This window comes from Bacillus sp. FSL M8-0071, from assembly GCF_037975455.1.
Classification (GTDB): domain Bacteria; phylum Bacillota; class Bacilli; order Bacillales; family Bacillaceae; genus Bacillus; species Bacillus subtilis.
This window is the reverse complement of record NZ_CP150256.1, coordinates 574,019-631,689: the sequence shown is the minus strand read 5'-3', so window position 1 is coordinate 631,689 and position 57,671 is coordinate 574,019. Positions and strand designations below refer to the sequence as shown.

Here is a 57,671-nt window from a genome sequence, read left to right as displayed (position 1 = left end):
GTTAACACAGCCTGATTTGCTCATTCTCGATGAGCCGACAAACCATCTGGATATTGATACGCTTACCTGGCTTGAGCATTATTTGCAAGGCTATTCAGGCGCCATCCTCATCGTTTCGCATGACCGCTACTTTTTGGACAAAGTAGTAAACCAGGTGTACGAGGTATCAAGAGCAGAAAGCAAAAAGTATCACGGCAACTACAGCGCTTATCTCGACCAAAAAGCCGCGCAGTATGAAAAAGATCTGAAAATGTATGAAAAGCAGCAGGACGAGATTGCAAAGCTGCAGGACTTCGTAGACCGAAATCTGGTGAGAGCCTCTACCACCAAAAGGGCACAAAGCCGCAGAAAGCAGCTTGAGCGAATGGAAGTCATGTCAAAACCGCTTGGCGATGAAAAATCGGCAAACTTTCATTTTGATATTACAAAACAGAGCGGAAATGAAGTCCTTCGTGTTCAGGATCTCACAATCAGCTATGAAAACCAGCCGCCGCTTTTAACAGAAGTGTCATTCATGCTCACAAGAGGAGAAAGCGCTGCGCTTGTCGGCCCTAACGGAATCGGTAAATCGACATTGCTGAAAACATTGATAGACACCCTAAAACCAGATCAAGGAACGATCTCATACGGCTCAAATGTCAGTGTCGGCTATTATGACCAGGAACAGGCTGAGTTGACTTCCTCTAAACGTGTCCTTGATGAGCTGTGGGACGAGTACCCCGGGCTCCCAGAAAAAGAAATCAGGACGTGTCTCGGAAATTTCTTATTCTCCGGAGATGATGTGCTGAAACCAGTTCATTCACTGAGCGGAGGCGAAAAAGCAAGATTGGCTCTAGCTAAGCTGATGCTTCAAAAAGCCAACTTTCTCATCCTTGATGAACCGACTAACCATCTGGATTTAGACAGCAAAGAAGTTCTCGAAAACGCGCTGATTGATTATCCAGGCACACTGTTATTTGTCTCACATGACAGATATTTTATTAACAGAATCGCCACAAGAGTATTGGAGCTTTCTTCAAGCCATATAGAGGAGTATCTGGGAGATTACGATTATTATACAGAGAAAAAAACAGAGCAGCTTGAATTGGAGAAAATAAATCAACAAGAGGAAACTGAAAAAACGCCAGCTACAGTGAAGTCTGACTCCAAACGTTCCTACGAGGAAGAAAAAGAATGGAAAAAGAAAGAGCGCCAACGACTCCGTCGGATTGAAGAAATTGAAACCACTGTTCAAACCATTGAAGAAAACATCAGCCGCAATGATGAATTGCTATGTGACCCTGAAGTCTATCAGGATCATGAAAAAGTACAAGCTATCCATGCAGACAATGAGAAGCTCAATCAGGAGCTGGAATCTCTTTTGTCCGAATGGGAAGAACTATCCACAGAAGAAGATTAAAAAAGTCAAGCACCTCTTTTTAGAGGTGCTTTTTATCCACAGAACATACCCTAATAAGCAAAACAAAGTAAGCGCTTTATACACAATATCCACAAAATATTCTGAATTTATCCACTTTATTAACAGCGACTTCAGCCCTTTATCCATCTATATCTCTATAATTACTCACAGACATGTGGATAAATTGTGAATTATCTGTTAATAACAAACAGATAAAAAGTCTCACGCTATTATCTCGTGAGACTTTGATAAGAAGTCAATTCAAGGCCGGGCTGGCCATTCATATCATATGCACCGCGAATTCCTTTTTCAAAAGCAATTGTACCAGCAGCAGCAATCATCGCAGCATTATCCGTGCATAAAGCTAATGGAGGAATGACAAGCGTAATCCCTTCATGCTGGGCAAATTCCTTTTCTAATGCAGCTCTGAGGCCTCTGTTTGCAGCTACTCCTCCGGCTAAAAGGACCTGTTTGACATCATATTCCTTTGCCGCGCGCGCCGTTTTGGTTACCAAGACATCGATCACACTATTTTGGAAACTGGCAGACAAATCTTCCGGAGCAATCTCTTGCCCTTTTTGGGATGCATTATGAAGCGTATTGATCACCGCAGACTTCAATCCGCTAAAACTGAAGTTGTAAGAGCCTTCTTCAAGCCATGCGCGAGGAAGCGGAATATTGTCATTCCCTTTTTCAGCTAGCTTGTCAATTTGCGGTCCACCCGGATATGGCAATCCCATCGTCCGCGCCACTTTGTCGTAGGCTTCTCCTGCCGCATCATCAAGGGTTTCCCCAATGACTTCAAATGATCCATGTTCCTTCATATAAACCAGTTCTGTATGGCCTCCTGAAACGACCAATGCCAGTGCCGGGAACACGATGTCTTCTACAAGACGGTTCGCGTATATATGACCGGCTATATGATGAACGCCTACTAACGGAATGTTATGTGCAAAGCTCAATGCTTTAGCGGCATTCACTCCGATAAGAAGCGCTCCCACCAGTCCCGGACCTTCTGTTACTGCAATCGCATCAATATCACTATACGTCATGCCAGCTTTGCGAAACGCCTCTTCTATAACCAAAGTGATTTGTTCAACATGATGTCTTGAAGCAATTTCCGGAACAACGCCTCCGAAGCGCTTATGGCTTTCAATTTGAGAGGCTACTACGTTTGAAATGATCTCTTTCCCGTTTTTCACAATAGCTGCAGCAGTCTCATCACAGCTTGTTTCAATTCCTAATACGTACATGTCTTTTTGCTCACTCATTTATCGTCACCCACATAATTAACGCATCTTCCCCGTTATCAGTATAATAGTTCTTTCTTATTCCGCCGGGCTGCATCCCGAATTTCTTATATAAGCCTTGAGCAGGATGATTCGAAACCCTCACTTCAAGCGAAAGCCGCCTTGCGTCTTTTTCTTTGCACAGTTCAACAGCTGAGCGAAAAAGCGTTTCTCCTAAAGACTGGCCGCGATACTCTGGTTTTATCGCTATATTTGTAATTTGGGCATCGTCCATCACAATCCAAATCCCGCAATACCCAGCAAGATGGCCGTCCTTTTCAATCACGAGATAATGAGCATACGGATTTTCCAGCAGCTCATGATAAAACGAATCCTTCGTCCAAGGAGACGTAAAGGAGGATGCTTCGATTTCGTATACGTGATCTATATCTTCAAGCCGCATATTTCTGACCGCTGCTTTTGTTTTCATCCTATCACCCTACTTTTGACTTTCAATCCATTTCGCTTCAGCTTCTGCCAGCCGCAAGTAATCCGGGACAAGCCCATGAACATCAGCTGCTTCCTTTTCCTTCCCGAGAAAAGCCAATTCTGAAGGACGCGGGTTATGCTGGGCGGCAGTTCCAATGAACCCTTTTGTTCCAAGCACATCCTCGATCATCTGCTTGTGAAGAGAAGTATCATGGCCTAAAAACAAAACAGGGCGGTCCTTTTCTTTTAGCATCTCCAGCCAATCTGCCAGCATCACATTTTGATCTGGAACAACTTGCTCTAAAAGCCCATTTTTATATTGATACAGACCTGTGTACACCTGTCCCCGTCTAGCATCAAAGATTGGGCTGATCAGACCGTCAAAATGCCGGCCATTTGCCGCAAGCGTCTCAAGACTTGATACAGCACTTATTGGAATATCTAAAGACCAGGCAAGTGTTTTGGCCAACGTCACACCTATTCTTACTCCTGTGTATGAACCGGGGCCTTTTGCAACGACAATTTTAGAAAGGTCCTGCGGTGCCATATCACAATCATTCAGCAATGAATGAACAGCAGGCATCGCTCTTACAGAGTGGTTCTTTTTCAAGTATGTAATGTATTCTGCTATAACGGTGTCTTCTCGAAGCAGCGCAATGCCTAATGTATAATTTGATGTATCAATTGCTAATATTGTCATGTCTACTTAACTCCTCACAAAGCATTTCATACCGATTCCCGACAGCAGTAAAGGTAATTTCCCGCTCATCATCACCAGCTCTTTTGATGACAATTTGCAGTCGCTCCTGCGGCAGCTGTTCTTCAATTAAATGAGCCCATTCAACGAGACAGACACCTTGTCCGTGAAAATATTCATCAAGTCCCAAATCTTCACTTTCATCTTCCATTCTATACACATCCATATGATAAAGAGGAAGTACGCCATCGTTATATTCTTTTATAATTGTAAAAGTCGGACTGTTTACAACACGTGTAATTCCCAGCCCTTCTGCAAAACCTTTCGTAAAAGTCGTTTTTCCTGCACCTAAATCGCCCTCTAATGTCAGGACGTCTCCCGGTTTAGCAAACGATGCCGTCAGCTTGGCAATTGCTTTTGTTTCTTCTGGATTTACAGTTCTCCATTTTAATTGCTTCACACGAGTCACCCGTCTTATTTAAAATGATTATATCCCTTTTTCTCTAAGATCATTGATGTTTGATCTGTTTTTAGGATCACTTTAGATTTTGTTTTTTCCCTGACATGGCCAATCTTTGTAATGGGAAGTTGACGTGCTGCGCACTGCTGCTTCAACACTTCCCACTCCTCTTTTGAAACCGTCCCTGTCAGCTCAAAATCCTCACCGCCAAACAAAGCCCATTCTTTCCAGTTAGGATGAAGCTTAGGCAAATCAGAATGAATTGGAAGCATGCTTTCATCAATTTCAATTGAAACACAGCTGGCTTCTGCAATCTCGTTCAGTTCACTAGCCAATCCGTCACTAACATCATTTAAAGCTGCCCGTTTAAAAATCGAGCATAATCTGCCGACGCTTACTCTTGGCTCAGGCCGTTTATGCCTGTGGATAAAGTAATCCGTTTCCACAGATGAGTTTTGAGGATTAGTCTCTTCCAGCAATAAAGAAAGCCCTGCTGCAGAAGAACCGATTTCACCGGTTACAAACACAACATCATTCGGTCTTGCCAGACTGCGCAAACAGGCACGTCCCTTTTCAACTTCACCGATCACAGTGACTGTAACGACTAATTTGTCAGCGGTAGAAACTGTATCGCCACCAATCAGATCCATCTGATATAGTTTCGCCAGTTCATTCATTCCTTCATACATCGCCTTGATTTCGGATGCCGTCCATTTTGAAGGTACCGCAAGTGATACCAAATAAAATTTCGGAATGCCTCCCATCGCGGCAATATCACTTATATTAACGGCTAACGCCTTATACCCGATATCTTCAGGTGAGGAATAGTGTAATTTGAAGTGCACGTCTTCTACCATAGTATCAACACAAACAATTTCCTGAACGCCGTGTTTCGCAGTGTAGAGCGCTGCATCATCCCCTATTCCTACATCAACGGAAGAATGGTGAATGGTCCGCGGAGTAATGCTATGTATCAAATCAAATTCATCCATGAACCAAAATCTCCTTTCAACCCTGCTTATGCCTATATGTGCTCTTCCTAGTTTATCGAATTTTGCTGGAATATCCAAGATGTTCCCGATATAAAGAAAGCTTGGCTATGACACCAAGCAGAAGATACAGTAAAAGAAAACACAAAAAAAACGAAAACATGATCGTTTCGTTTACATTAATGGCGGTCCGGACGGGACTCGAACCCGCGACCTCCTGCGTGACAGGCAGGCATTCTAACCAACTGAACTACCGGACCATATTTGTATAGGATTATTTTGGTTGCACCCTTAGGGCACTCCTTATTTAACCATATATTTGGTTGCGGGGGCAGGATTTGAACCTGCGACCTTCGGGTTATGAGCCCGACGAGCTACCGAACTGCTCCACCCCGCGATGATAAAAGTAATGCTTGGCGGCGTCCTACTCTCACAGGGGGAAACCCCCGACTACCATCGGCGCTGAAGAGCTTAACTTCCGTGTTCGGTATGGGAACGGGTGTGACCTCTTCGCTATCGCCACCAAACAAATTGAGAGTGTTCTCTCAAAACTAGATAACAGGTGTGACATCATTCAAAAATATGGTTAAGTCCTCGATCGATTAGTATCTGTCAGCTCCATGTGTCGCCACACTTCCACCTCAGACCTATCAACCTGATCATCTTTCAGGGATCTTACTTCCTTGCGGAATGGGAAATCTCATCTTGAGGGGGGCTTCATGCTTAGATGCTTTCAGCACTTATCCCGTCCGCACATAGCTACCCAGCGATGCCCTTGGCAGAACAACTGGTACACCAGCGGTGCGTCCATCCCGGTCCTCTCGTACTAAGGACAGCTCCTCTCAAATTTCCTGCGCCCGCGACGGATAGGGACCGAACTGTCTCACGACGTTCTGAACCCAGCTCGCGTACCGCTTTAATGGGCGAACAGCCCAACCCTTGGGACCGACTACAGCCCCAGGATGCGATGAGCCGACATCGAGGTGCCAAACCTCCCCGTCGATGTGGACTCTTGGGGGAGATAAGCCTGTTATCCCCGGGGTAGCTTTTATCCGTTGAGCGATGGCCCTTCCATGCGGAACCACCGGATCACTAAGCCCGACTTTCGTCCCTGCTCGACTTGTAGGTCTCGCAGTCAAGCTCCCTTGTGCCTTTACACTCTGCGAATGATTTCCAACCATTCTGAGGGAACCTTTGGGCGCCTCCGTTACCTTTTAGGAGGCGACCGCCCCAGTCAAACTGCCCACCTGACACTGTCTCCCCGCCCGATAAGGGCGGCGGGTTAGAAGGTCAATACAGCCAGGGTAGTATCCCACCGATGCCTCCACCGAAGCTGGCGCTCCGGTTTCCAAGGCTCCTACCTATCCTGTACAAGCTGTACCAACATTCAATATCAGGCTGCAGTAAAGCTCCACGGGGTCTTTCCGTCCTGTCGCGGGTAACCTGCATCTTCACAGGTACTATAATTTCACCGAGTCTCTCGTTGAGACAGTGCCCAGATCGTTGCGCCTTTCGTGCGGGTCGGAACTTACCCGACAAGGAATTTCGCTACCTTAGGACCGTTATAGTTACGGCCGCCGTTTACTGGGGCTTCAATTCGCACCTTCGCTTACGCTAAGCGCTCCTCTTAACCTTCCAGCACCGGGCAGGCGTCAGCCCCTATACTTCGCCTTACGGCTTCGCAGAGACCTGTGTTTTTGCTAAACAGTCGCCTGGGCCTATTCACTGCGGCTCTCTCGGGCTTGCACCCTAACAGAGCACCCCTTCTCCCGAAGTTACGGGGTCATTTTGCCGAGTTCCTTAACGAGAGTTCTCTCGATCACCTTAGGATTCTCTCCTCGCCTACCTGTGTCGGTTTGCGGTACGGGCACCTCTCACCTCGCTAGAGGCTTTTCTTGGCAGTGTGGAATCAGGAACTTCGCTACTATATTTCGCTCGCCATCACAGCTCAGCCTTATGGGAAACGGATTTGCCTATTTCCCAGCCTAACTGCTTGGACGCGGATATCCAATACCGCGCTTACCCTATCCTCCTGCGTCCCCCCATTGCTCAAATGGTGAGGAGGTGGTACAGGAATATCAACCTGTTGTCCATCGCCTACGCCTTTCGGCCTCGGCTTAGGTCCCGACTAACCCTGAGCGGACGAGCCTTCCTCAGGAAACCTTAGGCATTCGGTGGAGGGGATTCTCACCCCTCTTTCGCTACTCATACCGGCATTCTCACTTCTAAGCGCTCCACCAGTCCTTCCGGTCTGGCTTCACAGCCCTTAGAACGCTCTCCTACCACTGTTCGAAGAACAGTCCGCAGCTTCGGTGATACGTTTAGCCCCGGTACATTTTCGGCGCAGAGTCACTCGACCAGTGAGCTATTACGCACTCTTTAAATGGTGGCTGCTTCTAAGCCAACATCCTGGTTGTCTAAGCAACTCCACATCCTTTTCCACTTAACGTATACTTTGGGACCTTAGCTGGCGGTCTGGGCTGTTTCCCTTTCGACTACGGATCTTATCACTCGCAGTCTGACTCCCAAGGATAAGTCATTGGCATTCGGAGTTTGACTGAATTCGGTAACCCGGTAGGGGCCCCTAGTCCAATCAGTGCTCTACCTCCAAGACTCTTACCTTGAGGCTAGCCCTAAAGCTATTTCGGAGAGAACCAGCTATCTCCAGGTTCGATTGGCATTTCACCCCTACCCACACCTCATCCCCGCACTTTTCAACGTGCGTGGGTTCGGGCCTCCATTCAGTGTTACCTGAACTTCACCCTGGACATGGGTAGATCACCTGGTTTCGGGTCTACGACCACGTACTCATGCGCCCTATTCAGACTCGCTTTCGCTGCGGCTCCGCATCTTCTGCTTAACCTTGCACGAGATCGTAACTCGCCGGTTCATTCTACAAAAGGCACGCCATCACCCGTTAACGGGCTCTGACTACTTGTAGGCACACGGTTTCAGGATCTCTTTCACTCCCCTTCCGGGGTGCTTTTCACCTTTCCCTCACGGTACTGGTTCACTATCGGTCACTAGGGAGTATTTAGCCTTGGGAGATGGTCCTCCCGGATTCCGACGGAATTTCACGTGTTCCGCCGTACTCAGGATCCACTCAGGAGAGAACGAAGTTTTGACTACAGGGCTGTTACCTCCTATGGCGGGCCTTTCCAGACCTCTTCATCTACCTCGTTCCTTTGTAACTCCGTACAGAGTGTCCTACAACCCCAAGAGGCAAGCCTCTTGGTTTGGGCTAATCCCGTTTCGCTCGCCGCTACTCAGGGAATCGCATTTGCTTTCTCTTCCTCCGGGTACTTAGATGTTTCAGTTCCCCGGGTCTGCCTTCTCATATCCTATGAATTCAGATATGGATACCACTCCATTACGAGTGGTGGGTTTCCCCATTCGGAAATCTCCGGATCAAAGCTTGCTTACAGCTCCCCGAAGCATATCGGTGTTCGTCCCGTCCTTCATCGGCTCCTAGTGCCAAGGCATCCACCGTGCGCCCTTTCTAACTTAACCGTTAAAAAGAATCACTATGTGATATCTTGTGTTACTAATTTAATTGAATGTGATGTCTACTGTTATCTAGTTTTCAAAGAACACGTTTCGAAGGAATGATCCTTCAAAACTAAACAAGACAGGGAACGTTCTGTTTATAAGACCCAAGGTCTTATATTCCGTATAATATCCTTAGAAAGGAGGTGATCCAGCCGCACCTTCCGATACGGCTACCTTGTTACGACTTCACCCCAATCATCTGTCCCACCTTCGGCGGCTGGCTCCTAAAAGGTTACCTCACCGACTTCGGGTGTTACAAACTCTCGTGGTGTGACGGGCGGTGTGTACAAGGCCCGGGAACGTATTCACCGCGGCATGCTGATCCGCGATTACTAGCGATTCCAGCTTCACGCAGTCGAGTTGCAGACTGCGATCCGAACTGAGAACAGATTTGTGGGATTGGCTTAACCTCGCGGTTTCGCTGCCCTTTGTTCTGTCCATTGTAGCACGTGTGTAGCCCAGGTCATAAGGGGCATGATGATTTGACGTCATCCCCACCTTCCTCCGGTTTGTCACCGGCAGTCACCTTAGAGTGCCCAACTGAATGCTGGCAACTAAGATCAAGGGTTGCGCTCGTTGCGGGACTTAACCCAACATCTCACGACACGAGCTGACGACAACCATGCACCACCTGTCACTCTGCCCCCGAAGGGGACGTCCTATCTCTAGGATTGTCAGAGGATGTCAAGACCTGGTAAGGTTCTTCGCGTTGCTTCGAATTAAACCACATGCTCCACCGCTTGTGCGGGCCCCCGTCAATTCCTTTGAGTTTCAGTCTTGCGACCGTACTCCCCAGGCGGAGTGCTTAATGCGTTAGCTGCAGCACTAAGGGGCGGAAACCCCCTAACACTTAGCACTCATCGTTTACGGCGTGGACTACCAGGGTATCTAATCCTGTTCGCTCCCCACGCTTTCGCTCCTCAGCGTCAGTTACAGACCAGAGAGTCGCCTTCGCCACTGGTGTTCCTCCACATCTCTACGCATTTCACCGCTACACGTGGAATTCCACTCTCCTCTTCTGCACTCAAGTTCCCCAGTTTCCAATGACCCTCCCCGGTTGAGCCGGGGGCTTTCACATCAGACTTAAGAAACCGCCTGCGAGCCCTTTACGCCCAATAATTCCGGACAACGCTTGCCACCTACGTATTACCGCGGCTGCTGGCACGTAGTTAGCCGTGGCTTTCTGGTTAGGTACCGTCAAGGTACCGCCCTATTCGAACGGTACTTGTTCTTCCCTAACAACAGAGCTTTACGATCCGAAAACCTTCATCACTCACGCGGCGTTGCTCCGTCAGACTTTCGTCCATTGCGGAAGATTCCCTACTGCTGCCTCCCGTAGGAGTCTGGGCCGTGTCTCAGTCCCAGTGTGGCCGATCACCCTCTCAGGTCGGCTACGCATCGTTGCCTTGGTGAGCCGTTACCTCACCAACTAGCTAATGCGCCGCGGGTCCATCTGTAAGTGGTAGCCGAAGCCACCTTTTATGTTTGAACCATGCGGTTCAAACAACCATCCGGTATTAGCCCCGGTTTCCCGGAGTTATCCCAGTCTTACAGGCAGGTTACCCACGTGTTACTCACCCGTCCGCCGCTAACATCAGGGAGCAAGCTCCCATCTGTCCGCTCGACTTGCATGTATTAGGCACGCCGCCAGCGTTCGTCCTGAGCCAGGATCAAACTCTCCGATAAATGGATCACAGGTTAAGTTCACCGCATCCTGCGGCGACACCTGTGTGACCTGCGTCGTGCAGGCCCTAGTTTGACTGACTACGCACATCGCTGTGCGATTTTTAAAAACTGAATTAACAGGTACGTTTTGTCTTGTTTAGTTTTCAAAGATCATTCAATAATGGAGCGGGTGATGAGAATCGAACTCACGACATCAGCTTGGAAGGCTGAGGTTTTACCACTAAACTACACCCGCGTGGTATCTTATATGGCGCGCCCGAGAGGAGTCGAACCCCTAACCTTTTGATCCGTAGTCAAACGCTCTATCCAATTGAGCTACGGGCGCTTATCAAGCGACTTAACTATCATACTATCATTTGATGTTGAAGTCAAGAAGTTTTTTAATGTTTTTTCGAATCTTTTTCAATTCGACTTTTCTTATTATACACATTTTTAAAATCTTGTAAACACCTTAGGAAAACTTTTTTGTTTTTCTGTTTTGTTTCACGCTGTTCATCAGCGACGTTTAATAATATACCATGCCTGTTTTATTTGGTCAACACTTTTCCTGTATTTTTTTATTTTCTTCTTTCACGCCTTCCCATGCTTATCATGTATATATTTTATCTCATCTTACAAATAATATAAGAAAATCTCTTAAGAAGAAATGAGGCGTGTTATGTATTACTACAAAGAGGAACTGATTAATATCATTAAACCGGACAAGCCAGACCCGGCAGCTGCTAAGGTCCTGCAGGAGATATTAGGCGGTCATTATGGAGAAATGCGTACAATGATGCAGTTTTTTTTCCAAAGCTCTAATTTCAGAGGAAAGCAGAAACAGTACCGCGATCTGATTCGCGGCATTTTTTTAGAGGAGATTGCCCACGTTGAACTGGTTCAAAACACAATCAATGCTTTATTAGATGAATCAGGCGGTGAAGGTGTCGGCAGTCAAGGTGCAGATCAAGCACCACTTAATGAAGCCGTTAAACATGCTAATCCTCATCATTATATTATTGGTGCGCAAAGTTCCCTTCCCGTTGATGCAGGGGGCAATCCGTGGAACGGGTCGTGGGTGTATAACCACGGAAACTTAATTACTGACCTGCTGGATAACCTGCTTCTTGAGTCGACAGGTGTGCTGCAAAAAACAAGAATTTATGAAATGAGCTCTAATCAGACGTTCCGCGAAACACTTGCTTTTCTGATTGTACGCGACAATGCTCACCAGAATGCATTCGCGAAAGCGCTCGAGACATTGGGCGTTGAGTGGGCGAAGCTCCTCCCTGTACCGAATTATGACATTAATAAATATCCTGAGTGCAGAAAGTATGTCGAATTAGGCTACCATAATGCACAGTTTAACTTTAGGTTGGATGAAACGAGAATCGGTGAAATCTATCAAGGGAAATCTCCAAGCCGAAATGGCGGAGAGTTACAAGTAATAGATCCTCCGGCAGGCTTTCCCGTACCAGTGCTTCCTGAAATACCGAATGAACACAGTCCTGGGTTAGGCGATATGAATGCTTAATCCAGTGGGAAGGTGCTCAAGAAGCTTCTTGAGCACCTTCTTATTGTACATTACTGATTCATTCAACGATTGGCGTTAAAGAATCGCCATTCCATATTTCTCCCTTATTGAGTGTCCAGCTGTCATGATATAAAGCTGAAGCACCCTTGTTTACTGCTGGGCTCCATTCATCATTCCATGCGAGGAAGTAAATGGTTTTAGGATATTTTTGTTTTATTGCATTGATGAACAGGCTGTAATCGAAGCTGCCGTTTGCTGTTTGCGGGCCAACTTCTGTAAAAGCAAATGGTTTATTAAGCGCTGTTAGCTGATCGTATCCATTGATCGAGTAGGCATCTTGAAAATACGCATCTAATCCGACAATATCCACGTAAGACGCGCCCGGGTAAAAATCAGTTTTAAAATCTCGGTTGGCGTCGGGAGAGTAAACCCAAATCAAATGATCAAGTCCTCTTGTGTCGGTCATATAATGATAGATTTTCTTGTAGAGCTGTTTATATAGAGAGATTCTTTCATTATCCTTTTGATTATATGATGTAAGTCCCCACCAAAACCATTCACCGTTCATTTCATGCAGCGGCCTGAACAGAACAGGCACACCTTGGTTCTCCAGCTCTTGAAGTCCGTCAGCAATTTTGCTGAGCATGGCATTTAGCCGCTTTCCTTCTGCTGTTGAAGAATCTAGTATTTTTTTATACTGATCATTTGTAATCGGTGTTTTAAAATGCCCTGACTGAAAAGCAGGGTTCGCCAGGTGCAAACTGATTTGCGGAATTCCGCCATTTTTCCAATACGACATTAAATCGCCGTTGCAGCTTACATCTATTGAATCTTCAATTTTAGCTGTTTCAAGCCACCCTCTGGCATAATCGCAGCCGTAAATAGCAGGCGATTGCCCGGTGGCGCTTCGGATTCTATCAGCCTCAGCCATAGAAAATGTGTCATGACTGTAACCTCCGAACGCTCCGGAAAGGACTCTGTTTTCCGTTCGGTTCGGCAGGTGTGCAAGCCAGTTCATCACTGTTTTTGTTGTCTGCTGGGCATTAGGATTCACAGGCGACACAGTATGCGCTTCAATTGGTTTTGCTAAAACAGCAGACGCAAGTAAAAATATAATGAGCAAAGAGATCGTATGTTTCTTAAACAAATGCAACTCCCCCATTCATTAAGGATGAGATATCATGAATTCACATGTTCCTTCTATTGAAAACTCGCCAAAATGCGCAGGCAAGACAAAGTGTGAGCCTGCATTGCATTCATACTGAATACCATTATTTATGATTCGTCCTGATCCGCTCAGAACACTCCCCAGCAAATAGGTTTGATGTGAAGGAAAAGCAGCTCGGCCGCTAATCTTCCATTTGTACACCGAGAAATAATCTGATTGCACATAAACAATGATCTCAGCGTTACCAACTTCTTTTACTTCCGGTGTATGCACTTTATCGATATGCGGTATCGTTATGACTTCCATGGCTTTTTCTATATGAAGAGTTCTTTTTTGGCCCTGGTTATTACAGCGGTCATAATCGTATACGCGATACGTTGTATCAGAGTTTTGCTGGATTTCAAGGACAAGGGTTCCCTCACATAATGCATGGAGTGTACCGCTTGGCACATAAAAGAAATCTCCGGGCTTGATTTTGATTCGCCTCAGCAGCCCGTTCCAATCACCGCTTTCTATTCGTTGCTTGAACTCTTCCTTTGTGCTTGCATGATGTCCCAAAATTAGTTCGGCGTTATCTTTGCAATCAATGATATACCAGCACTCCGTTTTACCAAGGTCGCCATTTTCGTGCAGTTTTGCATAATCATCATCAGGATGAACTTGCACGGAGAGATCCATATTGGCGTCCAGCAGCTTTACCAGCAGCGGAAACACCTTACCATCCGGAAATCCGAATATCTCTGGATGATCTTGCCATACTTGATCAAGTGTCTTTCCTGCCAGCGGGCCGCTTTTTACAACCGACGGGCCATGGGCATGTGCAGAAACGGCCCAGCACTCACCTGTTTTTTGTGAGGGTATTGCGTAGCTAAAAGCGTCACGAAGCTTCGTCCCTCCCCATAGTCTTTCTTTAAAGACAGGCTCCAAAAATAAAGGATGCTTCATGATCGTACCTCCCCGGATGCTGCCTCTGCTTGTAAGGCCTGATGCGCCAAAACTAGCGTGCCGATGATTCCGGCGTTACTGCCTAAACGTGGGGGTACAATATAATCACTTATACCATCTGACAATTCAGAAAAATCTAAGTAGCTGTTCATGATTTTCGGTACGTATTGATAGATATAAGGAAACACTTGTTTCTGTTGCATGACGCCGCCGCCAAGAATGATTTTTTTAGGTGCAAGGATCAAAATATACTGAGCCAGCGCTTGGGCAATATAGTACCCTTCCAGTTCCCAGACTTGGGCTATATCTGATAAATCCGCGGCTTTTTTTCCCCAGCGCGCTTCAATGGCGGGACCGGAAGCCAAGCCTTCAAAGCAATCTCCATGATAAGGACACTTCCCTTGGTATACGTCATCCGGGTGCCTCCGGATATAAATATGGCCCATCTCTGGGTGTGACAGCCCCTGAAGGAGCCTCCCCTCTACAATAGCCCCCGCTCCGATGCCAGTGCCAATCGTTATATACAGGCAGTTGTCGAGACCCTTCGCTTCACCGAAAAGGAATTCACCCAGCGCCGCAGCGTTGACATCTGTACTAAATCCGACTGGGATTTTCATTTCGTTCTTAACGGTTTGCAAAAAGGGATAGTGTCTCCAGCCCGCTTTCGGCGTGGCCGTAATGGTACCGTATGTTTGTCTCGTTTTATCGTTATCAACGGGACCAAAGGAGCCGATGCCGATTGCCTGTAATGAAAATTGGCGAAAATATTGAATTACTTTCTCTATCGTTTCATCCGGCATCTTTGTAGGGAATTCTATTCGGTCAATGATTGTTCCATCTTCTTTACCGACAGCACAAACAATCTTTGTGCCGCCTGCTTCAATACCGCCAAGCATGCAGATGGCCTCCTTGTTGTCTCCGCAATCAGCGCCGTATGTTTACAGAAGTCACAACAAACTTGTCATGCCGATGACGTGAAAAGGAATATTCAAATGGAATCCCGGTATCTAAGAAGCCCACATGTTCCACTTCAAGAATTGGATCATCCTGTTTACAGCCCAGATGCTGCTGGTCAATATGATCAGATTTGCAGGCTCTGATTTTCCGATGCGTTCCGGCGATTTTGAGCTGCAGCACATTTGTAATATGATTGTAGATCGAATCATGAAGGACATCGTCATTAATGCCCGGTATTAAATGAGTCGGCATATATGTTTTTTCTAATACATAGGGTTCACCTTCTACAATTCGCAGCCGAACGACATAATAAACCGGTGTTTTCTGATCAATAGACAAATGGGCGGCCACTTCCTCAGTGGGAAATTGCACTTCAAACTGAATGACCTTGCTTTGGATTTTTTTATCTTTCAGCAAGTTGGTCAATCCGAGAATCTCATTGCTGACTACATGTACATGGTCATCCTGTATTGCAGATTGAATAATAAACGTGCCATGGCCTCGTTTTCTGAACAGCAGACCCTCAGCAACTAAATTATCCAAGGCTCTCTTCATCGTCATGCGGCTTGAGTTAAATTCTTTTGCAAGAGATACTTCATCAGGAATGGGCTGATCGATCGGATATACGTTATTTTTAATTCTATTTCTCATTTCATTTGCAATAATTTCGTATTTATTCATTGGCATCCTCCGGCAGCTGTTAGAGTCTGATATCACATAAGCTTTTACGGATATCATAAGTTCTTTTCCCTATTTCATCAATGTTGCGGATTTTCGTCATCTCTATTCGTTATGATGATTGCCGGAAGATCTTGACCTTTAGGAAAATCTAGAAACCGCTATGCTCAGCAACCTTTTTGAACCATTTTCCGCTCTTTTTGACGGTTCTTTCTCCGTCTTTCTCAAGATTGACTGATACAAATCCGTATCGGTTTTTATAGGCATTTGTCCAAGACCAGTTGTCCATGAACGTCCATAAGTGATAGCCTTTTACGTTTGATCCTTCCTGTATGGCGCGGTGAATCCATTTGAGGTGCTCTTTTATAAATTCAATCCGGTAATCATCTTGAATGATGCCTTGTTCATCCCTGAAGCGCTCTTCACCTTCAACCCCCATACCGTTTTCAGAGATAAAACACTCGATGTTGCCGTAGTTTTCTTTTAAATTAATTAAAATATCATAAACGCCTTTTTCATAGATCTCCCAGCCGCGATGCGGATTCATTTTGCGGCCCGGCATGACGTAGGGATCAAAATATCTGTCCGGCAAAAAAGGAGCGTCGGGATTCGGAAGATGTTCTTTCGCTTTCACACGTCTCGGCTGGTAATAATTCACTCCCAACAGGTCAACCGTGTTCTTTTTGATAATGTCAAGATCTTCAGCGTTGTAATCAGGCATAAAGCCTTCATGCTTCAAAATGTCAACCAGCTCTTTGGGAAATTCGCCTTTGACAGATGGGTCTAAAAAAGATCTGTTAAAAAACGCGTCTGCGATTTCCCCGGCTTTCACATCCGCCGGATGGCTGCTTCTCGGGTATGAAGGGGTCAAATTTAAGATGATGCCGATTTTTCCGTCCTGCTTCATCTCCCTGTAAGCCTGAATGGCGCGGGCACTTGATAGCATCGTATGAAATCCAACCTGGACGGCCTCTTTAAAGTCGACCTTGTTTGGATAATGAAAATCATATAGGTATCCGCCTTCTACGGGAACGATTGGTTCATTATGCGTAAACCATTTTTTCACCCGGCCGCCAAACAAACGGAAGCAAGTTCTTGCATAGTTTTCATACGCGTCAACCGTCTCTCTGTTGACCCAGCCACCGATTTTTTGAAGCGCCATCGGCATATCGAAATGAAACAAATTGACAAAAGGTTCAATTCCGTTAGCGATCAACTCATCAATGACATTGTTATAGAAATTTGCGGCTTTATCGTTGATCTCGCCCGTTCCGTTTGGTATTAAACGTGACCAGGAAAGCGACATCCGGAACGAGTTGTGGCCAAGCTCCTTCATCAGCCTGATATCTTCTTTATAGTTGTCGTAAAATTGGGATGTGTCTGCGGGGCCGACATGATCAAAAAAACGATGCGGTTCTTTTTCAAACCAATAATCCCATATATTCTGGCCTTTTCCGTCTCTGTCGGCGGCACCCTCCGTTTGTGTTGCTGAAGCCGATGATCCCCACCAAAAATCCTTTGGAAAACGATATTGTTCTGTTTGTGCCAAGTCTCTCTCCCCTTATGTCACATTTTTATGCTGTTATCATTTTGCTGAGCAGCTGAATTCTGCACAGCCTGTTCTTTTTCTTTTGCCAGATTTAATTTATCCATTGCTTTTAGGAATGGAAACCAGATCACGAAGACAATCAGCAGATTGATAAGCTGCATCACGCCCCCCATGATTGAGTTCGTCGCCATGATGCCATTAATGAATAATGGAACCGTCCACGGCACTGTCACACCAGTCGGAGGCGGAACGAGCCCGGCTGACATAGCCAGATAGGTGACGAGCGTAACAACCATCGGTGCCAGCACCCAAGGCACAATAATGATCGGATTCATGACAATCGGAAGCCCGAAGATAATCGGTTCGTTGACGTTAAAAATACCGGGAGCAAGGCCAAGTTTTGATACTTGCTTCATCTGCCTGCTTTTCATGAATATGAGAATGGTAAACACAATCGCAAGCGTCATCCCTGTTCCGCCCATCCCTACTGTATAAATCTCCATAAACGGTTTTGAAATAATATGAGGGATTTCTTTTCCCGCCGTGTAAGCAGAAAGGTTTTCTACCTGCAGTGTATTCCAAATCGGGTCCATCACGGAGTTGATAATGATCTGTCCATGCAGTCCGAAAAACCAAAGAATTTGAATGAAAAACACGGCAATCAGCGTTGGGATGATACCGCTTCCAAGTCCGACAAGCGGAGCCTGAATCGCGTGATAAATGACGTCGTGCATATTTGTTTTAAAAAATAGAGTCACCATTACGTTAATCAGCAAAAATACGGTCAATGTGATAAAAGCCGGAATAAGTGCGGCAAATGATTTTGCTACAGCAGGCGGAACGCCGGCTGGCATTTTGATTGTCAGGTTTTTTTGAACGATTCTTCTGTAAATTTCGCCAGAAAGAAATGCCGTAATCATCCCAAGAAACATCCCTTTTGCACCGAGACGGTCGACCGGAATAACCCCTGTAACGGCATCTCCTGTTTCTGGCTGAACGATAAATGGCGTTAAGAGCAAAAAGGAGACCAAAGCGATCGCTCCGCCAAATACAGCTTCGACCTGATAGCTTTTTGACAGGTAATAGCCTATCCCGAACACAACAAAGACAGACATAATGCCCATAGTCGCCGTGGAGGCAATGCCGAAATGAGACTGAAACGATGTAAGCATTGAGGCGTTCATGATTTTGTTTAGAAACGGCAAATTCGTTAACACGACAAAAATGGACCCGAATATCGTAAGCGGGAAAGCCAGCATAAACGCATCACGCAGCACTTGCAAATAACGGTTATTGTTTAACCTCCCTGCAATTGGAACAAGGAATTGGCTGATTTTCTCGAACACCCTATCCACCCCGATTATTTATAGATTCTTGGTTTTAAAAATATCAAGCATCTCTTTCACTAATTCTTTCATGGATAATGTTGACATCAGGTGATCCTCCGCATGCATAAGCAACAATGAGAAAGCTTGTGCTTCTCCACCGGATTCCTTTTGTATCATTTGAAAGTGAATGTCATGGGCCGCGGATAAATCCTGCTCAGCCTTGGCAATGAGGGCATCCGCCTCATCCTTGTTCCCTTCTTTGTAGGCGCGCAGTGATTGTATGATGCAGCTGCGGGCATTGCCGCTGTGCAGGATAAGCTGAAAACTGATTTGTTCGTCTGTTAAGTTCGTGATTTTCACCTGTTCCATTATTGATTCTCCATTAAGGACAATGCCTGCTCATACGCTTTTTTCCCATCTGCCATTCCGTAGGCCATCATGTCAATGACTTCAACCCGAATGTTGTATTGATCCGCTTCTTTTTGGAGTTCGCTTTTCAGAAAGCTCATTTGCGGACCAATCAAAACGGCATCCGCTTTTCTCATGTCTTCTTTTGCTTTATCCTGGCCAACAGCCCAAATCTCTGCTTCCTCACCGATAGACTGTGCGTATTCCTTCATTTTTGTCACCAATAAACTGGTAGACATTCCTGAGCTGCACGCGAGTAATATTTTTTTCAACTGCTATCCCCCCTTGTGATTAAAACGCTTACATTGATTATTATAGTCATTTATTTTTAAATGTCTATACTTTTATAAAATAAATATAATCATACACTTGTCCGGTTCATCACTTTGTAAATTTTTCTATGGAAGATTCATTCATAATGTGGTACACTCATCAACGGAAACGAATCAATTAAATAGCTATTATCACTTGTATAACCTCAATAATATGGTTTGAGGGTGTCTACCAGGAACCGTAAAATCCTGATTACAAAATTTGTTTATGACATTTTTTGTAATCAGGATTTTTTTTATTTATCAAAACATTTAAGTAAAGGAGTTTGTTATGAATTTCAAAGTTTTCCTGCTTGCAGCTTCTACGATTGCAGTCGGATTGGTTGAGTTAATTGTGGGGGGGATTCTTCCTCAGATCGCAAATGATTTAGACATTTCCATTGTTTCAGCCGGACAGCTGATCAGTGTGTTTGCGCTGGGATATGCAGTATCTGGGCCGCTGCTTTTGGCATTGACTGCAAGGATTGAGCGGAAGCGCTTATATCTAATTGCTTTATTTGTTTTCTTCCTTAGCAATCTTGTCGCCTATTTCAGCCCTAATTTCGCCACATTGATGGTATCTAGGGTATTGGCAGCAATGAGTACAGGGCTGATTGTTGTGCTTTCTTTAACAATTGCCCCGAAAATTGTAGCGCCTGAATACAGAGCCCGCGCAATCGGAATTATTTTTATGGGTTTCAGCTCTGCTATCGCATTAGGCGTGCCGCTCGGAATCTTAATCAGCGATTCCTTCGGGTGGCGGATTTTGTTCCTTGGCATCGGCCTGTTGGCGCTGATCTCCATGCTGATTATTTCAATTTTCTTTGAAAGAATACCGGCGGAGAAAATGATTCCTTTCCGGGAACAGCTCAAGACGATCGGTAATCTGAAAATCGCGAGTTCACACCTCGTCACGATGTTTACATTAGCTGGCCACTACACGCTTTACGCTTACTTTGCACCGTTTTTAGAAGAGACTCTTCACCTGAGCTCTTTCTGGGTCAGCATTTGTTATTTCCTTTTCGGGATATCTGCTGTATGCGGAGGCCCTTTCGGAGGAGCGCTATCTGACCGGCTTGGTTCCTTTAAGAGCATTTTGCTGGTGACGGGTTCCTTTGCCATCATTATGTTCTTACTGCCGCTGTCTACATCGTCTATGATTTTCTTTTTGCCTGTCATGGTGATTTGGGGTCTTCTGAGCTGGAGCCTCGCCCCGGCTCAGCAAAGCTATTTAATTGAAATTGCACCTGATTCGTCTGACATTCAGCAAAGCTTTAACACGTCGGCCCTCCAAGTCGGAATTGCCCTTGGCTCAGCCATTGGCGGTGTTGTTTTGGATCAGACGGGTACTGTAGTGTCAACAGCATGGTGCGGCGGGTCAATTGTGATCATCGCTGTCCTGTTTGCTTTCATTTCTTTAACAAGACCTGTTCAAACAGCAAAAAAATCCTCCTTGTAAAAGGAGGATTTTTTATTATTTAGCTGAAAGCTCATCTTCGGTGACCCATTTGTGGTTTTTCACTTTTTCGCCGCTTGTTGTCGATGTATAGTCAACCATGTATACAGTTGTTTTTTCCGCGGAATCGATCTCGGCTGTTGCTCCTTTCATGCCTTTCATATGAGAAGCCTCTAAAATCACCTGATCTCCGGGTTGTAACGTTTTATCTCCGGCATCTTTGATTTCTTCTTGGATCACCCATTTGTGATGATCCACACGCTGTCCCCCATTAGTCGGAGTATAAGAAACAACATACGCAGTTGTATCATAGGCGCCTGTTACCGTAGCTTCAGCACCTTTCATGCCTTTCATATGGGAAGTATTGATGATTACCTGGCTGCCTACTTTGTATTTCGGATTTTTAGATTCCTGTAATCCCTCTGGAACGTCAGCTGATCCGGAATGGTCCATCTCTTCATGTGTTGAGGAGTCTGAATGATTGTCATGTGTGCTTTCTTTCGTACTGTTGTTATTGCCGCATGCTGATAAAACAAAAACTAGAGATAACATCAGAATTCCCAGTGCATTTTTAGAGATTTTCATGTTCATTCTCCTTTGCTTCATTTTTTTCCTGTAACTTTTGCCCGCAGACAATGAAAACATGCCCTCTCGATAATACTATACCCCCGAATGGTATGTAAATACGCTGATATTCTCATAATGCGTTCCCGCAGTTTGTCCTATTCCCCTTTGTTTGCAAAGCCAAACATAAAAAAAGCCGCTGTCAGGCGGCAATTACTGATTTAAGATTTTTATATACACACCTTTTTTTGCTTTTTGATAAGCGGCCTCACCCATTTTTCTCACCTTTTCAGAAACATCTGAGGATTTGATCCATTTGTCATCAAGAAAAATGGATGGATCGATTAGGCGCATTTTCTTCTTTTGATGGAAATCGTACTGGATGTCATCTTCTATTACTTGTATGCCGGGATGAATAGATGTAAGCAAGCTCAGGACTTCTTCATTTTTTGAGGCACGCAGGATGTTCAGTACCTCTTGGTCCGTTTTCAGCAGATCCTCTGCGGATATGACATCATGCCGCAGCGCTGCCTTCAATGCTCGCGCTAAATATTCATATCCATATACATTCACAGGATTCAAAAAGAAATCAATTACTTCCTTGTAGTACACACTGACAAACCATTCGGCGGCTTCAATACTATCAGGAAACATCCTTCCGTTTCTCACAATAAGATGATCCAAAAAGGTTTGCGCTTCGTGCAGGTTAATGTGTCCATATCGGTACATATCACGCAGCGTATAGTCTGTCCGATCAGCACACAGCTCCGGTGCGGGCTGTTCGAGCAATGTCCACCTTGAATCGTCAGATAAAAGTTCTTCAGTATGATAGCCGTGTTTTTGTAAAATGTCCGGGATTTCAGAGTGAACAATGACTTGTTGAAAGATGTTTTCATGATAGTCTTCTGCTTGATTTTCAAAGACAACGTCGACCACATGAGAAAAAGCTGTGTGTGATACGTCGTGGAGCAGACCCGCAATCTGTTCTTCTATCGTTCCTCCGAGCTTTTTGATGAGGAGCATTACGCCGATGGAGTGCTCATACCTGGTCACATTCCACCTTCGATTGACTAAAAAGCTTGCTCCGCCTTGATAGATCCCTTTTAATCTTTGCACAGGAGCGCTTTTGATAAGCTCTTCCAGTACTCCATCTATATGGTGGTGCCCGTAAATAACATCGCTGATTTCCATGCCGTCACCTCAACATCTATTTTTTTTGTTATATATTGTTTATATTGATAGTACATATGCAATCTTTCAATAGAGGAGTGTTATGATGATCATCATCCCAAACAATGAGATAGCGAAACATATGTTGACCGATTTTTTTGCCAAGCATTGGGGTACACCCGAGATGGCGATTTCCAGCGGCATTTTTCGGTGTGATGAATTAGATGGATTTGCCGCAGTAAATGAAAGCGGCGAAATCATTGGCTGTATTACATACACAATAGATGGGAAAGATTGTGAAATTATTTCATTAGATAGTATGATTGAAAATAAAGGAATCGGCACAGCTTTACTTCAGCAGGTTGAAGAGAAGGCTAAACATGCACATTGTCAACGAATAAAGCTTATCACAACGAATGATAATGTACATGCGATAGCGTTTTATCAAAAGAGAGGCTATCAATTCGCCGCAGTGTTTCCGAACGCAGTTGAAAAAGCGCGCCGACTCAAGCCGGAGATTCCCGAGGTGGCTGAAAACGGCATTTTGATTCGGGATGAAATTCTATTTTCGAAGGTAATTGATTAAACGAATAGGAGTCTTTTATGTCCAGTCATTATAAATACCCTCTCATTTTCACGGCATTCCTATTAATCGCTTTCTGCTTGATCTTTTTTTCCTATCACCTGATTCATCATGTTCGTTTGGAGTATCCGAATTGGCAGGGAGAAAGCAAAGATCAGAATTGGGAAGCTGTTTTTACAAAAAATGAAGATGCACCGAATGAATACAGCGGCAAACTTTATTGGATCGGTGATACAATTGAAATAGACAACACTTATTTGGAATCACTGATTGTAAAAAAAGATGATGAAGTTCTGCTGAGTTCTAACACAGAAATTCCAATGCGTGACTATTCCGGAGGCACTTTTTCTGATGGAAGCGCAAAAGAAAAGTCTGTTTCTTTTTTAGAGCGGTTAGATGAACATGAGCTTGAAGGCCATGATATAACCATTGAAGTGAAATGGAAACAAGGTAATCATTATTCTGCGAGTCAGCTTACGCTCAATGAAAAGACCTTGTTTGATGAAAAGCAGCAATAGATGATCAAAACGAAAAATAGACAAATGAAAAGGAATAGCATATTTTATACAGCTCATATGTTATGCCTTTTCTACTTTTTTCATTTCCGCCAAAAAGTGGAGCATTCCGCCTTGTCCAGAATATTAAACGCAATCATTTTCTCAAGTAGCGTGTAATCAACTGGACCGTTCCAAGGGATACGTATCAGCTGCTCGGTGTAATCATATCCGGCCTTCACAATATCATCCTCTACGTGCGCTATCGTTACTTTTTCAGGAGCGACAGCTAAATGCTTTTTAGAAACACTAAAGCCAATAATAAATGTACCGTGATCCGTAAACATCGGTTGGTTCCATTTTATTTCTGTATGTAAATTTGGATATTTATTTTTTATCCAAGTTAACACCTCTTCCGTTCTTTCTCGGTGGAACGGGTCATCAATCCCCGCTAAATACTCAGAAAAAACGTCCATGTTGTTCCCTCCTAAAATAAAATGATGCCACTCCATATGAACTGCTCAGACATGTGCTTACACAATACCTCTTTCCAACATAATACTTAAAATTGTTCAAGATGTAAGCGGGTTGCTTCTATGCGACTATAGCAGATTTCAGTCCGCCTATCCACGGCCAGTATCTATTCCTCCAATTTATTTCTTTAGTACTATCACTCTTTCCTTCTTTTGATAGCAGTTCATTATTCTTGTAAATCCAATCTTTAAAATCGATTAATACTAGCTTAACAGTTTAAAAATATAATTGGGTTGTCATTGAGATTCATCTATATTTAGGAGGTTATCCAGTTGAAAAAATTCCCGAAGAAATTACTGCCTATCGCGGTTTTATCATCAATTGCGTTCAGCAGCTTAGCCAGCGGCAGTGTGCCTGAAGCCAGCGCCCAGGAAAAGAAAAAGGGGAACCAAGACGAAATTAAAAATGTTATTGTTCTGATTGGTGATGGTATGGGTGTGTCTTATACGTCTGCTTATCGATACTTAAAGGATAATAAAAAGACAAAAGTTGTGGAGCCTACGGCTTTTGATCAGTACCTTGTCGGCCAGCAAACAACTTACCCCGATGATCCTGAACAAAATGTAACGGATTCTGCAGCGGCGGCAACAGCTATGTCTGCGGGAATTAAAACATACAATAATGCCATAGCCGTTGATAACGACGGATCAGAAGCCAAAACGGTGCTTGAAGCTGCGAAAGAAAAAGGAAAAGCAACAGGACTTGTGGCCACTTCAGAAATTACACACGCCACTCCGGCCTCTTTCGGTTCACACGACCATAGCCGAAAAAATATGAACTCAATTGCGGATGATTATTTTGATGAGATGGTCAACGGCAAGCACAAAATTGATGTCCTTTTAGGCGGAGGAAAGAGCAATTTTGACCGTAAGGACCGTAATTTGATTAAAGAATTCAAAAAGGCGGGGTACAGCTATGTGGATAATCGCAAGGACATGCTGAAAAATAAAGACAGCCAAGTTCTCGGCCTATTCGCTGACGGCGGCCTGCCTAAAAAGATTGACCGGACGAAGGATATTCCATCACTTAAAGATATGACAAACACAGCCATAAAAAAATTAAACAAGGATAAAGACGGCTTCTTCCTCATGGTGGAAGGCAGCCAGATTGACTGGGCGGGCCATGACAATGATATCGTCGGCGCCATGAGCGAGATGGAAGACTTCGAACAAGCTTATAAGGCGGCTATTGATTTCGCTAAAAAAGACAAGCACACATTGGTTGTCGCAACGGCTGACCACTCAACCGGCGGATATTCCATCGGTGCGGACGGCATCTACAATTGGTTCAGTGAACCCATTAAAGCCGCAAAGCGCACACCTGACTTTATGGCAGAAAAGATCTCTGACGGCGCGGATGTTGAAAAAACTTTGAAAACATATATCGATCAAAAGAAATTGGCTTTAACAAAAGCCGAAATTCAATCTGTTGAAGAAGCGGCAAAATCGAAGGAAGTACTGGATATCGATAACGCAATCGAGAACATCTTTAATAAACGCTCTCACACTGGATGGACAACAGGCGGACATACCGGTGAAGATGTTCCCGTCTATGCATACGGTCCGTCTAGTGAGACATTTGCCGGCCAAATCGACAATACAGAAATCGCCAAAAATGTCTTCAAGGCTTTACAATACAACATTAAGATTAACGATAAGTAAAAGATTACAAGGTGTCCCGTTGCTTGTATGAAGTAACGGGATCTCTTTTTAATGGAGGAATCATCATGAGAAGAATTCTTTCAATTTTCGTTTTTACTATCATGCTTGCGGGCTGCTCATCAAACGCCAGTACTGAAAAACAGCATGCAGGCGGGGAGAAAACAGTAAAAGCTGAGCCGCAAAGCACTTCATCCCAGAAGGACAGCACAGATAATTATCAGCCTAATTCCCAGGTAACTGATGACAGGTCATTGCTTAAGGTCGGCCAAACGTTTTCAGATGATAAAGGAAAAGCTGTCTTAAAAGATATCAAACAAGTGAACAAAACCTATAAAATTGGCGACGTGGAGTTAACAGTAAAAGAAATGAAGCTGATCCACTTGCGCCCGGACTACAGCATGATTGATTACTTTCATGAGTTAACACATGATGAAGAGTTTGATTTCGTTAAGGTTTTCGTTGATATCAAGAACACCTCTACAAAAAAAGTAAATGTTGCGCCGATTGCATTGATGAAAACAAATACGGGTGAAACCTTTGATTGGAACAAAGATATTTATCTTGAAGAGTTAAACGGCGAATTGGAAGGCGGCGCCGAAAAGTCCGGAAATCTCGGCTTTATTGTGAACGCATCAAGCGGCCATGCTCATGATAAGGCCGCGGATGCTGAGAAGAAAACAAAAGAGATCAAGTGGATCGAAATCACGACAAGTGACGTCTTTGACCATAACCATAAGAAAATCAGTGATGCTCAAAAAATCAAAATCAAGTTTTAAATCAAGAACTCCCGTACAAGGTACGGGAGTTCTTTTTCTTATTTGTTTTTTTGGCGAATCAACTCATCAATCCGCTCCATCACTTCTTCCATGTCCATACATTCCTTGAAGCTTTGATTGATTTTTTTAATGCCTGCCGTATACTGATGGTTGCGCAAAACCTCATCTACGGCCTGTTTTAATATTTGGGCATTGACTTCATCTTTAGAGATGACATAGCCTGCATGGAGTTCAGAGAGACGCTGCGCCACCATCGGCTGATCCTTGTCATGAGGCATGACGACCAGTGGCACGCTGAAATGAATGCCTTCGTTTACGCTGTTCATTCCGCCGTGTGTAATGAAAACATCCGATTGCTCCAGCACTTCCAGCTGAGGGACATACGGAGCAATGATAAAGTTTTCCGGCGCCTGCTTTAATTTGGTCAGGTCCGCTTTTTCTCCGGCAGCGATGACGACTTTTCCGTTAAAGCCTGAAAATGCATCAATACAAAGGTTGAAGAAATCCTCTGTATGATCCAGTACAGTCCCCATTGAAATATAAATGACACTCTCATCTTTTAGCTGTTCAATCGGGAAATCTGTTTTTTCCGCTCTCTTTGGAAAGCTTGGCCCGATAAACAGACATTCATCCCCGAAACGATCACTTTCTGGCTGAAAATAACGGCTTGTATACACTACGTTCAATTCCCCTTTATTGTTCATGAATTGAACCAGGTTTTTCGGGGCAACACCGTACGTTTCTTTCATTTTTGCCAAAAGATCTTCACACTCTTGATCCAATTCAAGCGGCGCTCCAGACTCCGGATGCAGCGGCAGGATTTTCAGGTGCTCCTCGCCAAACAAGAAAGACGCCGATGAAGAGACTCCTGGAATATCTAAGTAATCCCTTACCAATTCCCCCGCGCCGAATTTATCATAATAAACAAAATCAAATTGAATGCTCTTAGATAAGTCTTTGACAATCTGTAAAATGTCCAATGACGTTTTGATATGGATTTTCACGAAATCAAGAATGCCATTGGGCGAACCGACATGAATAGGTGTTGTTCGCAGCAGATCCCGGTGAAGATGGACCGTTGCTCCCGCTGCTTCTAATCGTTTTTTATATTTTTCAGTGGATATATAATGGACATCATATCCCTTATCGGAAAACGCTTTTGTAATGCCTAAGGTAGGATTCACATGGCCTTCCGCAGGAAAATTCAAAATCAATACTGTCTTCATGTAGACAACTCCCTCTCAAATCGTATTCTGACTCTTTGTTTGATCAGACTACTACTAATCGTAAAATGGGAACACAACCTATGCAAGGTACAAATGAATGAACTATTCTGCTGCTCTGGACTTAATCAAAAAAAAGACACCCCAGTTGTGGTGTCTTTTTTTACACTTTTCTGATCGTAAAAAATTTCCGCAGAAGCCATGGGCCCGGTGTAAAGCCCAGCGTTAACTGCCAAGCGCCAATAGCCTGCAATCTGTATTCGCGGACGATCTGCATCTTCCGGCTCATGCTTCTGACATCCTCAAACCATACCTCATGCGTCCGCCCCTGCTGATCACTGTACCGGAAAAACGGTGATTGATATTCGGCTGAATATTGTATCGGAGCTTGGTACCTCATCGCTCTTTCGATTGCGTTTTGATTTGAAATCGCTGAAGCAACTGTGCCCGGCTGGTACGGGATGATCCAGTCGTACCCGTAGAGCGGGACTCCGATAATGATTTTTCTGCTCGGCACCTGCGCAATCGTAAACTCAATGGTTCTCCTTATTTCAGTAATCGGCGCTACTGGACCCGGCTCACTTCCGGCATGATGCCAATCATAAGCCATGATAAACATATAATTGACAACCGCTCCTATCCCCCCGTAATCGTAGCCTCTCAGCCAGGGAATATTATCGCTTGTTTTTGCCGGAACAGCTATCGTCAGCACATACCCTCCCGCCTGAAGGCGATCTCTCAGCTGGCGTAAAAACCCAGTGAAAAGATCGCGATCCGCGGCGCTCACCTGCTCAAAATCGATTGTGACACCGCCATATCCCCTTGTGGAAACTAAGTCATAAATGTTGTTGACCAGATTGGTTCTCGCTGTCGGATTGTTTAGCACTTGGTGAACAATCTCCGTACTGAAGCCTCCTGATGTAAGGTTCGTTATTGTTGCCAGCGGCGTGACCCGTCTTTGCCAAGTTGTCTCAATAGCAGCCGCATCATTCAATTGGTTTGCAATGTCGCCGTTCGGTGCAATATGGTATTCGAAAATCGAAATCGAAGACGAGTATGGCGCATAATCATTGATCAGCTCCCGATCGAGGTCTGGGTTACGGAGCACATAAAAACTCAATGTTCCCGCAATGTAATTTGAGATCGAAGGAATCGTTATTTTTGCTCCCGCTTGTAAAGCATTTGGGCTGATGCCCGGATTGGCCGCTCGCAGTCGCTCTAATGGCACAAACGCTTTAGCTGCAATGGCGGTAAGCGTATCTCCCGGCTGGACTGTATATACATAAAGAGGGATAAGCAGAGCCTGCCCCGGCACGATATTCGTTTCATCTAAACCATTCACACCCCGTATTTGATCAACAGAAGCACCGTATCTTCTGCCTATCGAAAACAAAGAATCACCAGGCCCGACGATATGGATAAACATGTTTAACCCCCATTATTCGTTAGTCAAACCATCATAAAATCTTATTAACGGGGCCTCTTAGATATGTGGTGAATACATAAAAAAACCAAGGGTTCTGCTCCCCCTTGGTACCGGATCATAGAAATCAATTCTCTTTACCTTCTTCAAGCAAATGCTTCAAATGCTCACAGTCATGATTGAAATGAGCCAGCACATGTTGTTTGGCTGCTTCTTTGTTTTTCTTTTTCACTTCTTCAAATATCCTGCGGTGCTCACGCAGTATCGTTTCTGCGCGGTGGTCGCCGGTATAATTAAGGATTCTGCAAAAATGAATCAGGTCATTTACATGCTCAAGCAAATTTTTCAAATGTCTGTTATGGCTGAAATCAACCAGCAGCTCATGAAATTTTTGGTTTAAACGAATGATTTCTGTATCTTCCGTGCCGTTGTGAATCGCTTTCTCTGTTTCTTCAAGCTGTTTTTCGAGTATGGTCAGCTCTTCTTCGTCCGCTTCGTCTATGACTAATTCGACTGCCAGCTGCTCCAGCGGAATTCTGATTTTATAAATCTCATCTACATCTTTTGCCGTTAACGACGTGATCGAAAATCCATTTCGGTCATCCGCTTTTAACAAACCATCTTTCTCAAGCAATCGCATGGCTTCCCTTATCGGAGAGCGGCTGACGCCAAAGCTTTTCGCCAGCTGTGTTTCGTTTATCCGTTCCCCAGGCTTAAAAGTCCCGTTGAAGATCATTTTTTTTAGCTGGTTATAAAATTGCAGGTAGTAGGGAGTCGGCTTATCTAATTTAAAATCGTCCATATATAATACCTCTTTTGAATATATTCAAGGGCTTTTCTTCATCAAAATCATATAACAGATGGTAATGGGAAGCAACAAACTGCCTTGTCAGATCCCTGAATTTGAGGTACGATATGTTTGCTGAACGACGGTCGACGGACTACTGACAACTGAAAAAACGGCGTGTTTTTCTTCGTCAATAGGACACCATACCTCCGCCAGAATAGCGCACGATTACATTTTTACATCTTTTCAATGGAGGAAAAAATATGCTCATTATTCTTGTTATGTTTCTTCTAGGAATTATTTTAGGCTTTATTGGCGCCGGTGGAGCCGGCTTTGTCATTGCCCTTTTAACGCTTCTTTTCCATATCCCGATTCATACGGCTTTAGGCACTTCGCTTGCCGGCATGGCTTTTACAAGCTTATCAGGGGCATACAGCCACTATCGCGAGGGTAACATTCAAATGAAAATCGGCTTAATAGTCGGAGGCTTTGCTGCGGTTGGCTCATTTTTCGGCGCCAAGCTGACTTCTTTTATTCCGGCTGATTTGCTTCATTATTTGACGGCTGGAATGTTATTTTTATCAGCAATTCTCATTTTAATCAGATTATTTATTTTAAAAGAGAAGGCTCAAGTGAATCAAAGCACTCTTTCAACGTATACGAGAGCGGTCATCTTAGGAATTGCAGCCGGCGTTCTTTCCGGCACATTCGGCATCGGGTCGGCACCTTTTATTCAAATCGGTTTAATGATTATGCTGAATCTGTCCATTCGCCATTCTGTCGGAACGACGATGCTTGTGATCATCCCTCTGGCTGTAGGTGGAGGCATCGGATATATTACAGAAGGTTTTGTTGATTACGTTTTACTTGTCAAAGTTCTGGTCGGGACAATGTGCGGGGCCTATGTAGGCGCGAAATTCACCAACCTCATGCCAAAGGTGGTTTTGAAATCAGCCATCTTTTTGACTCCGGCGATTGCAGGCCTGCTGTTGTTATTCTAAATAAAACAAAAAACCTGACGTCATGTCAGGTTTTTTTATGAATTCTGCCCTACTCGTTCTTTCGTTAATCCAAAAAACGCCAGTGAGCCGATGACAGCTGTCACAAACATGATGGCTCCCATCGGAACGGCTGTTGTCTCATTAATGCCTACAAGCGGTGACACGATTGAACCGAGGAGCAGCGGAAGCATTCCAAGCAGCGCACTTGCACTTCCGGCGCGGTGCCCCTGCTTTTCCATGGCTAGGGTAAACGTGCTGGTCAGAACCATGCCGATCGTAATCATGTAAATGAAAATGGATATGACTAATGTAGCAAGAGGACCGTGAATCATGGTCATGGTTAATAGCACAGCCGTCGCAATCATAGCCGTAATAACCGCTATACGAAGCAGGCTTTTTTCATGAATGATTCCGCCAAAGCGTCCGATGATAAAGCTGCCCGATATAATCGCCAGCCCGTTAATGCCAAAAAGAATACTAAATACCTGCGGAGACACCCCGTAGATATCCTGGTATACAAAAGGCGTACCAGACACATATGCAAAGCTTCCCCCGTGAATAAATCCGACAGTTAACGCGTACCCCATAAAGGATCGATCCTTCAGCAGGCTGCCCATCGTTTTGACGGATGTTCCGATTGAGCTTGGAATCCGTTTTTCCGGCGGAAGCGTTTCTTTTAACCTCAATGCAATCAGAAGAACTAGTAAAAATCCGATGATCATTAAGACGTGAAAAATTGTATGCCACGTTGCGAACGGCAAAAGCAAAATGGCACCGCCTGTCATAGGCGCAACCATTGGCGCCACCGCGGTAATGACCATTAACAGCGAGAAAAATTTAGAAAGCTCTCTTCCGGTAAACACATCGCGGACGATTGCGCGAGACAGCACAAGCCCTGCAGAAGCAGTGAAGCCTTGTAAAAAACGCGCAGCCACTAAAGTTGTTATATTGGGCGACAGTGCACAAAACAGAGAAGATAACGCAAATAAAAAAATACAGATTAATAGCGGTTTTCGTCTTCCCTGCGCATCGCTGACCGGCCCGACAATCAGCTGGCCGATCGTAAGCCCGACCAGACAGGCTGTTAAACTTAACTGAACAAGTGAAGCACTTGCTGATAAATCTTTCGCGATTTCAGGAAAACTTGGCAAATACATATCTATATTAAGCGGGCCCAATATAGCAAGCATGCCGAGCAGAAACGCTAGTGCCAAGCGTTCTTTTCCAGTTGGATTGTGCAGCATGTTATCAAACCTTCCCTTCAACCTAGTCCCTTATATAATGGATGTCAGCTCCAACTATGGATTGAAGCTGTGAAACATTTGTATATTGTATCATAACTTTCAGCCTGTGAAAGCCGCTTGAGCACGGGCTCGGCAAAGTGATATTCCGAACACCTATAAATGGGAATGATGCAGGGAATCATCGTGACCAGCATCATCTGAAGAAGCGGCCAGCTTTTTTTGCTAAGTTCTAGCCTAGCGAATTTTATGCGCTGGGAGGTTGTTCAAAAGTGCAAATGGCTTGCAAGATGAAATCAATCGTTGTATATTAATTGACGTGTCAATCATTGATATATCAATTAATAGTTTTGACAGGAAAGAAGGGATGGGTTTTGGCGTCATTTTGTTCAGAGGAAGCCGAGATTTTATATCAGCTGCAAGGCGTGAACAAGGTGATTGGCGTGAAGTTCGAGGCATGCACGGGCATCAGCCAATCTCGTTTGGAATTGCTGACATTGCTTTATCATGCAGATGAGATCAGTCAAAGCGACCTTCAAAAGAAAGTAAATATCGATAGCGCAGCCGTTACCAGACACCTGAAACAGCTGGAAGCTAAAGGCATGGTATCAAGGCGGCGCAAGCCTGAGGACAACCGCATCACCCTTGTTCGGTTAACAGACCAAGGAAGAGAGCGAATTGAGTCTTCTAAGAAGGAAAAGGAGCGTTTCATGAAGGAAATGCTCGCAAATGTAAGCGCAGAAGAACGCCGCCTGCTCATTGATGTGCTGGCGCGCATGCGAAACAATATAGATAATATCGAAGCTTAAGAGGAGTGTATCAACATGATCAAAACAAACGATTTTATGGAAATTATGAAAGGCCGCCGTTCTATTCGCAACTATGATCCGGCAGTAAAAATCAGCAAAGAAGAAATGACAGAGATCTTAGAGGAAGCAACAACTGCGCCATCTTCTGTTAACGCGCAGCCATGGCGTTTTCTTGTCATTGACAGCCCGGAAGGAAAAGAAAAGCTCGCACCGCTTGCAAGCTTTAACCAAACACAGGTCACAACATCATCTGCTGTCATCGCTGTATTTGCAGACATGAACAATGCAGACTACTTAGAAGAAATCTATTCAAAAGCTGTGGAACTTGGTTACATGCCGCAGGAGGTCAAAGACAGACAAATCACCGCGCTGACCGCACATTTTGAAAAGCTTCCGGCACAGGTCAACCGTGAAACGATCCTGATTGACGGAGGTCTCGTTTCCATGCAGCTGATGCTGACTGCACGCGCGCATGGCTACGATACAAACCCGATCGGCGGATACGATAAAGAAAACATCGCGGAAACCTTCGGATTAGATAAAGAACGTTATGTACCGGTTATGCTACTTTCTATCGGAAAAGCAGCAGACAAAGGCTATGCTTCCTACCGTCTGCCGATTGATACAATTGCAGAATGGAAATAAAACAAAGAGCCCGGGAATGTTTTCCGGGCTCTTTGTTTTTAAGTACAGCCGCCGTTTGATCGTCTGATCTTTTTGGGTAACACGTCTGAAGTTAGTCGTTTAGTCATGAAAAAAGAGTGATGACCATTCATCACTCTTCTCTCGATTACTCTTTTCCTTTCTTCCTGCCGAACGGCCACCAGTTTCCTTCTCCAAAGGTCGCAATGATTGCCGGGATGAAGAGCGGAAGTATGACAAGGCCGTAAAGCAAGAGCCCGATGATGATAACACTTGCCACCTGCATCAGTGTATTAACACCTGAAGGCATCATCGCCGCGAACGTACCGGCCAATATAATGGCAGCTGTAATAATGACAGATCCCATTTTGCTCATTGACCTGACGACACCTTGCTCAATGCCAAGGTGCACCTCTTCCTTAAATCGATCCAGCAAGAAGATCGAATAATCTACCCCTAACGCGATCAAGATGACAAAGCTGAAGAATGGCACTGCCCAGCTGACACCCGCGTTTCCTAAGCCGTTTACAAAAATTAATTCTGTTATGGATATCGACGTATAGTACGTCAGCAGCAATGACGCGATCATATAAATCGGCATGATCATTGAGCGGAACAAAATGGTTAACACGATAAACAGGCCTATAATCATAATCACCATTGTTCTGGAGAAGTCCGTTGTGGACAGCTCTTTTAAGTCCGCATTCATACTCGTGACCCCGCCGTATACGATCTGTGCATCCTCCAAAGGAGTGCCGTCAACTTCGTTTGCGACAGCTTTTTTGATTTGGTTTATTGTCGCAATAGCTTGTTCTGAGTACGGATTTGAATCCAGAACGACACTTAATTGAACACCTTTGCCGTCTGCAAAGGAATACTGGTCAATTGACTTCTTAAAGTCTTTGTCCTTCATTACTTGATCAGGAATGAATATGCCTGTATCTCTTACAGTTGGACTTTTGCTCATGTCTTCTAACATATCACTGGAAGCTGTAATACCGTCAGAGACTTTCGTCAGGCCCTCATTTGCGCTTTTTACGCCTTCGGACAGCTTCTTCAGGCTTTCTGTCAGGGTTCCAGCTTGTGCCTGCTGGCCTGAGAGCTGTTGGTTCGCTTGTTCAAGGCCCGTTTGAATCTGGCCAAGCTGTCCGCTTATTGCCGTAAGCTGCTGCACGGTCTGTGCGGTATTGCCGGTTTGGGAAATCTGTTTGCTCACAAGCTGCAGCTGCTGATTGATTTTGCCCAAGCCATCTGCCGCATCGCCCAGTGAACCGCCAGACCCTCCATTTGAGGCCGAGCCGGTTTGCCCTGCCATTTGATTCAATCCGTTTTCTATATCCGTTAATCCGCTTTGGACATCGGCAATCCCTTTTACCGTCTTATCCAGCCCGTCTGATACCGATCCTAGCTGGTTATCAATATATAAATCTTTGATTTTTTCACCAGTCGGCTGCGTAATGGTCATAACAGAGTCAACATGATCAACTTTCTCGATCGCTTTGCTGATATTTCCTAGATAGGGGATTGTATCAGCTGTTGTAAGATCTTTGTCTCCTTTTACGACAACATTGATCGGGAACGCTTTTCCTTCCCCGAATCCATCCTTAATGGCCTCGAGAGCTTTTATAGATTTATAATCGCTGCTGATTTCCGCAGTTGAGTCGAATGAAATCTGGTCATCATAGGTCAAGATGAACGGAAGCGTAATCACCACCGTGATGACAATGAACAGAAACGGACGCGCAACGGAGTGTCTGCCGAGAAACGCCCATAGTTTGTTATCACTGTGCGACAGCACTTTCTTAGAAGGCCAGAATAATTTTTCACCCAGTGTCACCATAAATAATGGCAGCAGTGTGTAGAGGATGATCATTAAAATTCCCACACCGACTGCTACCCCTACTGCGGATTGGAAAATCGCAAACTTCGCAAATCCTAAGGCGGAAAATCCGATCAATACCGCAAATCCGCTGATAAATAAGGTTTTTCCCCCTGTGCGGTAAGCGGTAAGCGCCGCTTCTTTTTTATCATGCCCGTTTGCCAATTCTTCACGGAATCGTGTAAGAAGCAGTATGCAGTAATCTGTTCCAATGCCGAACAAGATCGCGACTAAGAAGGTTTGCGTAAACGTCGAGATAGGAAAATCAACATTGTATACAAGGATGCCCAGTATGGATTGACTGATCAGATAAGAAAAACCGACAACCACAATCGGGATAAAAGGCGTCACAACAGATCGGAACACGATCAACAGTAAACCGATGATCAGGCAGACTGTTATCACTTCCGTTTTCTTAAGCCCTTCCTCTGAGCTGTGAGCGAAATCCTGGTTGATAAGGGAAGCTCCCGTAATATATGCCGTCAAATCATCAGGAACGATTTGATAAATCTCGTCCGCAATTTTTTCCGCCTTTTTATCAGAACCTGTAATCGTGACAGGCATGAGAACGGTTTTCTTGTCTTTCGACATCAACTGGTCTTTGACTTCTTTTTCCGCTGACAGAGGAGATGTTACCTCTTCTACACCGTCGATCTTTTTGATTTTATCGATCATTATCCGAAGCTGATTCTCTGTTTCTTTCTTTAGAGCATGGTCTAATGTAAAGACGACACTGATCGAATTATTGTCTTCTCCCGCTTGTTTTAAAATGGCGTTTGCCCTTTCTGAAACAGCATCAGCGGGAAGCTGGGCCTGCCCCTTTTGATTGGCCAGCTCCGTTAAGTTCGGAGAAAACAAACTCAAAACGACGGTAAGTGCTAATACTATGGCTACAATTGCCCACTTGAATTTGATGATTGCTCTCATTCGGCAGAATCTCCTCCTTTAAATTTGCTTTTTAAAATGGTGAATATCTCGATGATGGAATGTAAGTGTTCCTCATCTATATCATCGATCAGCGGTTTGAGCGCGTTAAAGATGGCAGAATCTAATTCTTCTAGTATGTGTTCACCACTGGGTGTAATGTTAATAAGCTTAGAGCGCCTATCACTTTTTTCCGGACAGTCGCCCCATTGAACCAATCCCTTTTCGAGCAGCTTTTTCAGTCTGTTAGAGATCGCGCTCTTATGTACATTTTGGTACATGGCCAGGCTGCCGGGAGATGTTGGGCCCTTGACTTTTAAAATTTTCAACAGGTCTGCCTGTTCCCTTGAGATATGCTTGAAGACATCCTGATTGATTTCACGATGCACAAATTCTGTCCCTTCAAGCAGGACTTCCACAAACAGGTTTATCGCCTGACATAGCTTTTGTTCATTCAATATCTTCCCCTCCTCATTATAGTTTACCCCGCTAAACTTTATGTTCAATGTCAATTAGTTTAATCCCCTAAACTATATATGTCAACAAATTTTATTCACGAGCACTCTACACGAGAACGCACGTTCGTGTATAATAGAAGCTATATACATGAAAGGGGGAATTTTAACATGTCAGATTTGGCGTTCAAATTGTATGAATATAACGTCTGGGCCAATCAACAAATATTCAACCGGTTAAAAGAGCTTCCAAAAGAGGTATACCATCAAGAAATTCAAAGCGTGTTTCCGTCAATATCCCATGTATTGTCTCATGTTTATCTTTCTGATCTCGGCTGGATTGAAGTGTTTTCCGGCAAAACCTTGAGCGATGCGTTGGCTTTAGCTGAACAGCTTAAAGAACAGACAGAGGCTAAAGAAATAGAGGAAATGGAAGACCTTTTTCTGAGGTTATCCGAGCGCTATATACTATTTTTACAGCAAAAAGAACAGCTCAATAAGCCACTCCAGATTCAAAATCCCTCAAGCGGAATCATGAAAACAACTGTTTCCGAACTGCTTCCCCACGTTGTCAATCACGGGACATACCACCGCGGCAATATCACAGCAATGCTGCGGCAGGCAGGCTACGCATCCGCATCGACAGATTACGGGCTCTACCTGTTTATGACAAAAACTGAAAAAGCATAAAAAAGCGGCTCCCTAAATGGAGCCGCTTTTTTCGGGAAATAGTCCAAATCACATTAAAATTCTTTTCATCAATCCTTTTTTAGTAAAAAAGATAGAAATTTTAGTGTTATAATAATCATTAAAAATAGATTGCTGACTCAATAAACAATTTTCAATGGAGGAACACATAAAGTGACAGACGACATGACGAAAGACAATATAAATCAGCAAACGTTGCAGAGAGGCTTGAAAAACAGGCATATCCAGCTCATCGCCATCGGCGGAGCCATTGGGACAGGCTTATTTCTCGGCTCGGGCAAATCGATTCATTTTGCCGGACCTTCGATTTTATTTGCTTATATGATCACAGGGATCATTTGCTTTTTAATTATGAGATCGCTGGGTGAACTGCTGTTATCAAACTTGAACTATCACTCTTTTGTGGATTTTGTACAAGACTACCTAGGCGATATGGCAGCATTTATCACCGGCTGGACATATTGGTTCTGCTGGATTTCCATTGCGATGGCTGATCTGACAGCAGTCGGGCTCTACACTCAATATTGGCTCCCGGGTGTGCCGCAATGGGTGCCTGGCTTAATCGCTCTAATTATTTTACTGATTATGAACCTGGCGACAGTCAAGCTGTTTGGAGAATTAGAATTTTGGTTTGCTTTGATTAAAGTCATTGCCATTTTGGCGTTAATCGTCATTGGCCTTGTGATGATTTTCAAAGGCTTTTCCACAAGCTCAGGAGTGTCCAGCTTCACAAATCTCTGGAGCCACGGAGGCCTGTTCCCGAATGGCATGCACGGGTTTATCCTCTCGTTCCAGATGGTTGTGTTTGCTTTTGTCGGCATTGAGCTTGTCGGGCTTACAGCCGGTGAAACAGAAAATCCTGAAAAAGTAATCCCTAAGGCGATCAACAATATTCCTGTCCGTGTGTTGCTTTTTTATATCGGGGCTCTTCTCGTGATTATGAGCATCTATCCTTGGGATGTCATCAATCCCAGCGAAAGCCCATTCGTACAAGTATTTGTCGCGGTTGGCATCGTCGGGGCTGCAAGTATTATCAACTTTGTTGTATTGACTTCCGCTGCTTCAGCATGCAACAGCGCTGTATTCAGTACAAGCCGTATGGTCTATTCCCTGGCGAAAGATCACAATGCGCCTGAGTCAATGGCGAAACTGACTCAGCGTAAAGTGCCAAGAAATGCTTTATTCTTTTCAGCTATCGTGATTTTAATCGGTGTTACGTTAAACTACATCATGCCAGAAGGCGTATTCACCCTGATCACAAGTATTTCAACCGTATGCTTTATCTACATTTGGGGAATTACGGTCATCTGCCATATGAAATACCGCAAAACAAGACCTGAATTAGCGAAAACAAACAAGTTTAAGCTTCCGCTTTATCCGTTTACAAATTACCTGATTCTTGCGTTCCTGGCGTTTGTTCTGGTTGTGCTGGCACTGGCACAGGATACTCGTGTTTCCTTATTTGTCACACCGGTTTGGTTTATTTTGCTGATTGTGATTTATAAAGTGAGAAAAGCGAAGCATCAATAACACTCGAAACTCCTGCCTCAAAAATGAGAGCAGGAGTTTTTTTGATGAAAATGACCTTTGCTTTTGAATTTGAAGGTATGCTATAGTGTTTGTAATCAAAACAAGAAGGGATGATGGGTGGACAATGATTAACTAATCTTATTTTTATCGTTTGAAATCAATATTTCAAATCAAAAAATAGGATTAGTCTGCCCATTTTCTATATATACGACCTGCTATTTATAAAAAATAGCTTATTTGATCATGCACAGGCACGGCTAATCCTTCCAACACATTTGGGAGGATTTTTTTATTCTCCCTTTAAAGCGAGGGATATGGATGAAAGAGATCGTAACATTAACAAACGTTAGCTATGAAGTGAAGGATCTGACTGTTTTTAAAAATATAAATGCCAGTGTTCAGCAAGGAGATATCATTGGGATTATCGGCAAAAACGGCGCTGGGAAATCTACGCTGCTGCACCTCATTCACAATGACTTAGCCCCTTCCCAGGGTCAAATCCTTCGAAAGGATATAAAACTGGCTTTGGTTGAACAGGAAACAGCGGCATATTCCTTTGCGGATCAGACACCTGCCGAAAAGAAGTTACTGGAGAAATGGCATGTGCCTCTTCGTGATTTTCATCAGTTAAGCGGCGGTGAAAAACTGAAAGCGCGGCTGGCGAAAGGACTATCAGAGGATGCAGATCTGCTGCTGTTAGATGAACCGACAAACCACCTTGATGAAAAAAGCTTGCAATTTCTCATCCAACAGCTGAAACATTATAGCGGCACGGTGATTCTCGTTTCTCACGATCGATATTTTTTAGACGAAGCCGCAACAAAAATATGGTCGCTTGAGGATCAGACGCTGATTGAATTCAAAGGGAATTACTCCGGGTATATGAAGTTCCGGGAGAAGAAAAGACTCACCCAGCAGCGTGAATATGAAAAGCAGCAAAAAATGGTCGAACGGATTGAAGCACAAATGAATGAGCTCGCTTCTTGGTCGGAAAAAGCCCATGCTCAATCGACGAAAAAGGAAGGGTTTAAAGAATATCACCGGGTAAAAGCGAAGCGTACGGATGCCCAGATAAAATCCAAGCAGAAGCGGCTTGAAAAAGAGCTGGAAAAAGCAAAGGCAAAACCCGTTACCCCAGAATATACAGTCCGCTTTTCAATCGATACAACCCACAAAACAGGAAAACGTTTTTTAGAAGTTCAGAATGTAACAAAAGCGTTTGAAGAAAGGACCCTCTTTAAAAACGCAAACTTTACAATTCTGCACGGCGAAAAGGTTGCGATCATAGGCCCCAATGGCAGCGGAAAAACGACATTGCTGAATATCATTCTTGGACAGGAAACAGCAGAAGGAAGCGTATGGGTGTCGCCGTCCGCAAACATCGGCTATTTAACGCAGGAGGTGTTTGATTTGCCTTTAGAACAAACACCGGAAGAGTTATTTGAGAATGAAACATTCAAAGCAAGGGGGCACGTTCAAAATCTGATGAGGCACTTAGGTTTTACAGCCGCCCAATGGACTGAACCGATCAAGCATATGAGTATGGGTGAGCGTGTAAAGATCAAGCTGATGGCATATATTCTGGAGGAAAAAGACGTGCTGATTTTAGATGAGCCGACAAACCATCTCGACCTGCCGTCACGCGAACAGCTGGAAGAAACACTGTCACAATACAGCGGCACATTGCTGGCGGTTTCACATGACCGATACTTTCTCGAAAAAACAACAAACAGTAAACTCGTCATCTCAAACAACGGCATCGAAAAGCAGTTAAACGACGCTCCTTCAGAAAGAAATGAGCGGGAGGAGCTTCGGTTAAAGCTTGAGACAGAAAGACAAGAAGTGCTGGGAAAGCTCAGTTTTATGACGCCAAATGATAAAGGGTATAAGGAGCTTGATCAGGCTTTCAATGAGCTTACGAAACGAATAAAAGAGCTGGATCATCAAGACAAAAAAGACTGAGGGAGAAAGTTCAAGCGGCATTGAAAAGGACAACAGCTGTTGTCCTTTTTCTTTATATGTTCAAGCCTCCCATGACCTTAATCTTTCTAATGATGACTTATAGTACCCTGCCACCGCTTCCAGATAGGCATGTTGTATTTGGGTAACGTAAGCGGCTTTTCAGCATAGCTGTTTCCGCATACGTATATTGGTCATGGCATAGCCCATCTTCTGATAAAGATAGACGGCTGTCTCGTTGTGTGCAAATACATGTAGAGCCAGCCTTTCCGCACCAAGCTCTCTTGCTCTTTCATCAAGCGTTTGAAGCGCCAATTGAGCAAGTCCTTTTCCGCGAAAGGCTTCATACAATCCAAAGGAATAGATAAACGCTTCCTTTTGCGGATGTAATGGATCAGCATACAGCCAGAGCCAGCCCATTCTTTCTCCTTGGTCATTTGTGATGTTCCAAAAATAATGATTGCTGCTGTCTCGCCCATTCGGAATCATGTTTTCATATGCCTGCTCCGATTTCTCAAACGCCTCTTTTTCCGTCCAAGTTCCTGACGTTATGTTTTGTTTCGCAAAATTTTGCACGGACATCCCGCGAAAGGCTTCGAACTCTTCCTCAGTCATGTCTTCCAAAGTGAATGCCATCCTGTATTCCTCCTTTATAAAAAAAGCCCAGCTGATGCCGGACGAATAACGCAGAAATGGAGCTCTATTTTACTGATTCAGTTAATTCCTGGACTTTCTATTATTCGATAAGAAAAGGAGATTTCCTGCAAATGGGCTTGTTCTTAAACATTAGTGAAAAGCTTACGTGTAACTCCCCATGATGATTATGATAGAAACAATCAAACAAATCATCGCTGGTATCGCCATGATGACCGATTGTCTTGCTCGAAACATATGCGCATGAATTGCTCCCGCCATGAGAACGACAAACAGAACACCTGCTCCAATCGCTGCATACCGATTCCAAATTCCCGCTGTCATAGCAAGTGCCCCGGCTATTTCAAGAATGCCAGTAACAGTCAGAAACCATAATGGATATTGATAATGCCGCCAATGCTCAACTTGAAAGGGAACGCGGCTTACCTTTATGATGCCTCCCGCAAGCATAAAAACTGCCAAACTGACTTTCATCATAATAGATATCATCTTACATCATTCCCTTTCGGAAGCATCCCGTAAATTAAAAGATTCACAACCTCTGCTGCGAGGCTTGCCGGATCTTTGATTCCGGTTAACAAAAATGATTCGGTTAAATGTTCAATCATGCCGACCAAACACTCAGCGACAGTTTCCATATCCAGTTCAGAGTGAAAATAGCCAAGCCGCTGTTCTGCTTCTAAGTTCTCTTTCAAAACCATCGCCAAGTCTTTTTTCATTTGTTTTGCTTCCGGGTTGAGAAAAAAGCCGATCTTGGTTAAATCCTTGTCCTCATCCAAAAATTGAAAAACAGTCTCTACAGCTAGCAGTACCCGTTTTGACACATCCTCCGTGTTTAATCCGTTTTCCAGAAGAAGTGACTCTGTCAGCTTTCTGACTCGAGAGTGAAAATCGGTTATTAACTCGGCAAAGATGGCTTCTTTGCTTTGAAAGTACAGGTAAAATGAAGGCTGCGTGAACCCAGCTTTTTTCACAATTTCACTTACCTTCGCGTCATGGAATCCCCGAACCGAAAATTCATTAGCGGCAGCTTTAAGTAATCGTTTTCGGCTTTCTACTCCTTTACGTCCTTTACTTTTCAACTAGGATCACCCCAAAAATAATACTCACGAGTAATGTTACTTACGAGTATTATTTCATGGCATTAGCTTCATTGTCAATGATTTCAAACTCATCCTGTTTGCCAGCTTCCTTTATTAAAAGGTCTCATGCATTTCGAATAACTGAATCAATTCATTGATTCCTATATCAATGGCTTTTCATTCACTGATAGTTGAGCATCACTCCGGGGCCAGATAGAGTTTTGCCCGTAAATGCAAGGAACAATTGGGTGCAGCGGCGCATAATGTACTGTACAGAAAGATGGAAGGGTGTGATGGGATGCCGTCTACAGTAATCAACCTATATTATTTGAAGATCAACAGTATTTCGGGCAATGGTTCAATTACAATAGGCGAAGCTGCTTATAACAGCCCTACCAACAATCAAAAATCTCAAGGGACCAACTCTTCTTTCGGTGATACATCACCTACAGAATCCGTAATGGAAAACTTCTTAAACGATCCTGATGTAAATGACCAGACATCTATCGGCAACTCTGATACATCCAACGTTAATGCTCCTCCGATTGCACCACCGCCAATTTTAGATTAAAGGGGTTTCGTCTATGCCATATCAAATTAACATCGCAAATATTAAGATCAACGGCGTCACGCAAAACGGAAATATAGATGTCGGTCCGACTGTGCACAACAGCCATACTGCGAACAGCAAATATTTTGGAGCAAACTTTTCCTTAGGGGATCTTTCGCCTACGTCTTCACTTTTGAACACTGGAAATATTGATTCAGACGTTAGTGACCAAGACCAAATCGGAAACCCTTCTGCGCCGATTTCAAATCAAATTTAAGGAGAATCTCATATGGATTTCGAAAAAATTCGAAAGTGGCTTGAGATTACGAATGAATATAAACAAAGTGACTTTTGGACAAATGTGCTCAAATATAAAGCCCCGGAACATTTTTTTGATTCCGAAGCTTCTACGTTTGTTTACGACTTTTATCAAGATGAGGAATATAATTTTATCATTGTGGAAATGCCCGGTGTGTATGAGGAAGAATTAACGATCCGTTTACTGTCTAAAACCCAGCTGCTGATCAAAGGAACGATCACGCCTGTTTTTCCAGCCGAAATGGAAGTGCTGCGTGAACGGTATTACGGAGAAATTGAGCGAATCATTCAGCTTCCCGAAGCCGCTGAAACTCATTTGTTACAGATTCAGCTGTTAAACGGGCTTCTGCATATTTCGTACCCAAGACAAGTTGAAACCGTTGCGTTCAATAAGGGGCTTTAAGATTGATTGTTCCTTCATTCCTTATCCATAGGGACTGATATATGGTCTTTATATTGATCCACATAAATATCCCCATTACCCAGCAGCACTGCGTACACGGTCTCTTTCACCTTTATGTCTCTTTTTCGCAATTCTTCCAAAAGCCAGGATTCCGTCAAACGATTCTGCTTTAAATTATTCTCAATGATTTCTCCGTCCATAATAAGTTCTATCGGAAGCCTTTGTTCTTGGTTTACCGCAATCATTAAATCCTGTTTGGTCACATGCCGGAATTGCGGTTTTCTTAACACAGTCAGCTGACCATTCGTTTCAAGAATGGCAAAAAGAACTTCTTCGATATTAAATATTTCTTTTTCCCGTAATTGCTGATTTAAATAATCAAGTGTGTAACGCATTTTCCTCATATTTGATTCAAGTATCTTCCCGTTTTGAATCAGCACTGTTGGATCTCCGGCAAAAAATTTCCTCAGCTTCCTGTTCTTTATCGACAGAAACGAAATTAGAAAAATGGTTAGCACAAAAATACTAAACGAAATGGCCATATTGTGCGGTTTTATTGAAGTATTGTAAGCTAATCCGGCAGCAATCGCCCCTAGTGTGATCGCCGCAATAAAATCAAAAATCGTCATTTGAGAGATTGTCTGTTTGCCTAAAATTCGTTCTGCGATTAACAGCAAGCCAAAGCTGGCAACCGTTCTAATGACAACTTCAAGTTCAATCATGTTATGGCGCTCCCCGCTTCCCAGATTGTTTCGGCCAAAAAACTCCTGTTGCTATCATTGTTTGGCTTAATATATCCATCTATACCAAAAATATTGTTCGGTTCAGGACAGAATGAACCGACTGCCTTTCGGATATATTAAATTGCGATTGGCCGGAAGAAAAGCCAATCCCATGACAAATCTAATTCATCATTGGTCAGGTGGTAGCATGAATTTCACTTGGGAATCTCTTGTTCTCATTGTAGCCGGGGTCATTTTGCTGAGAATTTCAGGAAGGAAATCAATCGCACAAATGACGTCAACTCAAACGGTTGTCATGATTTCGATCGGAACTATTATCGTTCAGCCAATCATCGAGTACAGCCTCTTCAAAACATTAATTGCAGCGGCAATTTTCACAAGCACACTCATCGTTATGGAATGGATCCAAATGAAATCGAACACCATTGAAAAGATGTTAACCGGAAAAGCAAAAATCGTCATTGAAAACGGACAGCTTCATATCGAAAACTTAAAGAAGATGAGACTTACAGCTGACCAGCTTGAAATGCAGCTACGGCTTCACGGCGTTACGGCTATACAAGATGTTAAAATAGCGACATTAGAGGCCAACGGACAATTAGGAATTGAATTGACTGATGACGCCAAGCCTTTAACAGTCAGGGATCTGAAAAAACTCATTCACCCCGATTTCATAAATAAGGACGGACAAGCCCAGTCTGGCAATCAGAATATTTTTGATGAAGTTGGCAAAAAAAATAAAAAAAACGTCCCTAAAAAGCTGCATTAACAAAAGGCGCTTGTGGCATTTTGCAGGTTTTTGTCTCTTACTGAAAGTTTTTGCCGTTTTGTTTAAGCAACTGCTGCTCACACACCATATTGTATAAACAGTCATAACAGAGAGGAGAGATGAATGATGAAATTCCCAGTTTATATTCATTCGATATCCGGGAACAGCGTTTTTAATAACGGATTTGCAGTTTCCATCAGCCCGTTCTCTGTGTCTAAAACAACAGAGGGTTCCGGTGGGAGTAATACAGGTTTGGTTTTTGAATCCAATGCTTTAAGCCAAACAAGCTCCGCCAATCAAGCCCAAAATGTAACATATGCGATCCAAGAGCTGCTTTCCAAGCTTTTAGCGTAAAAATTAAGAAATAAACACTTCATGAGGTGCCGTATGGCTTTTCCAATTATTCACACGAACTTTTGGGATGCTGTGATAGCTGTTCCAATCATCATATTGATAACCCAAATCCTCAAAATATTATTGAAAATCCCCAAAACTTTTGTACCGTCAGTTGCCTTAATAACAGGCCTTGTCATTTCTGTTTTCATAAGCCATCGACACAGCCTCTTTTCTGGCGTATTTATGGGCTGGTTTTATGGCTACGCTGCTATAGGCTCCTACTCATCATTAAAAACGACTATCTTATCCTTCAGGCAAACGAAAAACGATACATCAAATTCATAGATGACATATAACGATCTGCCGCCTCTTTATCAGGCGGCTTTATTTCTGCTGATAGGTTGATCATCTTCAAAAGATGATCATTCACTCGCTATTATTTTTACCATTATGTTGATGCAATGATATAAAAACGCAATATCATAGAAGTAAATAGACTGCCAGCGTCCTTTATGACAGCTACTTCTGAGTGAAAGGAGTTTTTGAAGCATGCGATCTCAAATCAACATCTCAAATCTCACGATAAATGGAATGACACAAAACGCCAATACAGATATCGGACAAAACTTGCAAAACAGCCATACTGCGAACAGCAAAAATTACGGAGTGAATTTCACATTAGGAGATTACTCTCCTTCTCATTCAATTATTATTTCAGCAAGTTGTGATAATGATACAAGTGATCAAGGGCAGGTTGATAACCCTTCTTCGCCTAGTGAAGAATAAAAAAAAGAACTCATTTGAGTTCTTTTTTTACCTTATTTCTTTAGTTTGTCTCGTTTGATATGATGATTCTTTTCTGAAAAGCCCAATGATGTTCCACAGGATGAGTGCTGAGGATATGATAAAGTGAGGAGTACTAATATGCTGATGGGTAAATAATTTATACCCCATGACTGATCCTAGTGCTATGATGCAGAAAAGATTAATCCATTTGCTCCAGCCCATTTTCAAAAAGCTCCTTTTATTGATATGTTCACTGCCAAACATCTCTTTTTGGCACAACTTCATTATGACCAATAAAGAAGCGAAAAGATATAAATCCTTTCCAATTCATTCCTTAAATCTTTCTTAATTTAACAAGCTCTTTGTCCAAACTTCGATTGTTTTTTAATATGTTCTTTCATTGGAGAGGACTTGAGCCTTGTCCCCTTTAAAATGACAAAAAGCCCTTATATGGGGCTGGCTATGTGAAACGTATAAACCCTTTATTCACCTTCATATAATCGATAAACCCTTTTCAGCTTTTGTTCAAGCTGTTCAAAATGAACAAAACGGGCTTCTCTTAGAAACTCAGTCCCATCAATGAACAAAAGAAGCACAGGAACGGTGAAAACTGAAAATCTGCCAGCGACCTCTGCTACATCGTCAGCATTGATATGCCCCAATTTGATGTTTGGAAACTGATCCAATACTATTCTGAGCTGGGGCAGAACTGCGTGACATACTGTACAGCCAGGCCTTGATATATAAATAAAACTGAATTTGTGCTGTTTGATAAAGTTTTCTATAGAAACTAATGAATGTAATCCTGTCATCTCTTTCATCCATTTACTCCTTCAAATAGGTCTGTTTTTCATGACCAAGCTCATCAATACGTATCATTCACTATACAGATTTATATTTATGATATCCGCTTTTTTGCTTTGCAGAGTACCTGCAAGCTTGCCGAAAATGTGAAAATAAAAGAACAGTTACTGACAAGCAGCAACTGTTCTTACATACTTTCGTATTAAAAATGCAAAGCGTAAGCTCCTGAACCGATGAGTGCAACCCCTATGGAAACTGCAATGAGCACCAGGTTATATTCAAAACCTCCGGCGCCATTCGCAAAACCTTTCGCTCCATGGACTTTTACGATAGCACCTAACATGATGATCGTTATGATAGCAGCTCCAAGCGGGAGGAATACGCCTAAAATAAATAGAATTCCGCTTACTAACTCCCCAAGACCTGATAGAGCGGCCGCAACGTTTCCTGGTTTCACCCCAATTGATTCGAACCATTGTCCGGTTCCTTTAATCCCGTATCCGCCAAACCAGCCGAATAATTTTTGTGTGCCATAAAACAAAAACACTACACCAATCATTATACGAATAAGCAACAGTCCTGCATCTTCCATTTGTATCTCTCCTCATCTTTGATTTTATCTGATTCTTTGCTGACAGTATCCAGCAATCATCAATTGAATATATGTTTCTTTATTTTTTATGTGTCAAATCAATCTAACTCTCTTACTTCAAACGGCAGCAGCCCTTGTTCAATTTGTGTGCGATGCGGTTCATATTGTACAGGCAGCATCAGTTTTTCGCCCATTGTATCCTGTGTTTCATCATGTGCAAAGCCCGGGGGATCAGTTGCGATTTCAAACAGGATTTCCCCATGTTCCCTGAAGTAAATGGCATTAAAGTAGTTTCTATCCCGAACAGGAGTTACACCATATCCATGGGAAGCAATATATCTTTGCCAATCTAACTGATCTTCATCATCGTTAGCCCGCCAAGCGATGTGATGCACCGTTCCGGCCCCCATTTGCCCGCGGCCAATAGGCGTTAACTTAAGGTCAATCACATTTCCGATATCACCGGCGGAACGATAACGAACGAAGTCTCCTTCTTTGCCGACTCGTTCCAGCCCCATGATGTTTTCTAAAAGCTCAGCGGTTTTGTCAGGCTGCGCTGATAATAGGGTTGCACCCCCAAAACCTTTAATGGCAACATCGGGCGTTACATCTCCGAAAGTCCACGTGTTAGCCTCTCCTTCTTCTCTTTCCACGATTTCTAAGTGCAGTCCATGAGGATCATCAAATTCTACATATTGTTCCCCAAAGCGCTCGATTTTGGTGTAGGGAACGTTGAACTTTTCTAGTCTCTTTTCCCAAAATGCCATAGCCCCTTTCGGCACGACATACGAAGTCACGCCAACTTGACCGTCTCCAATGACGCCTTGGCGGGCTCCGGCCCACGGAAAGAAGGTAATGATTGTTCCCGGCTTCCCGCCTTCATTCCCAAAATAAAGGTGATACGTACCTGGGTCATCAAAATTGACAGTTTGCTTGACCAAACGAAGCCCAAGCACTCCTGCGTAGAAATCTGTGTTCTCTTGAGGGTGACCGACAATCGCTGTAATATGATGAATTCCCATCGTTTTTTTAGCCATTTTTATCCGCTCCTTTTACATATACTCAACAAACTCATTCACAGGCTTCCGGTAGCCGCGAGGTCTTCTGCTCTCTGTTTTTTCTTTTCCAATCGTAATCATCATGACAACCTCAAATTGGTCGTCTATGTTCAAAATCCGTTTTACGGCTTCCGCATCAAAGCCGATCATCGGGCAGGTATCCCAGCCTTTTTCCTTAGCACTCAGCATAAACATCATCGCAGAAAGTGAAGCATTCCTTATCGCCTCATCTCTCTTAAATTGTTCTCCCCTGTTTTCATAAAACGAAACGGTGTCTTGCACCATGTGGTCATACTCTTGCTTATTTAATATCCCCAATACCTTTAAACCTTCATAGATATCGGCCGCTTGTTGATATGCCTGCTTATCCCCTAATACCAAGAGAACCGCAGAAGAGCTAACCACTTTATATTGTCCGTTTGCGGCCTGCTTCAGCTTTTCCTTTACGTCCTGGTCAAGAACCGTCACATATTTTGTATGCTGCAAATTAAAAGCCGATGGCGCCAATGCAACCAATTCAAACATCTCATTGAGATCTTCTTTTGTGATTGGATGACCTGAAAGAAAATTGCTTGCAGATCGTCTTTCATTGACTAAATGAGTAAATTCAGCCATTACGCTACACTCCCTTTTATCTCGAATTCGAGATATTATGTTATAAAAAATCTATTGAATATTGTGTAAAAGAACTGACAACGATTGAACACTTAGAGTTGCGCTTGATCGCTGATCTTTTCAATCAAATATCTCGAATTAAAATATCTTGAATATGAGATAATAATAAAATACAGATCTTCTCATGTCAATAGGTTTTTAACAATCAGGTGGAAATTTTTCACTGACGGCAGCATTTTAATGGCGAATCATCACTGTTGTTACATAAGAACTCATTTGTTTGCTGTATGACCCTTTTAGCACAGCTCCAACTTTTTTTCTGTCACCTTATTTATTAGTAAACAGGAAACAACGTTGCTATAGACCCACTCGAAATTGAATTGGTATGATAAACAAAGTGATTACACAGGAAAGGATACGGAGAGCGTATATAGAGCACTCCTATTTTTTTGTGCAGTTTTATAGGAGGAAAAAATGGCAAGTGAAAGAGAACAAATAAGCAGAAAAGTTGCTTTGATTGCATTGATCGCCAATCTGATCTTAATGGCAGGAAAGGTCTTTTTTGGGCTGGTAGGCGATAGTGAAGCCGTGTTTGCAGACGGAATACATTCCGCGGCAGATGTCGTTGCTTCGATTGCAGTCTTGGCAGTGATCGGAATTTCCAATAAACCGCCCGATCAAGACCATCCTTTTGGTCACGGAAAAGCTGAAGTCATTAGTGAGGCGATTGTAGGAATTATCTTAGTGATCGTATCCGTTTATATCCTCATAGAAGCGATTCTGTCCTTTGTTAAAGGGCCAAGCGTTCCCCAATACAGCGCATTGTTTGCGGCTCTGATTTCGTACGTGGCTAAGGAAATCTTATATCGTTATTCTATAAAGCAAGGGGAAAAATGGAACAGCAAAGCGATTATAGCGATTGCGTACGATCATAAAGGCGATATCGTTGCCTCTCTTGCCGCTTTTATCGGCGTCCTGTTGGCTATCATCGGAAACACCCGCGGATGGTCCTATCTGTTGTACGCCGATGCCATTGCCAGTGCAATCGTTGCTTACCTCATTTTTAAGATTTCAATGGAATTAATCAGGCCGTCTGTTGATGTGCTCATGGAAAAGAGTGTTGATCCCGAGCTGATAGAGGAATATAAAGCTGTTATTTTTCAATGTGATCAGGTAAAACGAATTGATAGAATCCGCGCGCGAGAACATGGCCACTATAAATTGCTTGATGTCCGTTTATCTTTGGATCATGATTTGACAATTAAGCAGGGACACGACATCGCCCGCGAAATTCGAAATGAAATCAAAAGACAGTTTTCAGATGTAGAAGAAGTGCTCATCCATGTAAATCCTTATTTCGAAGAGTGAAAAGCTCCTTTTTAGAAGGAGCTTTTTCTTTATGATGCAAACTTTACCTTTAGAACTCGCCGTACTATATAATGTGTGTATATCAATCATAGGGACAGAAAGGTTGTTAGAATGAAGGAATTTTTTTCGATTGGAGAAGTGTCAAAGTTATTCAATGTGAAAATCTCTGCTCTTCGGTATTATGATGAAATCGGCCTTTTGAAACCGGAATATAAAGATGAGCAAACGAACTATAGATATTATTCTACCCAACAGTTTGAGCGGCTTGATACCATCAAGTATTTGAGGGCCCTAGGCCTGCCAATCAATAAGCTTCTTGATTTTTATAACTCTCAAAATACAAACACTCTTCTTCATTTACTAAAAAGCCAGCAGGCTGAAATTGATCGAAAAAAGAAAGAATTGGAACGCATCGAACGAAAGATCTCCCGACGCATCACACATATAGAAGATGCCGTTAACATGCCGTTACATCAAATTTCAAAAATCAAACTTCCCGCAATGCGTGTGGCTTACTTGCAGCATGAATATGTTCTCGGCCATGATATCGAACATTCGTTAGCTGAATTGAGAACCCACCTGAATGTAAACGAAGATATATTCATAGGCAAGATTGGTTTATCCATTTCTGCAGCAAATGTGAAAGCAAAACAGTTTGACAAATATTCCAGTATATTTATGATTCTTGAAGATGAAAATGAAAAAACTTCTTCAGAAATCATCTTTCCTTCAAGAGAATATCTGCAAATTAGGTTTAAAGGGTCACATCCAGAAGCCGAACCATACTACAAAAAATTACTGGCATATATGAAAGAACATCATTATGAAGTAGCAGGGGACTCAATCGAAATCACACTCATTGATTATGGCATTACGAATAACCTAGATAATTACGTGACTGAAATCCTGCTGCCCATCAAATAATCTCATGAATATGTTTTGATCTCCCTTGACTCTCTACTAACTAGAGGGTTTATTTTTTATGCAGGAATGATTTTTGGAGGAGAAAACTTATGTTTGGAACGATTTTTAACACAGTGATGATCATTGCAGGAAGCATAATCGGAGGGATATTCAAAAAAGGCATTAAAGATGAATACCAGGATATTTTGATGCAGGCAATGGGGTTCGCTGCGGTCGCGCTGGGGATCAACGCCATTACACAGCACTTGCCTGATAGTAAATACCCCATTCTATTCATCGTGAGTTTAGCCATTGGAGGTTTGCTAGGCCAGATCATCAATTTAGAATTACGATTCAACAAGCTGGTGAACAAATTTTCTAAAAGCAATTTAGCAGAGGGCTTATCAACTGCGGTCTTATTATTTTGTATAGGTTCGCTGTCAATATTGGGCCCTGTTGAAGCCGCTTTGCATGGAGATTATACATACCTCCTGACAAACGGGATGTTAGATGGGATCACCTCCATTGTGCTCGCTTCAACTTTTGGTTTTGGAATAGCGGCTGCCGCCATTGTATTATTTGTCTGGCAGGGCTCCATCTATTTATTTGCTAAAGTAATGGAGAGCGCAATCAATACAGACCTTATTAATGAAATCACAATTGTGGGAGGCATACTCATCCTCAGTTCAGGTCTAAGCATTCTTGGAATCAAGAAGTTCAAAACATTGAATTTGCTGCCTTCCCTCTTGATCCCTCCTGTTGTGATTTTTGTGATTCATGCATTTGGATTGCGGCTTTAATGAAGCGGCTCCACAAAGGAGGTTAATATTCTGTTATATTGATTTTCAATAATCTGTTCCAATCGTTTTATTTCCTTTTTATCTTGGATTTGACGTCTAATAACAACTGTATTATATTGTAAATAAAGTCTGTTATATCAAAATCAGATTCCCCATCACGAAACGGCACATTCATTTAAATAAAATTGGGAGGGGCATTTGTATGTCAAACCATTCATCTAGTATTCCCGAATTAAGTGACAACGGTATCCGCTATTATCAAACTTATAATGAAAGCCTTAGTCTTTGGCCGGTCCGTTGTAAATCATTCTATATATCTACTCGTTTTGGTCAAACACATGTGATTGCAAGCGGCCCAGAGGATGCCCCGCCGCTTGTATTACTCCACGGAGCATTATTCAGCTCGACGATGTGGTATCCCAACATCGCCGATTGGAGCAGTAAATACAGAACTTATGCAGTTGATATCATAGGTGATAAAAACAAGAGTATTCCTGAGAATGTAAGCGGTACAAGAACGGATTACGCCAATTGGCTTCTTGATGTGTTTGACAATCTGGGGATCGAAAAGTCCCACATGATCGGACTTTCGCTTGGCGGTCTCCATACAATGAATTTCCTTTTACGTATGCCTGAGAGAGTAAAAAGCGCAGCTATACTGAGTCCGGCAGAAACGTTTTTGCCATTTCATCACGATTTCTACAAATACGCTCTTGGCCTTACAGCGTCAAATGGAGTTGAAAAATTCTTAAATTGGATGATGAATGATCAGAATGTGCTGCACCCGATTTTTGTGAAGCAGTTTCAGGCAGGGGTAATGTGGCAGGATGGATCAAGAAATCCAAATCCTAAAGCAGACGGATTTCCGTATGTTTTTACCGATGAGGAATTACGTTCAGCAAGAGTTCCTATCCTATTATTACTTGGTGAACATGAAGTCATCTATGATCCCCACTCAGCCCTGCACCGAGCCTCTTCATTCGTTCCAGATATTGAGGCGGAAGTCATTAAAAATGCCGGACATGTTTTATCGATGGAACAACCCGCTTACGTAAATGAACGTGTAATGCGTTTTTTCAATGCAGAAACAGGCATTTCACGGTAAGGGCTATAAGATAGTGATTTGCATTCATAAAGACCTGCAATATGCTTCTAGCCGGGCATTTCAAAAAATAGAGTCCCTCTTATGGACTCTATTTTTCTTGGACAAAACCCACAGCTGGTTTTGTGTGCTTGTTTCTTTAGGTTTCTTATATGATCAGTTGTAAAATCCTTTATTTTCAAGAAGGATTCTCAAGATCCTTGGCATCAAGTAGTGAATGCAAAGTCAAAAAATCATGTCACTTCTCCTGGGATGCCTGCTAGTATGATGCAGCTTCTGCCAATATGAAACAAAGTTCCATCCATATCGAAAATGAGTGATTGCGCCATAAGCGTCTCCTTTTAACTGCCGACTTCATCTTCTAAATACTACCATAAGCAAAAAAGCAGATCATAAAAGATCTGCTTTTTCTATTACACACTGATTTGTTTCTTTTGTTCATGATCTATTTCCGGCTGTATTTCCTTTGTCAGTTGATGCCCTTCTATATCCACATTCGGAATCATCTTGTCTAACCATTTCGGCAAATACCAAGCTGCATTCCCCATCAGCTTCATGACACTTGGAATCAGTGTCATTCTTACAATAAAGGCATCAAAGAGTACACCAAAGGAAAGAGCTAATCCGTTGGCTTTAATAGAAGCTTCGCCTGCAAAGATAAATCCTGCAAAAACGAAGATCATGATCAAGCCGGCTGCTGTAACAACAGGACCACTGTGTTTTAATCCAGCCTGAATGGCTTGTACTGGATTGTTTGTTTTTACATATTCTTCACGCATTCTGCTGACAAGGAATACTTGATAATCCATGGCTAACCCGAACAGAATCCCAATCGATAAAATCGGCAGGAACGCGAGTATCGGCCCTCTTTCAGGTATTTTGAAAAAGTCGATGAGATTCCCGTCTTGCAAGACAAATACACAGATTCCAAGAGTGGCTGTCATCGTCAACATGAAACCTGCAACAGCAACAAGCGGCACAAGCAGCGAACGGAAAACGATGGTCAGCAATACAAACGCAAAGCCCACAATAAGTACAGCAAACACCGGTATCGCATCATTGAGGCGATCTGAAATGTCAATATTCACTGCAGTCGATCCAGTAACAAGCAAATCTACTCCGTTTTTATCTGACAAACTGCGTACATCGTGTACCAAATCTTTCGTTGTGACATCATTTGGACCTGTTTCCGGAACGACCGTAATGATGGCAAAGTTCCCTTCTTTATTAGGCATTGCAGGGGTGACACTTGCTACATGGTCTAAACCCTTTATTTCTTTCACTGCATCTGCGAAAGCCTCCGCCTTATTTTCTGTAGCATTTGTGGCATCCGCTACGATTGTTAATTGGCCATTAAATCCTTCTCCAAAGCCTTCGGCAAGCAAGTCATATGCCCGGCGATCCGGATTATCCTTAGCTTTCATCCCAGCATCAGGCAAGCCCAGTTCCAAATGCATAGATGGGATACTAATGACGATCAAAATCAGAATGCTGCATACACTTAGCATGATAGGATTTTTGGTGACAAAGCGTCCCCAGACATTTGTTTCAGTGCTTTGTTTTTCTATTTTCTTGTTTGATTTCGGAATCATCCGCTTCCCTGCAATCGATAAGACCGCAGGCACAAGTGTGATGGAAGCCAAAACAGCCATCAGTACACTAAGCCCTGCTGTCAGCCCCATCGCGGACATAAAAGGAATGTTAACGACAGTCAATCCGCAAAGTGCAACGATAACAGTAAGTCCGGCAAAAACGACTGCGCTTCCCGCTGTTCCCACGGCTCTCGCAATTGATTCATTCTTTTGTATGCCTTCGCCTAAAAACTGGCGGTGTTTCGTAAAAATAAATAAAGCATAATCAATACCAACAGCAAGGCCAATCATTCCGGCTAATGAAAGACTGACGGAAGCAATATCAAATACTTGTGTCCCAATCAAAACCAGTCCAATACTTACACCTAAACCAATCAGTGCAGTTAAAATCGGCAAACCTGCTATTAATAAAGAACCGAATGTAATGGCTAAAACGACAAAAGCCAAGATAATGCCGACAATTTCAGAGACACCGCCTATCTCCATCTCGGCTCCCGGTACATCTCCGCTTAGCTCAGTTTGCAATCCTTCATCATCAGCCATTTTCAAACTGTCTTTTAAGTGTTTGATAGAGTAATCCTTTATATCATCTGCTGATGATTTATACTTGATATCAGCATAGGCAACTGTGCCATCTTTCGCGATTGTCCCTGTCACAAAAGGACTTGCAATCGAGTCAACAGAATCATCTTTACTGATTTCTTTGAACGTATCTTCTATTGCTTTTTTTGCTGGCTTCCCAGTAAGTTTCTCCCCATCACCAGCACCGAAAATAACCCGTATGCTCCCTTTATCAGGACCATGAGGAAATTCTTTTTGAATCACATCCATCGCTTTTTCCGAAGGTGTGTCAGGTATGGACATATCCTCAGAAAAACTTGGTTTCAAGGTCACTGCAAGGCCTATCGCAGCAACTAACACAACGATCCACGCACATATTGCTTTTATGCGATTGCGAGCAACCCATCCTCCTAATGTATATAACATTTTTGACATGATAATCTCCTTTCAACACATTGCTTGATCACATTCTTTCTCATTGTAGTTGACAATGAAATGAAAAAAACGTACATTCGGGCATGTACGTTTGGGCAATTTTCAAATATGCAGTTTAGTTGTCTATTGTCAGAATACCTTTTTGCATGGCAATCGTTACTGCCTCAGTTCTTGAATTCGCGCCTAATTTATTGTAAATGGACGTTAATCTGGACTTTACTGTTCGCTCAGAGACGCCCAAATCAAAGGCAATCGCTTTGCTTTTAAGACCTTTAGCAATTGCTTTTAGAACAATGACTTCCTTTTCTGTCAGCTGCGTCTCATTGCGCTGCTTTTTCATCCGCTCAAATTGGATTTCTTGCAGACGTTTAAGGATATCAGGCTGCAATAGCACATTTCCTCTGATGGCTGCATCCATTGTGTGAAAAAGGGTTTCTGAACTCGTATCTTTTAACAGATATCCTTTCGCTCCTAATTCAATCCCTTCGATCATTAAGTGATCTTCATTATATGTAGTCAAAATAATGATGGGGGTATCATGTTTTTCTTTTATTTGTTTAATGGCCTCTAACCCGCTCATCTCCGGCATATACAAATCCATCAGAATGATATCCGGTTCTAATTCATCTGCAAGACGGACTGCGACTTTTCCATTTTCCGCCTCTCCTATAATGGTGTATTGATCATTCGTTTCAATTAAAAGCTTCAGACCTTCCCTCACGACAAGATGGTCATCAACGATTAAAACCTTATTCATCTTGCATCTCTCCCTGAATTGGTACAGTGATCTCAATTTGTGTTCCTTTCAATTTTGTACTCTTGATATTGAATTGGCCATTTATTGCCCTGACGCGTTCTTGTATGCCAAGAAGCCCATAATGTCCTCTCTTTTTCTTTCCTTTTTCAACATCAAATCCCTTGCCGTTATCCTTAACTGTTAAATGGAGCCTTCCCTTTTCATCATCCCAAATGGATATCCAGATTGTTTTCGCCTCAGCATGCTTTGCCGCATTCGTCATGCATTCT

The 57,671-nt window shown here is 43.3% G+C and carries 57 protein-coding genes, 4 tRNA genes, 3 rRNA genes and 1 riboswitch (2 of these 65 running past the window's edge); of the genes, 24 read left to right on the top strand and 40 right to left on the bottom strand.

Features of this window, described 5'->3' with window-relative positions; all coding sequences use genetic code 11:
- Positions 1–1,399 carry the 3' portion of an ABC-F family ATP-binding cassette domain-containing protein gene (locus tag MKX71_RS03305; RefSeq protein ID WP_339231731.1) on the top strand. The gene continues 530 nt to the left of window position 1, outside the view, so only the last 1,399 of its 1,929 coding nucleotides appear in the window; its start codon lies off the left edge, out of view; it ends in the stop codon at positions 1,397–1,399.
- Between the two features lie 230 nt (positions 1,400–1,629).
- On the opposite strand, the gene tsaD is transcribed toward MKX71_RS03305, so the two are convergent.
- The 12 genes from tsaD to MKX71_RS03245 all read right to left on the bottom strand — a co-directional run bounded on the left by tsaD (position 1,630) and on the right by MKX71_RS03245 (position 10,823).
- On the bottom strand, positions 1,630–2,670 hold the full coding sequence (gene tsaD / locus MKX71_RS03300; protein ID WP_003234076.1) for a tRNA (adenosine(37)-N6)-threonylcarbamoyltransferase complex transferase subunit TsaD: 1,041 nt from the start codon (positions 2,668–2,670) through the stop codon (positions 1,630–1,632).
- On the bottom strand, positions 2,663–3,118 hold the full coding sequence (gene rimI / locus MKX71_RS03295) for a ribosomal protein S18-alanine N-acetyltransferase (RefSeq protein ID WP_003243019.1): 456 nt from the start codon (positions 3,116–3,118) through the stop codon (positions 2,663–2,665). The genes tsaD and rimI overlap by 8 nt, the downstream gene beginning before the upstream one ends.
- Before the next feature lie 9 nt (positions 3,119–3,127).
- Positions 3,128–3,817, bottom strand: coding sequence for a tRNA (adenosine(37)-N6)-threonylcarbamoyltransferase complex dimerization subunit type 1 TsaB (gene tsaB, locus MKX71_RS03290; RefSeq protein ID WP_003234078.1), 690 nt, complete (start codon positions 3,815–3,817; stop codon positions 3,128–3,130).
- Positions 3,798–4,274, bottom strand: coding sequence for a tRNA (adenosine(37)-N6)-threonylcarbamoyltransferase complex ATPase subunit type 1 TsaE (tsaE, locus tag MKX71_RS03285; RefSeq protein WP_015715341.1), 477 nt, complete (start codon positions 4,272–4,274; stop codon positions 3,798–3,800). The genes tsaB and tsaE overlap by 20 nt, the downstream gene beginning before the upstream one ends.
- A 14-nt stretch (positions 4,275–4,288) precedes the next feature.
- Positions 4,289–5,266, bottom strand: coding sequence for a thiamine-phosphate kinase (gene thiL, locus MKX71_RS03280; protein WP_014479021.1), 978 nt, complete (start codon positions 5,264–5,266; stop codon positions 4,289–4,291).
- Positions 5,267–5,446: 180 nt separating this feature from the next.
- Positions 5,447–5,523 (bottom strand) — tRNA-Asp (locus MKX71_RS03275).
- Between the two features lie 60 nt (positions 5,524–5,583).
- Positions 5,584–5,660: transfer RNA gene (locus MKX71_RS03270), tRNA-Met, on the bottom strand.
- A 14-nt stretch (positions 5,661–5,674) separates the two neighbouring features.
- Positions 5,675–5,790: ribosomal RNA gene (rrf, locus tag MKX71_RS03265) — 5S ribosomal RNA — on the bottom strand.
- A gap of 55 nt (positions 5,791–5,845) precedes the next feature.
- A 23S ribosomal RNA gene (locus MKX71_RS03260) occupies positions 5,846–8,773 on the bottom strand.
- A gap of 175 nt (positions 8,774–8,948) precedes the next feature.
- Positions 8,949–10,498 (bottom strand): 16S ribosomal RNA (locus tag MKX71_RS03255).
- The 16S, 23S and 5S rRNA genes sit together here with 4 tRNA genes alongside, the layout of an rRNA operon.
- A gap of 161 nt (positions 10,499–10,659) precedes the next feature.
- Positions 10,660–10,733, bottom strand: a tRNA-Gly gene (locus MKX71_RS03250).
- Positions 10,734–10,746: 13 nt separating this feature from the next.
- Positions 10,747–10,823: transfer RNA gene (locus MKX71_RS03245), tRNA-Arg, on the bottom strand.
- Between the two features lie 333 nt (positions 10,824–11,156).
- Between MKX71_RS03245 and MKX71_RS03240 the strand changes: the two genes are divergently transcribed.
- The gene (locus tag MKX71_RS03240) at positions 11,157–12,011 is read left to right on the top strand and encodes a manganese catalase family protein (protein WP_327847360.1); all 855 of its coding nucleotides are present in this window, start codon (positions 11,157–11,159) and stop codon (positions 12,009–12,011) included.
- A 58-nt stretch (positions 12,012–12,069) separates the two neighbouring features.
- On the opposite strand, the gene gmuG is transcribed toward MKX71_RS03240, so the two are convergent.
- The 8 genes from gmuG to MKX71_RS03200 form a co-directional block, all read right to left on the bottom strand.
- Complete coding sequence (gene gmuG, locus MKX71_RS03235; protein WP_339231730.1) at positions 12,070–13,158, bottom strand: mannan endo-1,4-beta-mannosidase; 1,089 nt, start codon at positions 13,156–13,158, stop codon at positions 12,070–12,072.
- Positions 13,159–13,176: 18 nt separating this feature from the next.
- A complete protein-coding gene (manA, locus tag MKX71_RS03230; protein ID WP_339231729.1) occupies positions 13,177–14,124 on the bottom strand; it encodes a mannose-6-phosphate isomerase, class I in 948 nt (315 codons plus the stop codon).
- Positions 14,121–15,020 (bottom strand): fructokinase GmuE, encoded by a 900-nt coding sequence (gmuE, locus tag MKX71_RS03225; RefSeq protein WP_339231728.1) that lies wholly within the window; start codon positions 15,018–15,020, stop codon positions 14,121–14,123. Before gmuE ends, manA begins: the two co-directional genes overlap by 4 nt.
- A 28-nt stretch (positions 15,021–15,048) precedes the next feature.
- Positions 15,049–15,762, bottom strand: a complete 714-nt coding sequence (gene gmuR / locus MKX71_RS03220; RefSeq protein ID WP_015715336.1) for a transcriptional regulator GmuR — start codon at positions 15,760–15,762, stop codon at positions 15,049–15,051.
- Between the two features lie 148 nt (positions 15,763–15,910).
- Positions 15,911–17,308 carry a 6-phospho-beta-glucosidase GmuD gene (gene gmuD, locus MKX71_RS03215; RefSeq protein WP_339231727.1) on the bottom strand — a complete coding sequence of 466 codons (1,398 nt, stop codon included), beginning with the start codon at positions 17,306–17,308 and terminating at the stop codon, positions 15,911–15,913.
- 17 nt (positions 17,309–17,325) lie between these two features.
- The gene (gene celB, locus MKX71_RS03210; protein WP_339231726.1) at positions 17,326–18,654 is read right to left on the bottom strand and encodes a PTS cellobiose transporter subunit IIC; all 1,329 of its coding nucleotides are present in this window, start codon (positions 18,652–18,654) and stop codon (positions 17,326–17,328) included.
- A gap of 18 nt (positions 18,655–18,672) precedes the next feature.
- On the bottom strand, positions 18,673–19,005 hold the full coding sequence (locus MKX71_RS03205) for a PTS lactose/cellobiose transporter subunit IIA (protein ID WP_024571325.1): 333 nt from the start codon (positions 19,003–19,005) through the stop codon (positions 18,673–18,675).
- Positions 19,005–19,316, bottom strand: coding sequence for a PTS sugar transporter subunit IIB (locus MKX71_RS03200; protein WP_014112863.1), 312 nt, complete (start codon positions 19,314–19,316; stop codon positions 19,005–19,007). The genes MKX71_RS03205 and MKX71_RS03200 overlap by 1 nt, the downstream gene beginning before the upstream one ends.
- 176 nt (positions 19,317–19,492) lie before the next feature.
- Positions 19,493–19,592: riboswitch (purine riboswitch) on the top strand.
- Positions 19,593–19,647: 55 nt separating this feature from the next.
- Here MKX71_RS03200 and pbuE point away from each other — a divergent pair.
- The gene (gene pbuE / locus MKX71_RS03195) at positions 19,648–20,814 is read left to right on the top strand and encodes a purine transporter PbuE (RefSeq protein ID WP_038428434.1); all 1,167 of its coding nucleotides are present in this window, start codon (positions 19,648–19,650) and stop codon (positions 20,812–20,814) included.
- A gap of 15 nt (positions 20,815–20,829) precedes the next feature.
- Here pbuE and MKX71_RS03190 read toward each other — a convergent pair whose 3' ends face one another.
- Together MKX71_RS03190 and MKX71_RS03185 are read right to left on the bottom strand one after the other, a co-directional pair.
- Positions 20,830–21,447, bottom strand: a complete 618-nt coding sequence (locus tag MKX71_RS03190; protein ID WP_082200996.1) for a YdhK family protein — start codon at positions 21,445–21,447, stop codon at positions 20,830–20,832.
- 141 nt (positions 21,448–21,588) lie between these two features.
- A complete protein-coding gene (locus MKX71_RS03185) occupies positions 21,589–22,566 on the bottom strand; it encodes an HD domain-containing protein (protein ID WP_134155599.1) in 978 nt (325 codons plus the stop codon).
- 82 nt (positions 22,567–22,648) lie between these two features.
- Between MKX71_RS03185 and MKX71_RS03180 the strand changes: the two genes are divergently transcribed.
- Together MKX71_RS03180 and MKX71_RS03175 are read left to right on the top strand one after the other, a co-directional pair.
- Positions 22,649–23,131 carry a GNAT family N-acetyltransferase gene (locus tag MKX71_RS03180; protein WP_080121114.1) on the top strand — a complete coding sequence of 161 codons (483 nt, stop codon included), beginning with the start codon at positions 22,649–22,651 and terminating at the stop codon, positions 23,129–23,131.
- Positions 23,132–23,148: 17 nt separating this feature from the next.
- Positions 23,149–23,646, top strand: coding sequence for a YdhH/YoaO family protein (locus MKX71_RS03175; RefSeq protein ID WP_038427460.1), 498 nt, complete (start codon positions 23,149–23,151; stop codon positions 23,644–23,646).
- Positions 23,647–23,726: 80 nt separating this feature from the next.
- On the opposite strand, the gene fra is transcribed toward MKX71_RS03175, so the two are convergent.
- Complete coding sequence (gene fra, locus MKX71_RS03170; RefSeq protein WP_015252695.1) at positions 23,727–24,098, bottom strand: iron chaperone frataxin; 372 nt, start codon at positions 24,096–24,098, stop codon at positions 23,727–23,729.
- Positions 24,099–24,428: 330 nt separating this feature from the next.
- Here fra and phoB point away from each other — a divergent pair, with 330 nt between their 5' ends.
- Positions 24,429–25,817, top strand: a complete 1,389-nt coding sequence (gene phoB, locus MKX71_RS03165; RefSeq protein WP_076458498.1) for an alkaline phosphatase PhoB — start codon at positions 24,429–24,431, stop codon at positions 25,815–25,817.
- Between the two features lie 65 nt (positions 25,818–25,882).
- On the top strand, positions 25,883–26,593 hold the full coding sequence (locus MKX71_RS03160; protein WP_339231725.1) for a membrane lipoprotein lipid attachment site-containing protein: 711 nt from the start codon (positions 25,883–25,885) through the stop codon (positions 26,591–26,593).
- Positions 26,594–26,631: 38 nt separating this feature from the next.
- On the opposite strand, the gene MKX71_RS03155 is transcribed toward MKX71_RS03160, so the two are convergent.
- From MKX71_RS03155 to MKX71_RS03145, 3 genes are all read right to left on the bottom strand, one after another.
- Entirely contained in the window at positions 26,632–27,819 is a 1,188-nt protein-coding gene (locus tag MKX71_RS03155; RefSeq protein WP_046160109.1) for a glycosyltransferase, read from the bottom strand.
- A 160-nt stretch (positions 27,820–27,979) separates the two neighbouring features.
- Positions 27,980–29,242 carry a glycoside hydrolase family 18 protein gene (locus MKX71_RS03150; protein ID WP_015715325.1) on the bottom strand — a complete coding sequence of 421 codons (1,263 nt, stop codon included), beginning with the start codon at positions 29,240–29,242 and terminating at the stop codon, positions 27,980–27,982.
- 124 nt (positions 29,243–29,366) lie between these two features.
- Positions 29,367–30,041: a GntR family transcriptional regulator gene (locus MKX71_RS03145; protein WP_327847353.1), complete on the bottom strand. Its 675-nt coding sequence runs from the start codon at positions 30,039–30,041 to the stop codon at positions 29,367–29,369.
- 248 nt (positions 30,042–30,289) lie between these two features.
- On the opposite strand from MKX71_RS03145, the gene MKX71_RS03140 reads away from it, so the two are divergent.
- Positions 30,290–31,027, top strand: a complete 738-nt coding sequence (locus tag MKX71_RS03140; RefSeq protein ID WP_003234130.1) for a sulfite exporter TauE/SafE family protein — start codon at positions 30,290–30,292, stop codon at positions 31,025–31,027.
- Between the two features lie 35 nt (positions 31,028–31,062).
- On the opposite strand, the gene MKX71_RS03135 is transcribed toward MKX71_RS03140, so the two are convergent.
- Positions 31,063–32,271: an MFS transporter gene (locus MKX71_RS03135; RefSeq protein WP_015715324.1), complete on the bottom strand. Its 1,209-nt coding sequence runs from the start codon at positions 32,269–32,271 to the stop codon at positions 31,063–31,065.
- A 311-nt stretch (positions 32,272–32,582) separates the two neighbouring features.
- Here MKX71_RS03135 and MKX71_RS03130 point away from each other — a divergent pair, with 311 nt between their 5' ends.
- Both MKX71_RS03130 and MKX71_RS03125 read left to right on the top strand, forming a co-directional pair.
- Positions 32,583–33,077: a MarR family transcriptional regulator gene (locus MKX71_RS03130; protein WP_072557150.1), complete on the top strand. Its 495-nt coding sequence runs from the start codon at positions 32,583–32,585 to the stop codon at positions 33,075–33,077.
- A 15-nt stretch (positions 33,078–33,092) separates the two neighbouring features.
- A complete protein-coding gene (locus tag MKX71_RS03125; RefSeq protein WP_046380805.1) occupies positions 33,093–33,722 on the top strand; it encodes a nitroreductase family protein in 630 nt (209 codons plus the stop codon).
- 145 nt (positions 33,723–33,867) lie between these two features.
- Here the strand turns inward: MKX71_RS03125 and MKX71_RS03120 are convergent, their stop codons facing one another.
- Together MKX71_RS03120 and MKX71_RS03115 are read right to left on the bottom strand one after the other, a co-directional pair.
- A complete protein-coding gene (locus MKX71_RS03120; protein ID WP_327847352.1) occupies positions 33,868–36,525 on the bottom strand; it encodes an MMPL family transporter in 2,658 nt (885 codons plus the stop codon).
- Positions 36,522–36,980 carry a MarR family transcriptional regulator gene (locus tag MKX71_RS03115; RefSeq protein WP_021481637.1) on the bottom strand — a complete coding sequence of 153 codons (459 nt, stop codon included), beginning with the start codon at positions 36,978–36,980 and terminating at the stop codon, positions 36,522–36,524. The genes MKX71_RS03120 and MKX71_RS03115 overlap by 4 nt, the downstream gene beginning before the upstream one ends.
- A 168-nt stretch (positions 36,981–37,148) precedes the next feature.
- Here MKX71_RS03115 and dinB point away from each other — a divergent pair, with 168 nt between their 5' ends.
- From dinB to vmlR, 3 genes are all read left to right on the top strand, one after another.
- Entirely contained in the window at positions 37,149–37,667 is a 519-nt protein-coding gene (dinB, locus tag MKX71_RS03110) for a damage-inducible protein DinB (RefSeq protein ID WP_327847351.1), read from the top strand.
- Between the two features lie 171 nt (positions 37,668–37,838).
- On the top strand, positions 37,839–39,215 hold the full coding sequence (locus tag MKX71_RS03105; protein ID WP_014475969.1) for an amino acid permease: 1,377 nt from the start codon (positions 37,839–37,841) through the stop codon (positions 39,213–39,215).
- A 318-nt stretch (positions 39,216–39,533) separates the two neighbouring features.
- Positions 39,534–41,177, top strand: a complete 1,644-nt coding sequence (gene vmlR / locus MKX71_RS03100) for an ABC-F type ribosomal protection protein VmlR (RefSeq protein ID WP_339231724.1) — start codon at positions 39,534–39,536, stop codon at positions 41,175–41,177.
- A gap of 159 nt (positions 41,178–41,336) precedes the next feature.
- On the opposite strand, the gene MKX71_RS03095 is transcribed toward vmlR, so the two are convergent.
- The 3 genes from MKX71_RS03095 to MKX71_RS03085 all read right to left on the bottom strand — a co-directional run bounded on the left by MKX71_RS03095 (position 41,337) and on the right by MKX71_RS03085 (position 42,910).
- Entirely contained in the window at positions 41,337–41,810 is a 474-nt protein-coding gene (locus MKX71_RS03095) for a GNAT family N-acetyltransferase (RefSeq protein ID WP_003234145.1), read from the bottom strand.
- 162 nt (positions 41,811–41,972) lie between these two features.
- Positions 41,973–42,317 (bottom strand): DoxX family protein, encoded by a 345-nt coding sequence (locus tag MKX71_RS03090; RefSeq protein ID WP_080528977.1) that lies wholly within the window; start codon positions 42,315–42,317, stop codon positions 41,973–41,975.
- Positions 42,314–42,910 carry a TetR/AcrR family transcriptional regulator gene (locus MKX71_RS03085; RefSeq protein WP_019712445.1) on the bottom strand — a complete coding sequence of 199 codons (597 nt, stop codon included), beginning with the start codon at positions 42,908–42,910 and terminating at the stop codon, positions 42,314–42,316. The genes MKX71_RS03090 and MKX71_RS03085 overlap by 4 nt, the downstream gene beginning before the upstream one ends.
- A 298-nt stretch (positions 42,911–43,208) precedes the next feature.
- On the opposite strand from MKX71_RS03085, the gene MKX71_RS03080 reads away from it, so the two are divergent.
- The 3 genes from MKX71_RS03080 to cotP are packed head-to-tail and all read left to right on the top strand — an operon-like array spanning position 43,209 to position 44,181.
- A complete protein-coding gene (locus MKX71_RS03080; protein ID WP_003243854.1) occupies positions 43,209–43,481 on the top strand; it encodes a spore germination protein in 273 nt (90 codons plus the stop codon).
- A 13-nt stretch (positions 43,482–43,494) separates the two neighbouring features.
- On the top strand, positions 43,495–43,737 hold the full coding sequence (locus MKX71_RS03075) for a spore germination protein (RefSeq protein ID WP_003234151.1): 243 nt from the start codon (positions 43,495–43,497) through the stop codon (positions 43,735–43,737).
- 12 nt (positions 43,738–43,749) lie between these two features.
- Positions 43,750–44,181 (top strand): spore coat protein CotP, encoded by a 432-nt coding sequence (cotP, locus tag MKX71_RS03070; RefSeq protein WP_003234154.1) that lies wholly within the window; start codon positions 43,750–43,752, stop codon positions 44,179–44,181.
- A 14-nt stretch (positions 44,182–44,195) separates the two neighbouring features.
- Here cotP and MKX71_RS03065 read toward each other — a convergent pair whose 3' ends face one another.
- Positions 44,196–44,903, bottom strand: a complete 708-nt coding sequence (locus MKX71_RS03065; RefSeq protein ID WP_003234156.1) for a DUF421 domain-containing protein — start codon at positions 44,901–44,903, stop codon at positions 44,196–44,198.
- Between the two features lie 208 nt (positions 44,904–45,111).
- Between MKX71_RS03065 and MKX71_RS03060 the strand changes: the two genes are divergently transcribed.
- From MKX71_RS03060 to MKX71_RS03045, 4 genes are all read left to right on the top strand, one after another.
- The gene (locus MKX71_RS03060) at positions 45,112–45,693 is read left to right on the top strand and encodes a DUF421 domain-containing protein (RefSeq protein WP_003234158.1); all 582 of its coding nucleotides are present in this window, start codon (positions 45,112–45,114) and stop codon (positions 45,691–45,693) included.
- Positions 45,694–45,816: 123 nt separating this feature from the next.
- Entirely contained in the window at positions 45,817–46,047 is a 231-nt protein-coding gene (locus MKX71_RS03055; protein ID WP_003244212.1) for a spore germination protein, read from the top strand.
- A gap of 33 nt (positions 46,048–46,080) precedes the next feature.
- Complete coding sequence (locus tag MKX71_RS03050; RefSeq protein ID WP_009969672.1) at positions 46,081–46,374, top strand: hypothetical protein; 294 nt, start codon at positions 46,081–46,083, stop codon at positions 46,372–46,374.
- 204 nt (positions 46,375–46,578) lie between these two features.
- Positions 46,579–46,815, top strand: coding sequence for a spore germination protein (locus tag MKX71_RS03045; protein ID WP_003244342.1), 237 nt, complete (start codon positions 46,579–46,581; stop codon positions 46,813–46,815).
- 482 nt (positions 46,816–47,297) lie between these two features.
- Here MKX71_RS03045 and MKX71_RS03040 read toward each other — a convergent pair whose 3' ends face one another.
- The 4 genes from MKX71_RS03040 to MKX71_RS03025 form a co-directional block, all read right to left on the bottom strand.
- Positions 47,298–47,636 (bottom strand): thioredoxin family protein, encoded by a 339-nt coding sequence (locus MKX71_RS03040; RefSeq protein ID WP_003244013.1) that lies wholly within the window; start codon positions 47,634–47,636, stop codon positions 47,298–47,300.
- 185 nt (positions 47,637–47,821) lie between these two features.
- On the bottom strand, positions 47,822–48,211 hold the full coding sequence (locus tag MKX71_RS03035; RefSeq protein ID WP_003234169.1) for a DoxX family protein: 390 nt from the start codon (positions 48,209–48,211) through the stop codon (positions 47,822–47,824).
- A 98-nt stretch (positions 48,212–48,309) separates the two neighbouring features.
- Positions 48,310–49,248 carry a ring-cleaving dioxygenase gene (locus tag MKX71_RS03030; protein WP_014478981.1) on the bottom strand — a complete coding sequence of 313 codons (939 nt, stop codon included), beginning with the start codon at positions 49,246–49,248 and terminating at the stop codon, positions 48,310–48,312.
- A 15-nt stretch (positions 49,249–49,263) separates the two neighbouring features.
- On the bottom strand, positions 49,264–49,884 hold the full coding sequence (locus MKX71_RS03025; RefSeq protein ID WP_003244392.1) for a nitroreductase family protein: 621 nt from the start codon (positions 49,882–49,884) through the stop codon (positions 49,264–49,266).
- Positions 49,885–50,358: 474 nt separating this feature from the next.
- Here MKX71_RS03025 and mneP point away from each other — a divergent pair, with 474 nt between their 5' ends.
- From mneP to MKX71_RS03005, 4 genes are all read left to right on the top strand, one after another.
- Positions 50,359–51,252, top strand: coding sequence for a manganese transporter MneP (mneP, locus tag MKX71_RS03020; RefSeq protein WP_015252717.1), 894 nt, complete (start codon positions 50,359–50,361; stop codon positions 51,250–51,252).
- A gap of 111 nt (positions 51,253–51,363) precedes the next feature.
- Complete coding sequence (locus tag MKX71_RS03015; RefSeq protein WP_003234177.1) at positions 51,364–52,176, top strand: MerR family transcriptional regulator; 813 nt, start codon at positions 51,364–51,366, stop codon at positions 52,174–52,176.
- Between the two features lie 89 nt (positions 52,177–52,265).
- Positions 52,266–52,955, top strand: coding sequence for a DUF554 domain-containing protein (locus MKX71_RS03010; RefSeq protein WP_019712443.1), 690 nt, complete (start codon positions 52,266–52,268; stop codon positions 52,953–52,955).
- A 202-nt stretch (positions 52,956–53,157) separates the two neighbouring features.
- Positions 53,158–54,060: a carboxylesterase gene (locus MKX71_RS03005; RefSeq protein ID WP_339231723.1), complete on the top strand. Its 903-nt coding sequence runs from the start codon at positions 53,158–53,160 to the stop codon at positions 54,058–54,060.
- Positions 54,061–54,470: 410 nt separating this feature from the next.
- On the opposite strand, the gene MKX71_RS03000 is transcribed toward MKX71_RS03005, so the two are convergent.
- The 3 genes from MKX71_RS03000 to ydfH all read right to left on the bottom strand — a co-directional run.
- Positions 54,471–56,645, bottom strand: a complete 2,175-nt coding sequence (locus MKX71_RS03000) for an MMPL family transporter (protein ID WP_339231721.1) — start codon at positions 56,643–56,645, stop codon at positions 54,471–54,473.
- 115 nt (positions 56,646–56,760) lie between these two features.
- Positions 56,761–57,402, bottom strand: coding sequence for a two-component system response regulator YdfI (ydfI, locus tag MKX71_RS02995; protein ID WP_003244318.1), 642 nt, complete (start codon positions 57,400–57,402; stop codon positions 56,761–56,763).
- On the bottom strand, positions 57,395–57,671 hold the end of the coding sequence (gene ydfH / locus MKX71_RS02990; RefSeq protein ID WP_015252722.1) for a two-component system sensor histidine kinase YdfH. The gene runs 947 nt beyond the window's last position; the window shows 277 of its 1,224 coding nt (coding positions 948–1,224); its start codon lies off the right edge, out of view; it ends in the stop codon at positions 57,395–57,397. The genes ydfI and ydfH overlap by 8 nt, the downstream gene beginning before the upstream one ends.

Coding starts and splice junctions, on each gene's coding strand:
- MKX71_RS03030 (WP_014478981.1), bottom strand. CDS start 49,248: ATGGCTAAAAAAACGATGGGAATTCATCATATTACAGCGATTGTCGGT.
- tsaD (WP_003234076.1), bottom strand. CDS start 2,670: ATGAGTGAGCAAAAAGACATGTACGTATTAGGAATTGAAACAAGCTGT.
- ydfI (WP_003244318.1), bottom strand. CDS start 57,402: ATGAATAAGGTTTTAATCGTTGATGACCATCTTGTCGTGAGGGAAGGT.
- gmuE (WP_339231728.1), bottom strand. CDS start 15,020: ATGCTTGGCGGTATTGAAGCAGGCGGCACAAAGATTGTTTGTGCTGTC.
- MKX71_RS03075 (WP_003234151.1), top strand. CDS start 43,495: ATGCCATATCAAATTAACATCGCAAATATTAAGATCAACGGCGTCACG.
- MKX71_RS03050 (WP_009969672.1), top strand. CDS start 46,081: ATGGCTTTTCCAATTATTCACACGAACTTTTGGGATGCTGTGATAGCT.
- MKX71_RS03025 (WP_003244392.1), bottom strand. CDS start 49,884: ATGGCTGAATTTACTCATTTAGTCAATGAAAGACGATCTGCAAGCAAT.
- MKX71_RS03160 (WP_339231725.1), top strand. CDS start 25,883: ATGAGAAGAATTCTTTCAATTTTCGTTTTTACTATCATGCTTGCGGGC.
- MKX71_RS03145 (WP_327847353.1), bottom strand. CDS start 30,041: ATGGACGATTTTAAATTAGATAAGCCGACTCCCTACTACCTGCAATTT.
- MKX71_RS03080 (WP_003243854.1), top strand. CDS start 43,209: ATGCCGTCTACAGTAATCAACCTATATTATTTGAAGATCAACAGTATT.
- tsaB (WP_003234078.1), bottom strand. CDS start 3,817: ATGACAATATTAGCAATTGATACATCAAATTATACATTAGGCATTGCG.
- MKX71_RS03185 (WP_134155599.1), bottom strand. CDS start 22,566: ATGGAAATCAGCGATGTTATTTACGGGCACCACCATATAGATGGAGTA.
- MKX71_RS03180 (WP_080121114.1), top strand. CDS start 22,649: ATGATGATCATCATCCCAAACAATGAGATAGCGAAACATATGTTGACC.
- MKX71_RS03205 (WP_024571325.1), bottom strand. CDS start 19,005: ATGGAACAGGTGAAAATCACGAACTTAACAGACGAACAAATCAGTTTT.
- MKX71_RS03125 (WP_046380805.1), top strand. CDS start 33,093: ATGATCAAAACAAACGATTTTATGGAAATTATGAAAGGCCGCCGTTCT.
- MKX71_RS03175 (WP_038427460.1), top strand. CDS start 23,149: ATGTCCAGTCATTATAAATACCCTCTCATTTTCACGGCATTCCTATTA.
- manA (WP_339231729.1), bottom strand. CDS start 14,124: ATGAAGCATCCTTTATTTTTGGAGCCTGTCTTTAAAGAAAGACTATGG.
- thiL (WP_014479021.1), bottom strand. CDS start 5,266: ATGGATGAATTTGATTTGATACATAGCATTACTCCGCGGACCATTCAC.
- pbuE (WP_038428434.1), top strand. CDS start 19,648: ATGAATTTCAAAGTTTTCCTGCTTGCAGCTTCTACGATTGCAGTCGGA.
- MKX71_RS03035 (WP_003234169.1), bottom strand. CDS start 48,211: ATGGAAGATGCAGGACTGTTGCTTATTCGTATAATGATTGGTGTAGTG.
- cotP (WP_003234154.1), top strand. CDS start 43,750: ATGGATTTCGAAAAAATTCGAAAGTGGCTTGAGATTACGAATGAATAT.
- MKX71_RS03010 (WP_019712443.1), top strand. CDS start 52,266: ATGTTTGGAACGATTTTTAACACAGTGATGATCATTGCAGGAAGCATA.
- dinB (WP_327847351.1), top strand. CDS start 37,149: ATGTCAGATTTGGCGTTCAAATTGTATGAATATAACGTCTGGGCCAAT.
- gmuR (WP_015715336.1), bottom strand. CDS start 15,762: ATGAATAAATACGAAATTATTGCAAATGAAATGAGAAATAGAATTAAA.
- MKX71_RS03045 (WP_003244342.1), top strand. CDS start 46,579: ATGCGATCTCAAATCAACATCTCAAATCTCACGATAAATGGAATGACA.
- fra (WP_015252695.1), bottom strand. CDS start 24,098: ATGGACGTTTTTTCTGAGTATTTAGCGGGGATTGATGACCCGTTCCAC.
- MKX71_RS03055 (WP_003244212.1), top strand. CDS start 45,817: ATGATGAAATTCCCAGTTTATATTCATTCGATATCCGGGAACAGCGTT.
- MKX71_RS03040 (WP_003244013.1), bottom strand. CDS start 47,636: ATGAAAGAGATGACAGGATTACATTCATTAGTTTCTATAGAAAACTTT.
- MKX71_RS03000 (WP_339231721.1), bottom strand. CDS start 56,645: ATGTCAAAAATGTTATATACATTAGGAGGATGGGTTGCTCGCAATCGC.
- MKX71_RS03155 (WP_046160109.1), bottom strand. CDS start 27,819: ATGAAGACAGTATTGATTTTGAATTTTCCTGCGGAAGGCCATGTGAAT.
- MKX71_RS03240 (WP_327847360.1), top strand. CDS start 11,157: ATGTATTACTACAAAGAGGAACTGATTAATATCATTAAACCGGACAAG.
- MKX71_RS03065 (WP_003234156.1), bottom strand. CDS start 44,903: ATGATTGAACTTGAAGTTGTCATTAGAACGGTTGCCAGCTTTGGCTTG.
- mneP (WP_015252717.1), top strand. CDS start 50,359: ATGGCAAGTGAAAGAGAACAAATAAGCAGAAAAGTTGCTTTGATTGCA.
- MKX71_RS03015 (WP_003234177.1), top strand. CDS start 51,364: ATGAAGGAATTTTTTTCGATTGGAGAAGTGTCAAAGTTATTCAATGTG.
- MKX71_RS03150 (WP_015715325.1), bottom strand. CDS start 29,242: ATGTTTATCCATATCGTCGGGCCTGGTGATTCTTTGTTTTCGATAGGC.
- vmlR (WP_339231724.1), top strand. CDS start 39,534: ATGAAAGAGATCGTAACATTAACAAACGTTAGCTATGAAGTGAAGGAT.
- MKX71_RS03140 (WP_003234130.1), top strand. CDS start 30,290: ATGCTCATTATTCTTGTTATGTTTCTTCTAGGAATTATTTTAGGCTTT.
- MKX71_RS03120 (WP_327847352.1), bottom strand. CDS start 36,525: ATGAGAGCAATCATCAAATTCAAGTGGGCAATTGTAGCCATAGTATTA.
- MKX71_RS03090 (WP_080528977.1), bottom strand. CDS start 42,317: ATGATATCTATTATGATGAAAGTCAGTTTGGCAGTTTTTATGCTTGCG.
- MKX71_RS03060 (WP_003234158.1), top strand. CDS start 45,112: ATGAATTTCACTTGGGAATCTCTTGTTCTCATTGTAGCCGGGGTCATT.
- MKX71_RS03095 (WP_003234145.1), bottom strand. CDS start 41,810: ATGGCATTCACTTTGGAAGACATGACTGAGGAAGAGTTCGAAGCCTTT.
- MKX71_RS03135 (WP_015715324.1), bottom strand. CDS start 32,271: ATGCTGCACAATCCAACTGGAAAAGAACGCTTGGCACTAGCGTTTCTG.
- rimI (WP_003243019.1), bottom strand. CDS start 3,118: ATGAAAACAAAAGCAGCGGTCAGAAATATGCGGCTTGAAGATATAGAT.
- MKX71_RS03005 (WP_339231723.1), top strand. CDS start 53,158: ATGTCAAACCATTCATCTAGTATTCCCGAATTAAGTGACAACGGTATC.